This is a genomic window from Acetobacter sp. (genome assembly GCF_047721705.1).
Lineage (GTDB): Bacteria > Pseudomonadota > Alphaproteobacteria > Acetobacterales > Acetobacteraceae > Acetobacter.
Window position 1 is genome coordinate 1 of record NZ_JBDNXK010000016.1, and the last position, 49849, is coordinate 49849.

General features: G+C 57.8%; 44 protein-coding genes and 1 tRNA gene. 24 read left to right on the plus strand and 21 right to left on the minus strand.

Annotated elements, in window-relative coordinates; translation table 11 throughout:
* Nucleotides 1-81 precede the first annotated feature (81 nt).
* A complete protein-coding gene (locus ABF824_RS04425; protein WP_415486678.1) occupies nucleotides 82-822 on the plus strand; it encodes a TlyA family RNA methyltransferase in 741 nt (246 codons plus the stop codon).
* A 28-nt stretch (nucleotides 823-850) separates the two neighbouring features.
* Here ABF824_RS04425 and gluQRS read toward each other — a convergent pair whose 3' ends face one another.
* Nucleotides 851-1726: a tRNA glutamyl-Q(34) synthetase GluQRS gene (gene gluQRS, locus ABF824_RS04430; RefSeq protein ID WP_415486679.1), complete on the minus strand. Its 876-nt coding sequence runs from the start codon at nucleotides 1724-1726 to the stop codon at nucleotides 851-853.
* A 211-nt stretch (nucleotides 1727-1937) separates the two neighbouring features.
* Here gluQRS and ABF824_RS04435 point away from each other — a divergent pair, with 211 nt between their 5' ends.
* Entirely contained in the window at nucleotides 1938-2483 is a 546-nt protein-coding gene (locus tag ABF824_RS04435) for an HNH endonuclease (RefSeq protein WP_415486712.1), read from the plus strand.
* Nucleotides 2484-2494: 11 nt separating this feature from the next.
* On the opposite strand, the gene ABF824_RS04440 is transcribed toward ABF824_RS04435, so the two are convergent.
* From ABF824_RS04440 to ABF824_RS04450, 3 genes are all read right to left on the minus strand, one after another.
* Nucleotides 2495-2770 carry a hypothetical protein gene (locus ABF824_RS04440; RefSeq protein WP_415486713.1) on the minus strand — a complete coding sequence of 92 codons (276 nt, stop codon included), beginning with the start codon at nucleotides 2768-2770 and terminating at the stop codon, nucleotides 2495-2497.
* Nucleotides 2771-2967: 197 nt separating this feature from the next.
* The gene (locus ABF824_RS04445; RefSeq protein ID WP_415486680.1) at nucleotides 2968-3177 is read right to left on the minus strand and encodes a heavy-metal-associated domain-containing protein; all 210 of its coding nucleotides are present in this window, start codon (nucleotides 3175-3177) and stop codon (nucleotides 2968-2970) included.
* A 119-nt stretch (nucleotides 3178-3296) separates the two neighbouring features.
* Nucleotides 3297-5663, minus strand: coding sequence for a heavy metal translocating P-type ATPase (locus tag ABF824_RS04450; RefSeq protein WP_415486681.1), 2367 nt, complete (start codon nucleotides 5661-5663; stop codon nucleotides 3297-3299).
* A 141-nt stretch (nucleotides 5664-5804) separates the two neighbouring features.
* On the opposite strand from ABF824_RS04450, the gene ABF824_RS04455 reads away from it, so the two are divergent.
* On the plus strand, nucleotides 5805-6368 hold the full coding sequence (locus tag ABF824_RS04455; protein ID WP_415486682.1) for a TadE/TadG family type IV pilus assembly protein: 564 nt from the start codon (nucleotides 5805-5807) through the stop codon (nucleotides 6366-6368).
* Entirely contained in the window at nucleotides 6365-6955 is a 591-nt protein-coding gene (locus ABF824_RS04460; protein ID WP_415486683.1) for a pilus assembly protein, read from the plus strand. The genes ABF824_RS04455 and ABF824_RS04460 overlap by 4 nt, the downstream gene beginning before the upstream one ends.
* 5 nt (nucleotides 6956-6960) lie before the next feature.
* Here ABF824_RS04460 and ABF824_RS04465 read toward each other — a convergent pair whose 3' ends face one another.
* Nucleotides 6961-8913 (minus strand): OPT family oligopeptide transporter, encoded by a 1953-nt coding sequence (locus ABF824_RS04465; protein WP_415486684.1) that lies wholly within the window; start codon nucleotides 8911-8913, stop codon nucleotides 6961-6963.
* 221 nt (nucleotides 8914-9134) lie between these two features.
* Between ABF824_RS04465 and ABF824_RS04470 the strand changes: the two genes are divergently transcribed.
* Nucleotides 9135-11564 carry a mechanosensitive ion channel domain-containing protein gene (locus ABF824_RS04470; protein ID WP_415486685.1) on the plus strand — a complete coding sequence of 810 codons (2430 nt, stop codon included), beginning with the start codon at nucleotides 9135-9137 and terminating at the stop codon, nucleotides 11562-11564.
* A 48-nt stretch (nucleotides 11565-11612) separates the two neighbouring features.
* A complete protein-coding gene (locus ABF824_RS04475; protein ID WP_415486686.1) occupies nucleotides 11613-12437 on the plus strand; it encodes an SDR family NAD(P)-dependent oxidoreductase in 825 nt (274 codons plus the stop codon).
* Between the two features lie 66 nt (nucleotides 12438-12503).
* Here ABF824_RS04475 and ABF824_RS04480 read toward each other — a convergent pair.
* The 7 genes from ABF824_RS04480 to hisG all read right to left on the minus strand — a co-directional run bounded on the left by ABF824_RS04480 (nucleotide 12504) and on the right by hisG (nucleotide 16967).
* Nucleotides 12504-12579: transfer RNA gene (locus tag ABF824_RS04480), tRNA-Phe, on the minus strand.
* A 61-nt stretch (nucleotides 12580-12640) separates the two neighbouring features.
* Nucleotides 12641-12826: a DNA gyrase inhibitor YacG gene (locus ABF824_RS04485; protein WP_415486687.1), complete on the minus strand. Its 186-nt coding sequence runs from the start codon at nucleotides 12824-12826 to the stop codon at nucleotides 12641-12643.
* The gene (locus ABF824_RS04490; protein ID WP_415486714.1) at nucleotides 12819-13919 is read right to left on the minus strand and encodes a ribonuclease E/G; all 1101 of its coding nucleotides are present in this window, start codon (nucleotides 13917-13919) and stop codon (nucleotides 12819-12821) included. Before ABF824_RS04490 ends, ABF824_RS04485 begins: the two co-directional genes overlap by 8 nt.
* The gene (locus tag ABF824_RS04495; protein WP_415486715.1) at nucleotides 13916-14512 is read right to left on the minus strand and encodes a Maf family protein; all 597 of its coding nucleotides are present in this window, start codon (nucleotides 14510-14512) and stop codon (nucleotides 13916-13918) included. The genes ABF824_RS04490 and ABF824_RS04495 overlap by 4 nt, the downstream gene beginning before the upstream one ends.
* Nucleotides 14513-14566: 54 nt before the next feature.
* Complete coding sequence (gene infA / locus ABF824_RS04500) at nucleotides 14567-14785, minus strand: translation initiation factor IF-1 (protein ID WP_010667149.1); 219 nt, start codon at nucleotides 14783-14785, stop codon at nucleotides 14567-14569.
* Between the two features lie 115 nt (nucleotides 14786-14900).
* Nucleotides 14901-16193, minus strand: coding sequence for a histidinol dehydrogenase (hisD, locus tag ABF824_RS04505; RefSeq protein WP_415486688.1), 1293 nt, complete (start codon nucleotides 16191-16193; stop codon nucleotides 14901-14903).
* A 36-nt stretch (nucleotides 16194-16229) separates the two neighbouring features.
* Nucleotides 16230-16967, minus strand: a complete 738-nt coding sequence (gene hisG / locus ABF824_RS04510) for an ATP phosphoribosyltransferase (RefSeq protein WP_415486689.1) — start codon at nucleotides 16965-16967, stop codon at nucleotides 16230-16232.
* Nucleotides 16968-17131: 164 nt separating this feature from the next.
* Between hisG and ABF824_RS04515 the strand changes: the two genes are divergently transcribed.
* On the plus strand, nucleotides 17132-18160 hold the full coding sequence (locus tag ABF824_RS04515) for a glycosyltransferase family 2 protein (RefSeq protein WP_415486690.1): 1029 nt from the start codon (nucleotides 17132-17134) through the stop codon (nucleotides 18158-18160).
* On the opposite strand, the gene ABF824_RS04520 is transcribed toward ABF824_RS04515, so the two are convergent.
* Nucleotides 18157-19008, minus strand: a complete 852-nt coding sequence (locus tag ABF824_RS04520) for a sulfotransferase family protein (RefSeq protein ID WP_415486691.1) — start codon at nucleotides 19006-19008, stop codon at nucleotides 18157-18159. The genes ABF824_RS04515 and ABF824_RS04520 overlap by 4 nt on opposite strands.
* Before the next feature lie 141 nt (nucleotides 19009-19149).
* On the opposite strand from ABF824_RS04520, the gene ABF824_RS04525 reads away from it, so the two are divergent.
* From ABF824_RS04525 to ABF824_RS04540, 4 genes are all read left to right on the plus strand, one after another.
* On the plus strand, nucleotides 19150-19875 hold the full coding sequence (locus tag ABF824_RS04525; protein ID WP_415486692.1) for a YggS family pyridoxal phosphate-dependent enzyme: 726 nt from the start codon (nucleotides 19150-19152) through the stop codon (nucleotides 19873-19875).
* Nucleotides 19876-19969: 94 nt separating this feature from the next.
* On the plus strand, nucleotides 19970-21955 hold the full coding sequence (locus ABF824_RS04530; RefSeq protein ID WP_415486693.1) for a potassium transporter Kup: 1986 nt from the start codon (nucleotides 19970-19972) through the stop codon (nucleotides 21953-21955).
* Between the two features lie 33 nt (nucleotides 21956-21988).
* The gene (gene hemW / locus ABF824_RS04535; protein ID WP_415486716.1) at nucleotides 21989-23161 is read left to right on the plus strand and encodes a radical SAM family heme chaperone HemW; all 1173 of its coding nucleotides are present in this window, start codon (nucleotides 21989-21991) and stop codon (nucleotides 23159-23161) included.
* 170 nt (nucleotides 23162-23331) lie between these two features.
* Nucleotides 23332-23841 (plus strand): hypothetical protein, encoded by a 510-nt coding sequence (locus ABF824_RS04540; protein WP_415486694.1) that lies wholly within the window; start codon nucleotides 23332-23334, stop codon nucleotides 23839-23841.
* An 18-nt stretch (nucleotides 23842-23859) separates the two neighbouring features.
* On the opposite strand, the gene ABF824_RS04545 is transcribed toward ABF824_RS04540, so the two are convergent.
* Nucleotides 23860-24420: a peroxiredoxin gene (locus ABF824_RS04545; protein WP_415486695.1), complete on the minus strand. Its 561-nt coding sequence runs from the start codon at nucleotides 24418-24420 to the stop codon at nucleotides 23860-23862.
* A gap of 34 nt (nucleotides 24421-24454) precedes the next feature.
* Nucleotides 24455-25810, minus strand: a complete 1356-nt coding sequence (locus ABF824_RS04550) for a transglycosylase SLT domain-containing protein (RefSeq protein ID WP_415486717.1) — start codon at nucleotides 25808-25810, stop codon at nucleotides 24455-24457.
* Between the two features lie 335 nt (nucleotides 25811-26145).
* Here ABF824_RS04550 and ABF824_RS04555 point away from each other — a divergent pair, with 335 nt between their 5' ends.
* From ABF824_RS04555 to ABF824_RS04600, 10 genes are all read left to right on the plus strand, one after another.
* On the plus strand, nucleotides 26146-27105 hold the full coding sequence (locus ABF824_RS04555; protein WP_415486696.1) for an ABC transporter permease: 960 nt from the start codon (nucleotides 26146-26148) through the stop codon (nucleotides 27103-27105).
* Nucleotides 27106-27110: 5 nt separating this feature from the next.
* Nucleotides 27111-27950 (plus strand): ABC transporter ATP-binding protein, encoded by an 840-nt coding sequence (locus ABF824_RS04560; RefSeq protein WP_415486697.1) that lies wholly within the window; start codon nucleotides 27111-27113, stop codon nucleotides 27948-27950.
* Nucleotides 27943-28881, plus strand: a complete 939-nt coding sequence (locus ABF824_RS04565) for a rhodanese-related sulfurtransferase (RefSeq protein WP_415486698.1) — start codon at nucleotides 27943-27945, stop codon at nucleotides 28879-28881. The genes ABF824_RS04560 and ABF824_RS04565 overlap by 8 nt, the downstream gene beginning before the upstream one ends.
* Before the next feature lie 157 nt (nucleotides 28882-29038).
* Complete coding sequence (locus tag ABF824_RS04570) at nucleotides 29039-30082, plus strand: aldo/keto reductase (protein WP_415486699.1); 1044 nt, start codon at nucleotides 29039-29041, stop codon at nucleotides 30080-30082.
* A 247-nt stretch (nucleotides 30083-30329) separates the two neighbouring features.
* A complete protein-coding gene (locus ABF824_RS04575; protein ID WP_415486700.1) occupies nucleotides 30330-31526 on the plus strand; it encodes an acyltransferase family protein in 1197 nt (398 codons plus the stop codon).
* A 99-nt stretch (nucleotides 31527-31625) separates the two neighbouring features.
* Nucleotides 31626-31958 carry a hypothetical protein gene (locus tag ABF824_RS04580; protein ID WP_415486701.1) on the plus strand — a complete coding sequence of 111 codons (333 nt, stop codon included), beginning with the start codon at nucleotides 31626-31628 and terminating at the stop codon, nucleotides 31956-31958.
* An 84-nt stretch (nucleotides 31959-32042) separates the two neighbouring features.
* A complete protein-coding gene (locus ABF824_RS04585) occupies nucleotides 32043-34142 on the plus strand; it encodes a S9 family peptidase (RefSeq protein ID WP_415486702.1) in 2100 nt (699 codons plus the stop codon).
* 169 nt (nucleotides 34143-34311) lie between these two features.
* Nucleotides 34312-35415, plus strand: a complete 1104-nt coding sequence (locus tag ABF824_RS04590) for an AI-2E family transporter (protein WP_415486718.1) — start codon at nucleotides 34312-34314, stop codon at nucleotides 35413-35415.
* A gap of 130 nt (nucleotides 35416-35545) precedes the next feature.
* Complete coding sequence (locus ABF824_RS04595; protein ID WP_415486703.1) at nucleotides 35546-37021, plus strand: MATE family efflux transporter; 1476 nt, start codon at nucleotides 35546-35548, stop codon at nucleotides 37019-37021.
* 114 nt (nucleotides 37022-37135) lie between these two features.
* The gene (locus ABF824_RS04600) at nucleotides 37136-37339 is read left to right on the plus strand and encodes a hypothetical protein (RefSeq protein WP_415486704.1); all 204 of its coding nucleotides are present in this window, start codon (nucleotides 37136-37138) and stop codon (nucleotides 37337-37339) included.
* Between the two features lie 64 nt (nucleotides 37340-37403).
* Here the strand turns inward: ABF824_RS04600 and ABF824_RS04605 are convergent, their stop codons facing one another.
* A complete protein-coding gene (locus ABF824_RS04605; protein WP_415486705.1) occupies nucleotides 37404-38183 on the minus strand; it encodes a flagellar hook assembly protein FlgD in 780 nt (259 codons plus the stop codon).
* A gap of 11 nt (nucleotides 38184-38194) precedes the next feature.
* Complete coding sequence (locus ABF824_RS04610; RefSeq protein WP_415486706.1) at nucleotides 38195-40552, minus strand: hypothetical protein; 2358 nt, start codon at nucleotides 40550-40552, stop codon at nucleotides 38195-38197.
* 520 nt (nucleotides 40553-41072) lie between these two features.
* On the opposite strand from ABF824_RS04610, the gene ABF824_RS04615 reads away from it, so the two are divergent.
* The 3 genes from ABF824_RS04615 (at nucleotide 41073) to ABF824_RS04625 (ending at nucleotide 45228) form a co-directional block, all read left to right on the plus strand.
* On the plus strand, nucleotides 41073-42422 hold the full coding sequence (locus tag ABF824_RS04615) for a flagellar hook protein FlgE (protein WP_415486707.1): 1350 nt from the start codon (nucleotides 41073-41075) through the stop codon (nucleotides 42420-42422).
* 160 nt (nucleotides 42423-42582) lie between these two features.
* The gene (gene flgK, locus ABF824_RS04620) at nucleotides 42583-44136 is read left to right on the plus strand and encodes a flagellar hook-associated protein FlgK (RefSeq protein WP_415486708.1); all 1554 of its coding nucleotides are present in this window, start codon (nucleotides 42583-42585) and stop codon (nucleotides 44134-44136) included.
* A 3-nt stretch (nucleotides 44137-44139) separates the two neighbouring features.
* The gene (locus ABF824_RS04625) at nucleotides 44140-45228 is read left to right on the plus strand and encodes a flagellar biosynthesis protein FlgL (protein ID WP_415486709.1); all 1089 of its coding nucleotides are present in this window, start codon (nucleotides 44140-44142) and stop codon (nucleotides 45226-45228) included.
* A 52-nt stretch (nucleotides 45229-45280) separates the two neighbouring features.
* On the opposite strand, the gene ABF824_RS04630 is transcribed toward ABF824_RS04625, so the two are convergent.
* The 4 genes from ABF824_RS04630 to dapF all read right to left on the minus strand — a co-directional run bounded on the left by ABF824_RS04630 (nucleotide 45281) and on the right by dapF (nucleotide 49770).
* Nucleotides 45281-46543 (minus strand): outer membrane beta-barrel protein, encoded by a 1263-nt coding sequence (locus ABF824_RS04630; RefSeq protein WP_415486710.1) that lies wholly within the window; start codon nucleotides 46541-46543, stop codon nucleotides 45281-45283.
* Nucleotides 46544-46688: 145 nt separating this feature from the next.
* The gene (gene ftsY, locus ABF824_RS04635; protein WP_415486711.1) at nucleotides 46689-47651 is read right to left on the minus strand and encodes a signal recognition particle-docking protein FtsY; all 963 of its coding nucleotides are present in this window, start codon (nucleotides 47649-47651) and stop codon (nucleotides 46689-46691) included.
* A 2-nt stretch (nucleotides 47652-47653) separates the two neighbouring features.
* On the minus strand, nucleotides 47654-48925 hold the full coding sequence (mtaB, locus tag ABF824_RS04640; RefSeq protein ID WP_415486719.1) for a tRNA (N(6)-L-threonylcarbamoyladenosine(37)-C(2))-methylthiotransferase MtaB: 1272 nt from the start codon (nucleotides 48923-48925) through the stop codon (nucleotides 47654-47656).
* Nucleotides 48926-48942: 17 nt separating this feature from the next.
* Nucleotides 48943-49770, minus strand: a complete 828-nt coding sequence (gene dapF / locus ABF824_RS04645) for a diaminopimelate epimerase (RefSeq protein WP_415486720.1) — start codon at nucleotides 49768-49770, stop codon at nucleotides 48943-48945.
* Between the last annotated feature and the right edge of the window lie 79 nt (nucleotides 49771-49849).

The following is a 49849-nucleotide window of genomic DNA, read 5'->3' on the forward strand; positions in this document are numbered from 1 at the left end:
CAACTCAACGCGCCATACATCGTCAAAACAGCTCTCAACGCGTTGGGGGTGAGCGTCACCAGCGAGCAGATCGCCTGAATTATGGCAAAACGCCGCGCTGACCAGCTTCTCGTCGATCGGGGGCTGGTCGAAAGTCGGACAAAGGCTCAGGCTCTCATTATGGCCGGGCTGGTGCATACGAGTGACCGGCGCGTGAGTAAGGCGGGGGACATGCTCCCCGAGGATGCGCCGCTTACGCTCAAGGGGCAGGATCATCCGTGGGTGTCGCGTGGCGGTCTGAAGCTTGCTCATGCGCTGCCGTTTTTCAATTTTTCTCCTGAAGGCAGAATCTGTCTGGATGTCGGGGCCTCCACCGGCGGCTTTACCGACGTTCTGCTGACCAACGGCGCGAGCAAGGTCTATGCCGTTGATGTCGGGCATGGCCAGCTTGCTTGGAAACTGCGGTCTGATCCGCGTGTGGTGGTCATGGAGAAACAGAATGCGCGGGCGCTCGATGCCACGCTCATTCCTGACCCTATTGAAGCCGTTGTCTGTGACGCGAGTTTCATTGGTCTTCGGACTGTTTTGCCAGCAGCCTTGTCCCTGACCACACCCGATGCATGGGCGGTGGCGCTGATCAAGCCGCAGTTTGAGGCGGGACGCGAACATGTCGGCGCGAAGGGCGTCGTGCGTGACCCGGCTGTGCATCAGCAGGTCTGCGACATGATTGTCGCATGGTGGAGCGCTCTACCCGGCTGGGAAGTGTTGGGCGTCGAAGTCAGCCCGATCACCGGTCCCGAAGGCAATCATGAGTTCCTGCTGGGGGCGCGCCGGACCGGCTGATTGCGTCTTCTGGTCGAACGGTTTGTTCTCAGCCGGAAAGGCCAGCAGCCTTCCGCACATCCATTGGTGACATGCCGGATTCGCGCATGGAGCGAATGGATAGCGCACCAGTGCGCTTGGACAGCTTCTCCCCGTTTGCGTCCGTAAGGAGCGGGTGAAAGGCATAGGCAGGTGCGGGCCACTCCATCGTGGCTTGGAGCAGGCGGTGAATGGCGGTCGCCGCTCGTAATTCCTCGCCGCGGGTGACGAGTGTGACTCCTTGTGCTGCGTCGTCATGTGTGACGCAGAGATGGTAGGATGCAGGCGTATCCTTACGCGCCAGAATGACGTCACCGAACGCTGCCGGACAGCACGGGACCGGGCCTTTTCCCAGTTCATCATAGGTGAGTTCAGCAGAGCCAAGGCTGGAGAGCGCCTTTGTGGTATCCAGTCGTAACGCATAGGGAATTCCGGCTTCGATACGGCTGAGTCGCTCTTTTGGCGTGAGAGTGCGGCATGTTCCGGGGTAAAGCAGGCTACCATCCGGCGCGTGATGCTGCGCCGATGCGGATGACGCGATTTCCCGCGCTACATCGGCGCGTGTGCAGAAACAGGGATAAAGTAGGCCGCGTGCGCTCAGGGTATCGAGCGTTTCCTGATACAATTTCATGCGTCGCGACTGATACAGCACAGGCGTTTCCCAGCGCAGACCCACCCATTCCAAATCGGTCACGGCCTGCTCAATAAACGCCTCACGGCAGCGGGTCCTGTCGATATCTTCAATGCGCAAAAGAAATCGGCCACCGTTTCCTGCATGGGATTGAGCGAAAAAAGCCGCTGCCACATGGCCGAGATGCAGGGGGCCGGTCGGACTGGGCGCGAAGCGTGTAACCCACCGTCCTGACTGGGAAAATGTTTCCGTCATGGATGTTGTGCGGAAAAGCGGTAGGGGCGTGTCATGAAAATCTCATAACAGAAAAACGCGAGATTTCTTGCAGTCTCGAAAAAGCGGGGCCTATAGTTGTCAAGAAACTTCTCGACGACGTATGACCGCATGGCATGCAGTTAAGAGTTCCAGCCAATGTAGGTCATGAGCCGTCTCCGGGAAAAGGAAGCGCGCCTTGTCCGCTGGCAGTATGCACTATCCATCACTCGTTCTGAACGCAGATTTTCGTCCACTCTCTTACTTCCCCCTGTCGCTCTGGTCCTGGCAGGACACCATCAAGGCGGTCTGTCTCGATCGCGTTTCGGTGCTGAGCGAATATGAAGAGGAAGTCCGCTCCCCAAGCTGTCGCATGAAACTGCCGAGCGTGATCGCGCTCAAGGAGTATGTTCCCACCGCGCGACGTCCGGCTTTCACCCGTTTCAATCTGTTCCTGCGTGATAATTTTTCCTGTCAGTACTGCAACGATCAGTTGCCGACACATGAACTGACATTTGACCATGTCATCCCGCGCAGCAGAGGCGGGAGAACGACTTGGGAAAATATCGTCACGGCCTGCAGCAGTTGCAATCTGCTGAAAGGCTCACGCCTGCCGCACGAAATCCGCATGTTTCCGCGCCGCAAGCCGATCCAGCCCTCCTCGTGGGAGTTGCAGGACAATGGAAGAGCCTTCCCGCCGAACTATCTGCATCAGAGCTGGCGGGATTATCTTTACTGGGATGTCGAGCTGGAAAGCTGAGCGTATCCGGCTTAACGCGTGTAGCTGTAGCCGTATGTCTCAGCCATTGACTGTAGGTCTGGCGCACCCTTCAGGTTCAGCGGGAGCGGCTTCGCCTTATCGGCGCCAATGAAGAAGTTGTGGTTGGTCATGCGCTGACAGGTGTTGGCGGCCAGTGGGAAGGAGAGATGCACTTCCGTTCCCATCTGTTTGCGCAGGCAGGATACATCCGTATCGTTCCATGTCCGCCCCATCTCCGCCGAGCAGCCTGTGAGAACGAGGATGGTTCCCGGCACAAGCCACCGCATGACATTTTTACGCACTTTGAAGCCGGTTGAAGCCGTCACGGCGATTCCTCGTTTGTCTCTGTGACCCAGGGCGGGCGGATAGGATGTTGTCCCGTCAGGACTTATCGGACGTATCCTGCCACGTTTGGAGAGGCCGATGAAGCGGGGTGCGGACATTGCCCCCGCGAGACAGTCGCATGACCTGATATGCGGCAGGTTCAGCCGATGAGCTCAAAACCGGCAGCTTCGATGGGAGCACGGAAATTGCTGGGACTGGTTTCTTTCGGGTCATATTCGACCGCCACCGAGCCTTTTTCCAACGAAGGATCAGCGGCTTTCACGCCGGGAAGACCTTCGAGCGCGCGTTTGACGGCGTCGACACAGCCTTTGCACGTCATGCCCTGAACCATCAGCGTGGTGGTTTCCATAGTGTATAATCCTTATTCTGTACGACAGACGGCACTTCGGAAATGAGCGTTACCTCATCACCGCGTCGTGTATTCCATCATCCGGATTGGTGAGAACTTGTCCAGCCCCGGACCGGGGCTCACTCTTCCCGCCTGAGCGGCTGCCATCGGTTGAGCAGCAGTGCATTCGTGACCACAGATACCGAACTCATGGCCATCGCTGCGCCGGACAGAATGGGCGGCAGGATGCCGAAGGCGGCAAGCGGCACTCCCAATCCGTTATAAATGCAGGCGAAGAAAAGATTCTGCCGGATCTTGCGGGAGGTTGCCTTCGAAAGCCTGACCATATCCACCAGCGCGAGGAGTTCGGAGCGCATCAGCACCACATCCGCCGTCTCCAGCGCCACGTCCGTGCCACCGCCCATCGCAATACCGACATCCGCTGTCGCCAGTGCTGGCGCGTCGTTGATGCCGTCACCCACCATGCCGACGAGCGCATTATGCCCTGCGACCGCCTGCGCCTTCTTCACCTCACTAGCCTTGTCACCCGGAAGCACACCCGCAATCACTTCGTCGATTCCAACGACATGAGCGACCTGTGCCGCCGCTGCCTGCGTGTCGCCCGTTACCATGATGGGGCGGATGCCATAGCCCTTGAGTAGGCCAATGCAGCGGGCCGCTTCAGGCCGTATGGTATCGGCCACTGCCAGCCAGCCCAGCAGCACGCCTTTCTCCTCCACGCCGATAAGCGTCTGGCCCGCGCTGGCAGCCTCTGCCGCCGCGCCAGCCGCAGCCTGCCCCAGAAAGCGTGCTGAACCGAGCTTGACGGTGATACCGTCGCATATCCCTTCCAGTCCGTGTCCGGCGATGGCTGTGTTGTCGGAAATGACGGCGGGGGTGACCATCCGTGCTTTGGCTTCGTCTCGGACAGCTTTCGCCAGTGGATGGGATGAGTCGCTTTCCAGTCCCGCGGCCAGGGCGAGCAGCTTTTCTTCTGTCGCGCCTTTTTCTGGAAATACCCCGGTAACGCGGGGATGCCCTTCCGTCAGAGTGCCGGTCTTGTCCATCAGCAGGATCGTCATGCGTCCGGCATGTTCCAGCGCTTCGGCCGAGCGGAACAGCAGCCCCGATGCAGCGCCGCGTCCGGTTCCCACCATGATGGCGGTGGGTGTCGCGAGACCAAGGGCGCAGGGACAGGCCACCACCAGAACGGCGACCATGTTGATGAGGCTGCGCTCGAAAGACCCGGTAATCATCCAGCCACCGAGCAGCGTCAGCAGAGCAATGACGAGAATGACGGGCACGAAGATACCGGAAATCCGGTCAACAAGCTGTTCGATCGGAGCTTTCGAACTCTCCGCCTCATCCACCATACGGGTGATGCGGGCCAGCGCCGTATCCGCTCCTACAGCCGTCGCCCGCACGCGCAGGACGCTTTCGCCGTTGACCGTTCCACCACGCACCGTGTCGCCGGGGCTACGGCGTACCGGCATGGCTTCGCCAGTGAGCATGGCCTCGTCGAGACTCGATGTGCCTGTCAGAATCTCGCCATCGGTCGGCACGGCTTCACCGGGCCTGATGACGAAGATATCCCCCACAACAAGGGACGCCGCAGGCCGATCCTGCACACCAGACGCAGTTTCGACATGCGCCGTGGGGGGCCGCAGGCGGATCAGTCGCTCTACGCCGAGAGCGGCGCGATCCTTGGCGCTGGTTTCCATCAGCCGTCCCGCCGTGACCAGTGTCAGCACGGTGGCGCCCGACTCGAACCAGACCGGTTCATCCAGTCCAAGCACCGTCACGACCGCGCTGGCCAACCACGCGACGGTGGTGCCCAGCGCCACCAGCACATCCATGTTTGCGCCGCCGCCCCGAAGAGCTGCCCACGCGCCCCGGTAGAATTTTGCTCCCAATATGGCCTGCACGAGCGTCGCCAGAACAAGTTGCACCCATCGGGGCAACATGAAACTCATGGGGAGCCCGGGGATCATTTCCAGCAGGAGAGGGGCCGTGAGAACGGCTCCGATAATGAACTCGCTCCACAGTCGGCGTTTTTCCTGCTCCCGCCGTTTGCGTCGCGCGTCCTGATCCGTGCTGGCAACAGTGGCTGTGTAACCGGCTCCGGAGACTGCGCCGATCAGATCGCTGACCGAAGTCACGCCGGGAATGAAGTCGATTTCGGCTTTATTGGCTGCAAGACTGACATTGGCCGAAACGCCGGGGATACGGTTCAGCACTTTGCCGATTCTGTTTGAGCAGGATGCACATGTTATACCCTCAATGGCGAGGGTCGCATGCTCGCGCGGCACGCTGAAACCGGCCTGATTCACCGAGGCTTCGACATCCGGCAGAGGGGCGTGTTCGTCAGAGAGTTCGAGAGCTGCTTTACGGGTGGCGAAGCTGACATGCGCCTGTACGCCGGGGAGGCGGTTAAGCACTTTCTCCAGCCGGGTGGCGCAGGCGGCGCAACTCATGCCTTCAATGGGAAGAGACAGTGTCGTTGCCATCGGTTCAGGCTCCATTCGGCATGAGGAGGTGCGCCGGTCCGGTCAATGGCGTGAGTTTTCTCATGAATAGAAGAGGCGTGGGCGTACACCCGACCTTAACGGAAGGTTGCGATATGGGAGGCAGTCTGGACCGAGGCAAGAGTGCTGAACCATCTTTCCCTGCGCAAGAAAAACGTTGCTGACGGCATGACCGCTGGCAGATGTCTGGCGTCGGATGAGCAGGGTGTCGTTGCGCTCGAAATGTCCCTGATCGCACTGCCGCTGATCGCCCTCCTGCTTGCTTCCATCATAATGAGCATCGTTTATTTTACGCAGAATGTGCTGGATGCGGTGAGTGATACCCTCTCCCGCCAGATTCTGACGGGTCAGGCTCCGCCTTCCGGAAGTGCCGCGCAGTTCAAGGCCACTGCCTGTTCGCTGCTGCCTTCCTACATGTCCTGTTCGAATCTGCTGGTGAATGTGCAGTCCGTCTCCAGCTATTCCGATGTCAGCACTGCGGTGCCGACCGTCACCACGGATGCCTCGGGTAATGTGTCTGCGACCACTTCGTATGACCCGGGCACAAGTGGCAGCGTGGTGGTTCTCCAGTTGCTTTATTCGCTGCCAGTTCCACGGTCGATCGGCGGATTTACGGCAGCCTCTCTGGAAAACGGGTCCCGTCTGATTATCTCGACATCCGTGATCAAGGTTGAGCCTTCATCATGATAAAACGGGAGCAGGGCTGGTCATGGAAGCGGTTGCGCGACTGTCAGCAGGGCGTGGTGCTGGTCGAGTTCGCGCTGATGCTGCCCTTTCTGTTGATGCTGCTCATCGGCGGAACGGCTATCGAGGAAGCGGTGATCGTGTCACGCAAGGTGACGGGGGCGGTGCACACGCTCGCCAACGTGACAACGCAGTATACTTCCGTTGCAGATGAGGATCTCTCTCTTATCCTGTCGGCGTCCACACTGGTGATCGAGCCTTATCCAACCGCCAACGCCCAGCTGATTGTCTCGGAGCTGTCCGTTACATCTGGTGGAACAGGCACTGTCGTCTGGAGCAGGGCCTTGAATGCAACGCCGCGTGCAGTCGGTTCGACAGTCAATGTCTCGTCGAGTGCGGTCTCGGGCTCGTCATCTGATTCCAGCTCTTCCTCGACCACTACGACGACTTATCTGATCTATGGCGAAGTCATCTATAATTATACGCCGCGCATCGCCAGCTCGTACATTTCGCCCATTCAGTTTTACAACAGCCTGTTCATGGTGCCGCGACGTTCAACGTCCATCCCTCTGACAACGTCATCCAACTGATCGGGTCAGTCTGACGTTTTCGCCGAACTGGTGCTGAGTCGTCTGAAAATCCAGCAGCATGTGCCCCCGAAAGCGACCAGTCCCAGCACTGAATCCCACGGGGCAAGCCATGCTCCGCCAAGTGAGATGGCATTATCGTTGCCTGTAAGACCGGAAAGGGCGGCAAGGGCAACACCTGTGAGGCTTTCTCCCACAATCAGGCCAGAGGCGATCATCGTGCCTTCATCCGAGTGATCGCTGTTGTATCCGCGTGCTTTTTTCAGCAACCAGCCAAGCCCCGCTCCAATGGCGAGTGTTGTCGAGACTGAGGGGGGCAAATAGATGCCGATTCCGGCGGCAAGAGGGGGTAAGGCAAGGTTCTTGCGTTTAAGCCACTGATTGAGAGCGATCAGAACGGCCCCGACACCTCCGCCGATCGAAAGCATCGTCCAGTCCAGTGTCTGGGTGAAGATGCCGGAGGAGATCATAGCGATGATCGCCGGTTGCGGTGCGGCGAGCGCGTGGGTCGGGTCCATGTCCGGGCGTGGTAATGCGCCGGTAAAACCATAGGCCTGATAAAGAAGATTGAGAACGGGCGGTACCACAAGAGCGCCCACGCAGCATCCAAGCAGCAACACGGCTTCCTGCCGCCAGGGGGATGCGCCGACCAGTTGTCCGGTTTTCAGATCCTGAAGATTGTCATTGGAGATCGCGGCGGAAGCGACGATGGCCGAAAGAATGGCAATGGAGAAAGCAATGGCCAGATGATGGTTGTCTGCGGAAAACACGGCCGGAAGCAGCCCCAGATTTTCCATCAGCAACAGCAGCGAACAGACAAGCACTGTGGCGATAAGCACGATGCCGGAAATGGGGGAGGAGGATGAGCCTACCAGCCCCGCCATGTAACCGCAGGTCGCGGCGGTCAGGAAACCGAAGATCGCGACGAAGAGCGCTCCGAACAGGGCGGGTATGAGCACGGCAGCGGTGAATGGAAAAAGAAAGCGGGCGAGAAGGGCGGCGAGACAGATCAGCAGCGCAGCGCCGGTGATGAGAATGGTGCGTGGAGACAGGTCGCGGTCAGTCGAGCCAAGGCTGGCTGAACGCTGAAAGGCATTTTTCACACCCCGCAGGACCGGGCCTGCCAGTTCACCGAGTGTCCAGAAAGACGCCAGCGCAATCGCTCCCGCCCCAATAAAACGCACATTGTGAACCCAGACGGATGTTGCGAACGCCGAAGGTGCAAGATGTTCGGGATTGGGAAGCGTGGCTGTCAGGATCGGCACGGCGACCAGCCATGACAGGGCATAGCCAAGCAGCATGGCGAGGCCACCTGAGATCCCCACGAGATAGCCCGCCCCCAGAAGGGCGAACGAAAAGCCCATCGACAGCTTCACCACGCTCGCGCCAAGGGTGAGGGTTGCCGAGGCTCCATCCGTCAAAAGGCGAAGGCCGCCCGATGCAAAGGAAAAGATCGCCGATACGGTCGCACCGCTCATGAGAGCCCAGAAGCCTCGCCGGGCCGTCTCGTTCTGTCCGGCCTCATGGCCCACACGCAGGATTTCGGCTGCGGCGACACCTTCGGGGTAAGGCAGATCGCTTTCGGTGACCAAAGCTCTCCGTAGTGGAATGGTGAACAGCACCCCCGCCATGCCACCTGCGGCTGTCAGTCCGGCTGTTTCGAGAAACGGAAAATGGTCCCAGTGTCCGATGAGCAGAAGCGCAGGAAAAACCGCGAACACGGTCGAGATGGTGCCTGCCGCCGACGCCTGACTCTGCACCATGTTGTTTTCAAGAATCGAACCGCCGCCCAGAGCACGCAGGGCCGCCATGGAAATCACGGCGGCGGGGATCGATGAGGCGAATGTCAGTCCGATCTTCAGACCGAGATAAGTGTTTGAAGCAGTAAAGACGACGGTGATCAGGGCACCAAGAATGAGCCCCCGAATGGTCAGTTCCCTTGCGGGTTCAGGGAGCGACATCAGGCGTCTTGTCCTGTAGGGCAGTGTGCTGGCATCTCTTTGATCGGGCTTTCCTAAGAATACTTTCATCATGGCGCAAAGCATCGCGTGTGGAAATGCTCCTGCCTCTCCTGAAAAACGAAACCGGCTTTCGGGTGTTAAGACAGAACAAACGTTTTTTACGGCAAGGCGATGAAGCAACAGGTCTTGTGGTCGGATCGGAAAGGTTGAACGGACGGTTTATGGTCGGGAAGAGCAAAGCTGAGTGTGTAAGCGGGCCGACACGGTCTGCGTTTCTGGAAACATTGATCGCCTTCTGCCTCGGGGTGTTGCTGCTTCTGACCGGGCCCGCTGCGCGGGCAGAGTCCGCTGGTGGATACGACACCATCATCGCGGCACCGTCGCAGATTGTATCCGATGCATCGCTGGACGCACTCGATGCTTCCATCCGCAAGGTTTATCAGGCTCGTCCTGATGCCAGCAAAAAGGTTGCCGGTGGGGATGTCGCGGTCGTCAATCAGCTTGCCCGGGAAGCTGCTGATGATGAAGCGACGGCGAAGGACATGGTTGCCCGCCTAACGCCCTATGAAACCATCTATAAGAATCTGCTGGACATCATGGGAGCGGCCCCGCCGAAAGACGCACCTCCCGAACCGCAGGCGCTGACCCGGCAGCGGGAACGGCTGTTGCAGGCGCAGCACGACCTTCATTCGCGACTTGTCCGCGCCCGGCTCTATTCGGTGGAGGCCCAGCAACTCACCTCGGTGCTGAATCAGAAAACGAACGCGGTGCAGCAGGCGGCTTTGCTTGAGCGTTTTCCGGCTCCGATCGCGCCCACTTTCTGGTCTTTGGTTGCAAGCGAAAGTCGGCAGACAAAGCAGAGCGTTCAGACTCTCTCTGGAGAGATTACGCAATTGTTCCAGCAGGGGATGACGGGTGAGAGCATTACGCTGTTGCTCGGTGGCCTGATTGGCGCGGTCCTTATTGCCGCTGCACCTTTCCTTCTGCTGAGCCCGATCAAGCGGGGTGTTTCCAGAGTGCTGCCTGCGGGTCGGCTGCGCCGCGTGACGGCTGCGGTGGTTTTTTCCGCGGGGAGTGCTCTGTGTGCTGGCGTGTCCGTCTCGCTGCTGTGGTTCGGATTGACCGGAAATGTTGATACACTGGGCGTCGGGCTGGATCATTTCGCGGAAAAGATCGGGGCGCAGATCCCGCTGGTGGGGTTTATTCTCGGTGCGAGCCTGTTTCTGTTTGCAGCACGGGATAAGGAGTGGCGGATCGCACCCGTCAGCGATGAAGCAGCCAGGGCGCTGCAATCGTCGGCCATCTGGTTCGCTCTGCTGCTGATCCTGCGTGGCGCCCTGCGCTATGTCGATCTTGATGCCAATCTCGGCCCCAATACAATCCAGCTGGCGGATTGCGTCTTTATTCTCGCGGCCTCCCCGTTGCTCTTCTCCATCCCGGTTCAGTTGATGCGTCATCCACTGACGGACACGGGGCAGAGCGGGGTGCATCAGGGGCTCGTCGGGCAGGCAGGACGTTTTCTGGCTGTGATCGTTTCGCTGTTCTGCGTGGGCGCGATGGTCATCGGGTATATTCCGCTCGGTTACACCACCCTGTCATGGATCTGTTCCATGGCCGTCACCATGCTGATGCTGGCCCTCATTTTTCTGGTTGTGGATGATCTGACGCGCGGTGAATTTCTCACGACCGGGCGGATGGGGCGGTATTTCGTGATGCTGGGGGTCTCGACCCGCATCGTGAATCAGGCGCTGACAGTGGTGAGCGGCCTGCTGAGTGTCTTTCTCATATTCGTTGCCTTCGCGGTCGCACAGTCCGGCGGGGATTTCGACTTCGGTGTCATTGTCGGCAATCTCAACAATGTGGTGTTCGGGCAGAAGATCGGTGGCGTGACGCTATCCTTTGGCGTCATCCTCCAGTGCATCGCCATCCCCATCTTTGCCCATTACATCATCAAGGGCATGCAGCGCTGGCTCAGGAAGCGCCTGTTCCCGACAACGACACTGGACCTTGGCGCGCAGACCTCGATCATCGCCATTCTGACCTATGCGGCGTGGATCGCCGTGATCCTGATTGTTCTGTCCGTGATTGGTGTGACGGTCAGCAGCATGACGTGGGTGGTCAGCGCATTATCGGTGGGTATCGGTTTTGGTCTCCAGTCCATCGTGCAGAACTTTGTGTCGGGCCTGATCCTTCTGGCCGAACGGCCGGTAACGATTGGTGACATGGTGGAGATTGCGGGCAAAACCGGCGATATCCGTCGTATCAGCGTCCGCGCTACCGACATTGCCCTTTCGGACGGCTCCACGCTGATCGTGCCGAACTCGCAGTTCATTACCTCCGCTGTGCGTAACGCGACGTTCGGACGTCCCTCCGGCGCGCTGTCCTTCACGGTTGGGCTGCCGCTCGGCACGGATCTGGCGAAGGCCATGTCTGTTCTGTCGCCGGTTCTGAAAGAGGTGCCCGAACTGCTGTCCGATCCTGCGCCTTCGGTGTCTGTGGCGGATATTCAGTCTGACAAGGTCATTCTCAAGGTTTCGGGTAAAACCTCATCACCACGCACTGTGGATGCCGTCACCAATACAACACGTCTCGCCGTGTGGAGTGCACTTAACAGAAATGGAATAGTCGCCAGCATGGAAAGCAACGGATAAGGTGTCGCCCGAGGCTGCCCCGATGGATGGTCTTTCAGGGGTGTGAGTATGAGCAGAACTGGTCAGATGTCAGAGAATCCGCAGAGAAATCCGCAACGCCGCCGTGCTGTGGTGACGGGTGGGACCGGTGGAATCGGAAGTCTGATCGTCAGCAAGCTGTTGCAGGCGGATTATGAGGTGCTTGTCCTGTCGCGTCATGCGCCTGCCGTGACGGATGCGCGGCTGAGGCATGTGGTGTGTGATCTTTCCGATGGGACAGAAACCAGCGCCGTCGGAAAAGCGATTGCGGGGGAAGGCGCCCCTATTGATGCCCTCATCCACTGCGCGGGCACCATTACACCGGGCATGACGGAGAACCTTGAAGAGAGTGGTATCCAGCGTCAGATCGCAGTCAACTTTACGGCGCCTGTGCTTCTGACATCCGCCCTGTTGAGCACGATCCGGCAGGGTGGAAGCATCGTGTTCGTGAATTCTCTCGCGGCTGTTTATCCGCTGGCGGAAAGTTCCGTGTATGCCGCGAGCAAGGCTGCTCTGAGAAGTTTTGCGCTGGCGTTGACGATTGAAGCGCGGGACCGCGACATTGCCGTGTCGTCTGTTTTTCCTGGCGCTGTCGATACACCCATGCTGCACGCAGAAATGTGCGGAGGGGGCTCGGTACTGAATTTCGTCAATGCGCCGGCGACACCGGAAAAAGTCGCGGACCTCGTAATGCATGCGCTCACCCGCAAGGGAGGGGAATACTTCTACCCGGCGCTTGATGGTGTATTCGGGCGGTTCTGCATGGTCTGGCCGAGGCTGCTGCGCATCGTGTTGCCGCTGTTGACACGTCTTGGTCGTATTGGGGCAGCGAAATATCGCAAACGCACTGGGTGAGCAGGCGTGGCCCGGTAAGCCCAATTTTAGGACTTACAAGCTTACGTGCACATTTTTAGACAATAATGGTGCCCAAGACCGGGATCGAACCAGTGACACTGCGATTTTCAGTCGCATGCTCTACCAACTGAGCTACTTGGGCACCGATCCGGCGGCGTTGCCGTCCGGTGTGGAAGAGCGTTTACCGCGCCTTGCTCTTAAGATCAAGCATGGGAATTGCCTTCTTCATCAGAATTGTTCCCGTCTTCGGCTGGGGTATCGTCCGGGACGTGATAGGCCCCGGAAAACCAGCGTCCGAGATCAATGTCGGCGCAGCGGCGTGAACAGAAAGGGCGGAAGGCGGCCACAGCTGGTTTTCCGCAGATGGGGCAGGCAGGCGTCTCAGCCATTGACGACATTCCATGACAGAGGAGACAGATCGGACCGATCCCTAAGCACTAACGGATGGCCACACCACAGAGCGACATCCTCCAGAGCTACAGGGTCTGCGGCAAGAGCGCTGGTGAGACTCAGCCCCGCTTCCAGAACAGGCCGGGCAGCGGGCTGACCGGCACAGATGGAAACGACATCGCGCAGGGCCATCATGGCCCGGCCATGTGGGCTTGCGAGGATTTCGTGCAACGGCGGCCGTACCCGAGCGCGGACAATCTCCACCAGCCCGAGTGCGGTGACACTCAGGCATCGGGCTCTCAGTGGATCAGCCTGCAGGGCTTTTTCCATCTCACCGCGCAGCGCCTGCCTCTTGGGGGTGGATAGGCCCGCCGGATCAACGAGAATCGCGCCTGACAGGTTCCGCAGGCAGATATGTCGCACAAGCGCCGGAAAAGCATCCCGATTCAGGGCGAACTGTGCAGTCTGCTTCATGACCCGCCCGGCGGACGCGGACGCGGTGTCCATATCGATGGCCACCAGCGCCGGTGTCGGCGTGATAGTCGCCGTCATGCCACGGGGTAGGGTTATCGTGGGAGAGGTCAGTGTCTCCACCGCGTCCTGCACGGACTCGTCCCATGCGTTGGGAACAAGACGCATCCGGTCTCGCAACGCGGATGATATGCGTGCGGTAAAGGCGGGCGAATCGACGAGAATCTCGCCTTCCCAGCGGCTCGCCATTTCATCCAGCGCCGACGGACCCGTTTTGATCAGATGCACGTCCTGTTGCAGAGGTATGGCGTCCGGCTCCCGCTTCAGACGGGGGCCTTTGCCGCTCATGCCACAGCGGACGACACGGACAGCCAGAAGTTCCCCTTCATGCAGGGGAGGATCATCTTCGCGGATAGGAAGAAAACCGGCCTCAGTAAGGCCGAGCGCGACAAAAGCGCCTCCCAGCGCTGGTGCCAGCGCGGTGACGCGGCCGAAAAAGACGTCGCCAAAATGATCGGAATGGCCGGGTGTCCAGAGACCGAAATCGCGTAGTTCCCCTTGCTCGAAAACAGCAATCCGGGCTTCACCGGGAGAGCAGGCAACCCGTAGCGTGCCTTTCACGGCAGCCAATTACCTTTCTGCCCGCGGAGCAATTGCGCTGTTTCGAAAAGAGGTAGGCCGATAACCGCCGAAGGGCTACCGGAGACGAACCGGATGCACGCAGCAGCCTGTCCCTGTAGAGCATATCCGCCCGCTTTGCCCTCCCAGTCTCCGCCATCCAGAAGATGCTGGATCTGGGCTTCCGTCATTCGCGCGAAGGCCACGGCCGTTTCCACCAGACGGAACCCCGGTCGACCTTCTACCCAGTCTGCACTCGGTTGAATGGCAACGGCTGTCAGAACGGTATGACGCCTTCCGGACAGCAGACGCAGGCAAGCCTCGGCAGTCTTGCGATCTTCCGCTTTTGGGAGAATGCGTCGGCCCACGGAGACAACGGTATCGGCAGCCAGAATCAGAGCCGGGCCTGTTGTGCGCTCGGCCACGACACACGCTTTCTGACGGGCGATCCGCTCGACATAGCCGCGCGGCAATTCGCCTTTCAGAGGCGTCTCATCAATGTCCGGTGTGTCGATTCTGTCCGGCTTCAGCCCGATCTGTCCCAGCAGGGCCAGTCGACGAGGCGAGGCGGAGGCGAGGATCAGATCGGGGCGCATGGCCCCTTTGTCCGATCCACTGGCCGGGCTGTCAGAAAATCCCGGCACAGTTTCTTACTTGAAGCGGAATGTGATGCGACCCTTGGACAGGTCATACGGCGTCATCTCCACGCTCACACGGTCGCCAGCCAGCACGCGGATGCGGTTTTTGCGCATCTTTCCGCTCGTGTGGGCAAGGATCATGTGCTCGTTGTCGAGCTTGACGCGGAACATGGCGTTAGGCAGCAGTTCCGTAACGGTTCCACTGAACTCGATCATGTCCTCTTTAGACATCGTGGCTTCCACTCATCATATGGTATCGTCTTTCTCTTAATGAACCCGCAGGTCAAGGGCGGTCTTATGGCCGCGCCTGAGCCTCCGGGTCAAGTTCTGGCTGATTATTGCCGAGTCACGAATTCCCGAGCCGCGCCGAGATGCTGAGCGCGTGGGCTTCGAGACCTTCCGCATTGGCGAGAGTTACACCTGCCGGACCGATCTTTTCCAGCGCTTCCCTGTCGGCGGCGATATAGGTCGTCCGCTTGAGGAAATCGTAGACCGACAGGCCGGATGCAAACCGCGCCGTGCGGGATGTCGGCAGAACATGGTTCGGACCACCGACATAATCACCGACAGCTTCGGGGCAGAAGCGCCCGAGGAACGCAGCGCCCGCGTGCCGTACCTTTGCAAACACTGATTTGGGATCGTCGAGCATCAGTTCAAGATGCTCGGGGGCAATCTGGTCTACCAGCTTCGCCGCTTCGTCCCAGTTGGCGACCGTGATGACCGCGCCGAAATCGCGCCAGCTTGCGGAAGCGATGGCCGAGCGCGTCAGGGTCTTGAGTTCGGTTTCAACGGCAGCAGCCACGGCATCGCCGAATGCGGCGTCATCGGTAATGAGGATCGCCTGCGCCAGTTCGTCATGCTCGGCCTGCGCCATGAGATCAAGCGCGACGAGGCGGGGATTATTCTTGTTGTCCGCCACCACGACAACTTCGGAAGGTCCGGCGATGCTGTCGATACCGACGCGCCCGAAAACCTGCCGTTTGGCTTCCGCGACATAGGCATTGCCGGGGCCGACGATGCGGTCCACCGGACGGATGGTGGCCGTGCCGAACGCCATCGCGCCAACGGCCTGAGCGCCGCCGATGCGATAGATTTCGGTGACCCCCGCGCGCTTGGCAGCCGCGAGAACGAGGGGATTCAATACCCCACCCGGTGTCGGCACGCACATGGCCAGACGTTCCACGCCCGCGACGTGGGCCGGAATGGCGTTCATCAGCACGGAGGAAGGGTAGGCCGCTTTGCCTCCGGGAACATACAGCCCCACGGCGTCGAGCGCGTTCCAGCGCTGGCCAAGCGTCACGCCATCGGCGTCGGTGAACTCCATGTCCGTCGGTAACTGCGCACGATGGAACGCTTCGATACGGGAAGCCGCCACATTAAGGGCCGCGATCTGGTCCTGCGGCACCTTCGCGGTTTCCGCTTCCACTTCCGCAGCCGAAATGGCGAGTTGATCGACCGTCAGGTCAAGCTTGTCGAAGCGTGTGGTGAATTCACAGACGGCTTCATCGCCACGGGTGCGGACGGCTTCCAGAATATCGGCGACCGGCTTGTCCACGCGGGCGCTTTCCGTTTCACGGTCGGCAATCAGGGCGGTAAAGCTGGCTTCAAAATCGACGGAGCGTGTGTCGAGACGTTTCATGATGCTCTCTGTGTCTTGTCGGCGCTGGCCGTAAAATCAGGCTTTGGCGAGGGTGTCGCGGAAACGGGTGATCAGGTCGTTGATTTCCTGCGGGCGCGTTTTGAGCACCGTGCGGTTCACCACCAGACGACTCGTGATATGCGCGATGGTCTCCACTTCGCGCAGGCCGTTGGCGCGAAGCGTTGAGCCGGTATCAACCAGATCGACGATCACGCGTGAAAGGCCGAGCATGGGGGCCAGTTCCATCGCCCCGTGCAGATGAACGATGTCGGCATTGATGCCGCGCTCAGCGAAATGGCGGCGTGTGATGGACGGATATTTCGTGGCGACACGGACGCCGGAATAACGGCTCCAGTCTTCGTTCGGATCGTCGGTCGCGGGGCTGGCGACCGAGACGCGACAGCCGCCGATGCCGAGATCAAGTGGTGCATATAGCTCCGGATAATCGAATTCCATGATCACATCCGCGCCGCAAATGCCGAGATGGGCGCCGCCCTGTGCCACGAATGTCGCGACGTCGAAGGAGCGGACGCGCACTACATCGAGGTTCGGATCATTGGTCGAGAAGCGTAGCCGACGGCTGCTTTCGTCGAGGCAGTCGGGGGAGGGAATGATCCCTGCTTTTTCCAGCAGCGGCCCGGCACTCTTGAGGATGCGGCCTTTGGGGAGCGCAAGCACCAGCTTGCCGTCGCCCGGATGATGGCTGGCATGCGTCGTCGCGCCGGGTGTGGCGGTAGCGTTCGCAGCGAGATCCGTAATCCGGTCGAGGTTCATCTGATACTCCGCGCCGCCTGAGATGCGGCGTCAATGAATGGTCGCTGCGGCACTTACCATAAGAATAACGTCGTCGCCAAAACAGAGTCGGCATGGCGGGTAGAGTTTTAACGGGTTCCGTGTAGGGTGCCGCTTCTGAATGCCGGAAGGTTGGGGCGGCGCGAATGGCGCGTGTGAAATGTGTGATGATGCAGCGGGACGAAACCCTGCTGCTGGAGCCCTGGTTTCTGCATTACGGCCATCTGTTCGGTTTTGAAAATCTGGTCGTGCTGGATAACGGGTCCACCGATGTCGCCGTTCTCGCAACGCTGGAATGTTACGAGCAGAAGGGCGTGCGCGTTATTCGCGGCCTCGATCATCCCGCCGATCCGGAAAAAGGCAGGCCATCCGATTTCGCATTGAAGGGCGAATATGCCCGGCAGGTCATTGCTGCTTGGGATCGGAAAGCAGAGTACGATTTCGCTTTTCCTGTCGATTGCGACGAGTTTCTCGCTGTCTACACGGACGGCGGTTACAGCGCCGCCAAGGAAGACATCCACGCCGCACTGGACGAGCTGATCGGCGAACAGCGCGTCATGCAGATTCGCTACAGTCCCGGAAATGTTCCCGGTGTGCCGGGCTGCTTCATGCCGATGAATCTCCCCAAGCGGTTCGTCGCGCGGAATACGGTGGGGCTGGTCGATCTTGGCTATCACGCCATTACATCACGAGCCGCCGAGGGCGTGCGCGAAACGCGGCTATCCTATCTGCACATGCACCATAAGCCGTTCGATATGGTGGTGCGTCATGCTGAGAGAAAATTATGTGAGCGCGTCGATATGGAGGACAGGGATGCCCTGCGGCGTTTCGATGGGCCGGGAAAGCATCTCGTCGATTATTTCTTCATGACGGAGGACGATTACCTGACGCGATTTGCAGCGGACGGTGTGTATTATCGCTTTCCCGGCGTTCTCGACCATTTTTACACTTTGGGCGTGCGAAGCGAATTTTTCGGAACAATCGAGCCTGTTAAACCGCAGCCTGCCCGCGATCTGGTGGAATTGGTGCGCATCGTTGATCGTCGCATCAATGCTGTCCTGCGCTTCGCCGTGCAGAGCTATCTGACCCGTTATCCTGATGTCGCCGCGTCGGACATGCCACCGTTCTACCATTACTTCGCTTTTGGTCGCGGCGAAGGCAGGAAGCCCGATTAAGGGGCGGCAATCTCCTGTGCCCGCATGGCAAACACGATCCGTGCGTGATCCATCTGCGCCAGAGCGACAGGGTCGTTCGGGTCTTTCGTAAAAAGTGTGAAAGCGTGGTGCACAGATTCGGCCTGTGCGGAGAACCAGCTGTCAGGGTCGCGTTTTTCGACCATTTGATGTTTCAAGGCGCGTTCCAGAAAATCATCCACTTTTGCAGCCGTCGCATCTTCCAGAGAAAAGGGAATGCCAAGCGCCTGACCGACATGGGCCATGACGCCGCGCCAGTCAGCAAGCAGCGCTTCATACTGCACAAACGCTCGGCGGGCACCGCGTGTTGCCAGTTCCGGGTCAATGTGGTTGCGGAGATAATAAAGCAGCCCCTGTTCCCGTGAAGAGCCGTCCCGCGCCGCAAGAGAAGCGGCTACTTCCTCGGGTGCGCGGTCGATGAAACAGTAAAGCGGGATCGTGTTCGTTGCCTGAAACACGGCCTGCCACAAGGGGAGCAGGCGGCACATGCGCGGCTCCTTGAGGACGCACAGCCCTGTGGTCGCCTGATAGTCATTGAGAAACATCGCGGCGAGACGGTCTGCATACAGTCTGGCAGCCTCGGACTGAAACCACTCAGGAGGAATGGGGCGCCAGTCTGACCAGTTGCTGCCGAGCGAAGCCAGGATTTCGTCATGCAGTTCCGCAATATCCTGCGGTTCGAAGTAGCCTTTGGGATTGGCCCAGTTCGCCTGCATCAGATTCTGCGGCAGATCTGCACCCAGAAGAGAGAGGGTTCCACTCAGCGCCGACGTGCCGCTCCGTGCGCCGATGACCACGATGACCTGTTTTTCGGGAAGGGTGTTCTGCATCTGTGCATCTTTTCAGTGAGGCATACTGCTGATGGGGAGAGGTACTAACGGCCTTTGACGTTCCCTGCTATGAAGCGGTGAGAGTATCCGTTCTACAGCGCAAGCTTGACGATACGCCACAAACTCGCAAGGTTCCGCCACATGAATCAGTCACAGTCTGACGTGGCAAACGCCGATCCCGGGATACAGCGGATCGCCGTTGCACTGGACGAGGTCCGGAAGAAAATCGCAAAGGCAGAGCGGCAGAGTGGCCGTGATGCTGCCGCCGTGACGCTTGTTGCCGTCTCGAAATTTCATCCACTTTCCGCCGTGGAAGCTGCGCTTGCGGCTGGACAGCGTGTGTTCGGCGAGAACCGTGTGCAGGAAGCGGCCTCCAAGTTCCCGGTGCTTAGACAGCGTTATCCCGACCTCCGGCTGCATCTCATCGGTGGCTTGCAGACAAACAAGGCGCGGGATGCGGTCAGGATCGCGGACATGATCGAAAGTCTCGACCGACCATCCCTGTCGGATGCGCTGGTGCGGGCCGCCGATCAGGAAGGACGCCTGCCGGAGCTGCTGATCGAAGTGAATACTGGCGATGAGCCGCAGAAATTCGGGGTGGCACGCGAAGAAGCTGATGCTTTTATCCGCGACAGCATCACCCGTTTCGGTCCGAAGCTGCGTGGCCTGATGTGTATTCCCCCAGCCGATCAGGATCCACGGCCGCATTTCCGCTTTCTCAAGGCGCTTGCCGACCAGCATGGTTTGCCGGTGCGTTCGATGGGCATGTCAGCGGATTTCCCGGAGGCGATTGCCGAGGGCGCAACGCTGGTGCGCGTTGGCTCCGCCATTTTTGGTGCGCGGCCCGCGGGACTTGCAGCCCATTAGTCGGGGCAGCTAAGGGTCTGAATAACAATTTCCCGATTTCTGGTGGCGCGGGCGGAGAGTTGGCAGTTCCGCGCAAGGGAGCGTAACGCGACACATGACTGAAAACGACACATCTCCGGGCGTACCCGAGGCGTCTTCTGCGCCTGCGGCGAATGGACATGCCGCAGCAAAGCCATCGCGGGTCACGGAATTCGGCGCGGATCAGCCGCAGCACGAGGCGCCGCCCGTAGGGTTCGCAGCTCTGCTCGGTGTGCTGGGTGTCGTTTATGGAGATATCGGAACCAGCCCGCTTTACGCTCTGCGATCCACCGTCGAGATGGTTTCGGGTCATCACGCCGTTCAGAACGCTGATGTGCTCGGGATCGAGAGTCTGATTTTCTGGACGCTCATCATCGTTGTGACCATCAAGTATGTCATGCTTGTCATGCGTGCGGATCATAACGGCGAAGGCGGTATCCTCGCCCTCACGTCTCTTGCCCAGCGCGTGACCACCGACATGAAGATGAGGCTCATTCTCGGCCTTGTCGGCATCGCGGGGGCCTGTCTGTTTTTCGGTGATGGTATCATCACGCCCGCGATCTCCGTTCTTTCCGCCATCGAGGGGCTTGAGGTCAGCGTGCCGGGTGCGCGAGACTTCGTCATTCCGATGGCGATCGCCATCATCATCGGTCTGTTCAGCATGCAGTGGCTGGGCACAGGCAAGGTCGGGACCATTTTCGGTCCCGTCATGCTACTGTGGTTCGGATCGCTCGGTATTATGGGGTTGCTGGAAGTCCTCCATCATCCCGGCGTTCTGTTCGCCATTTCTCCCCTGTATGCCATTGAGTTCATCATCCAGCATGGAAAGGTGTCCTTTCTGGCGCTGGGTTCCGTCGTGCTCTGTGTGACGGGTGCTGAGGCGCTGTATGCCGATATGGGCCATTTCGGCCGACAGCCCATCCGCTACGCGTGGCTGTTCTTCGTTCTGCCGATGCTGGTGCTGAATTATCTCGGGCAGGGCGCGCTGGTGATGAACGATCCACGGGCGCTGGCCAACCCGTTCTTCTTCCTCGCGCCGCATTCCATGCAGATCCCGCTGGTGATTCTCTCCACCTTCGCGACGGTCATCGCCAGTCAGGCCGGTATCTCAGGTGGATTTCAGGTCTGTCGCCAGTTGATCCAGCTTGGCTATCTGCCCCGGATGCGCATCGTGCATACCAACGCGGAAGAAGAGGGGCAGATCTATCTGCCGGACTTCAACCGCTTCCTCGCGGTGGGCGCCATCCTTCTCGTCATTGCGTTCCGCAGTTCCGATGCGCTCGCGGCGGCTTACGGCATCGCCGTGACCGGAACGTTCATCTGCACCACCGGTCTGTGCTTCATCGTTTTCCGCAAGATGTTCCACTGGTCGGTGCAGGCAGTTTGCGCGACCTTCATCCCGCTGATGATCATCGATGTGACGTTCTTCTCCGCCAACGCACTGAAAATTCCCGATGGCGGCTGGGTGCCGCTCATGCTGGGCTGCGTGCTGACGCTGATGATGACGACATGGAAGCGGGGCCGCAGCCTCATCGTGGCCCGTCAGGGACAGGACAGCCTGCCGATGGGGTCTTTCATCGCCCGTCTGCCGCAGTCTCGCACTACCCGTGTGCCGGGCATGGCGGTTTTCATGACCGCCACGCCGGATTTCGTGCCGCCGTGCCTGCTGCACAATCTGAAGCATAACAAGGTGCTGCATGACCACGTCCTGTTCGTGACCATTCAGAACCTTGACCAGCCGGAAGCCGATCGCGGCCATCGTGTGATGGTGGAAGAACTGGCCCACGACATCTATCGCGTGGTGCTGCGCTACGGCTTCATGGAAACGCCGAATGTGCCGCGTGCGCTTGAGGATTTGAAGGCCAACGGTGTGGATTTCGATCCGACACAGGCTTCCTACTTCATCTCGCGCGAACTGATCACCCGGTCTTCCGTGCCGAAGATGTCTCACTGGCGCATGGCGCTGTTCATGTTCATGGCCCGCAATGCGACACCCGCGACCGAGTTCTTCCGTATTCCGATGGATCGCGTGATCGAACTGGGCGTGAAGGTCGCGATCTGAGGCGACGTGGACACCTCCTCTTTTCCAGCCGATATGAAAGCCTCTCCTATTACGGGAGAGGCTTTGGCGCTTTATATCCACTGGCCTTTCTGTCTGGCGAAGTGCCCTTACTGCGACTTCAACAGCCATGTCCGGGAACGTATCCCGTCTGAACGCTTCATTGCGGCGTTGAAGAGGGAGCTTGCCCACGAGGCGGCGCGTCTCGGTCGTCGTCGCCTAACATCCATCTTTTTTGGGGGTGGCACGCCCTCTCTGATGCCGCCCGACGGTGTGGCCGCCCTGATCGAAGAGGCGCACCGGCTGTTCGATGTCGCACCGGATATCGAGATTACGCTGGAGGCTAACCCCACCAGTGTGGAGATCGGTCGGTTGCAGGGTTTCAGGGACGCGGGCGTGAATCGCGTCTCGCTGGGCATTCAGTCCCTGAGAGACGAAGCGCTGACGTTTCTCGGACGCGAACACTCGGCCACACAGGCCGTTCAGGCTCTGGAAATGGCGCGGAATATTTTCCCGCGTGTCACCTTCGATCTGATTTACGCACGACCGGGGCAGTCCCGGGAAGACTGGCGTGCGGAACTTCAGCAGGCGCTGACTCTCGTGGCTGACCATGTCTCGCTCTATCAGCTCACTGTGGAGCCGGGAACGAAGTTCGAGGGCCTTTTCCGACAGGGCAAGCTGGACTTGCCCGACGACGATCTGGCGGCTGCGCTGTATGAGGATACGATCGACATTGCCGGTCGTTACGGGCTGTCGGCTTACGAAGTGTCGAACTATGCCAGACCCCGTGCAGAGAGCCGTCACAACCTGACATACTGGCGCTATGGCGATTATCTGGGCATCGGTCCCGGCGCGCATGGCCGTCTCACTCTGGAGGGTCGCATGCTGGCCACGCGCCGCCATCGCGCGCCGGAAGTCTGGGCGGACAAGGTGGAGGCTGGTGGCTCCGGCGAAACAAGCGCGGAAGAACTGGCGCCGGTCGATCGCATGCGCGAGATGCTGCTGATGGGGCTGCGTTTGACGGAGGGAGTGGACGCCACACATTTTCGTCAGCGGACAGGCCATGCGCTTGAGGATGCGCTGGATGCCGAAACGCTGCGGCTCTGCGTGGAAGAAGGTTATGTGGAGATGTTGCCTCAGGGTGGGCTGAAAGCCACGCCGACGGGCCGGATGCGGCTGGAAGCGATGCTACCCATGCTTCTCGCCTGAACATGAAGCCTGTCATTCCACTGGTCGTCGACTATGTGAAAAGGCAGTATCGAAAGGCTGGACGAACAAGAGCGCATGCTCGAAAAGAAGAAATGTCTACGAATTCAGAACACGCAGACAGAAAAAACAGTCTTCCGCAAAGGAGCGCCGCCCTGTCGAACGAGAAGGATATGCCGGAAAATTCCGGGGATGGGCGTCTGACTGCGGAAAATAACGTGCCCGCTCAGAAGGACGAGGATCTGGATGGGAGCTTCATGCCCCCCATTGAGGCCCGTGTGGAAGCATGGCTCGTTCACGCTGCCGGACGAGAGAAGTGGGTAACGGCGGATGATCCGACCCGGTTCCGGGGACTGGGTTACAGCATCACGCCGCTCGTGGAAGAAAGCGAAGTGCCCCGCGTGGCGGAAGCCGCGGTCGCGCAGGTCAGAAAAGACATGCTCACCCGTCATGCGGACGATCTGCGGCTTCTGGCCACCATCGTCGAACGCCTCAAAACTATTGTGACGCAGGGTTATGAGTATGACAACGCCAAGATCAGGGGCGACCTTGTGCGTTGGGGGCTGATCGAGCCTGCCAGTCCTGCGCAGGGTGCGCCGATCGAGACGCCAGTGGGGCGGCGTCTGCGGAATGTGCTGGCGCTTGAGTGGTTCGCCACCAAGATAAAGTGGAAAACCGATTAAAGAAAAACGGTTGCCCCGTTATTTGGAGTGCGCCTTTTTCCACTCATCCAGCGCTGCGAGCGCCTTTTCTACATGCATATCGGGCTGCCGGTTCTCGTAGCTGAGAATGACATGGCCATTCGGCGCGATCACGTAAGAGACGCGCGCCGCGTGGTTGTCTCCCGGCGACCGGACATCGTACAGCGAGGCGACGGCGCCATTCGTATCGGCTGCGACAGCAAAGCGGCTACGGCATTCACTGGTCGAGAATTTCTTCAGCGTATCGAGCTGGTCCATGGAAACGCCGATGACGGTCGCGCCCAATGCGTGGAACTGGTCCATCGCTTCCGCGAAATCATGGGCTTCGATGGTGCAACCGGGGGTGAAGGCAGCGGGATAGAAATACAGGACCACCGGCCCTTTTTTCAGCGCTTCAGCCAGCGAAAATGTGAAGCTGTTGCCACCCTGTGTCGCGGGGAGGGTGAAGGTCGGCGCATGACTGTCCGTCGGCAGCGCCGCATGGGCTGCGCCGGCAAGGAGAGTGGACGCCAGAAAAGCACCGAGGATGGAGCGGCGGGCGAGGGAACGAAACGTCAGCATGCTTCGGATTCTTTCAGACGCTGCCGCGCGGGCGTCACGTCCCTTCAGGTGAAACGATGGCGCAGTTGGATGCGCCGTTATCCAGCCGACGACAGGCTGCCACGGCTTCAGAGCGGGAAAGGCCGGTCAGCCGGGCGCGATAGAGCTGCCCCCGCGCGACACGAACGCTGGTGATCTGCGTATGGGCCGACGAGAGATCGCTGCTTGCCCGGGAGCGGGCGCGACTTGTGGCGGCCTGTGCCAGCGACTGGGAACTGAAGGCTCCGACCTGAATGGACCAGTTATGCAGCCCGGCCAGCGTTGAGACAGACTGCGCCCGCGACGGCATGTTGCGGGAACTGTAAGCCGCTGCTGCGGGAGAGATCAGCGAAAGACTGCTGCCGCGCGTCCGCTGGGTCTGGGTGGGAATGGCGCTGTCGTTGATGACAACACGCTGCTGCGGAGCGGGCGCGGCACTGACGGGGGCAACAGCGCTGGCGGAAGTGTCATCTGTCGTTGCAGCTTCCGGCGTGTTCTTGAGCCGCGCCGCCCATACGGCATTGACCGACTGCGGCGATTCCGTGGGGCGTGTGACGGGGGCGTACTGCTGGGTATAGGACGGCGGCGTATTGACGGGTGTCGTATCGTCTTCAGCCGTGCTGGCCGCTTCCGCGACCTCGACAGGGCGGGACGATCCGCCAGCCGCTCTCTGCGCCCAGGCATTTCTTACACTGGCAGAAGTTTCCGTTGGCATGGCCGCGGCTGCATATTCAGCGTTCTGTCCGCTGGTATGGCTGGCGACCTGAAGATCCGCCTGCGAGCGGTTGGCCGGCGAAATACCCGCGATCTCACGCCCGATGGCGGCGACATAGTTACGGGTTTCGCGCGGCAGGGTGCGGTTGCGCGTGATGAAATCCTCAAGGCGTCCCGGTCCGGCGTTATAGGCAGCAAGGAAGCCGGGAGAGCCGTAGATGTCATACATCTGGCGGATGTAGGCCGTTCCCGCGAGCACGTTGTCATGGGGATCGTAAGGATCGCCGCCCAGATTGTACTGGTTGCGCATGGCGTCATAAGTGGGCGGCATGAGCTGCATCAGACCCATGGCACCCGGCGCGGAGGTGACCAGTTCACCATTATGGTAAAGGCGGCCGCCAGATTCACGCTGGATAACGCTGCGAATCCACGCTTCCGGAACGTCAAAGCGTCGCGAGGCTTCGGTGATGTATGGCCCCCATGGGTCATCGGATGATCCCGGCGGCGCGTAGTAGGATTTCGCGTGGGCGCGGTAGCGGGCTTCTTCCTGCGCGATGGGAATCTGCATGTCCGACTGCGGCCCTTGTCCGGCGCAGGCAGAAAGAAGAGCCAGCAGTCCCACGACAGCGGGAGCGCGCCACTTACGGCCAACGCTCAGGGTGGTGCGCCAGAATTCTGGAGAGAGGGAGAGGGGGAAACGCTCTTTTGCATAAGTAGAGGTATCATGCACGCGTGTGTCCATCCCCTTCCGCAAGGCAAATCTCCCTGTTGGCGCCTTCATCCCGCGAGCGAGGAATATCCTCTAACCTCACGAGATGCACGTAATTTTCCAGAATAACCGTGAATAAAGTCATCAGGCTTCATGCAACGGTTTCCTGTTGCTCTGAATTATGACGGTATCGTGGCGATCACGGAGTCGCGGCAAGATCGGATTCATTACATAAGGCTGGTGGGAGTTGCCGCTGACCGGCCTGATGGGTTAGGCGATCAGTCATGAATGCCTCCCTCGGCCGTCCAGCTTCTGTCATGCCTGTTACCGGCGATCACGCCCTGCCAGAGTCTGGCGACGAGAGTGTGGAGGCGGCACTGGTGGCCGGCGCGGCAAATGGAGATGTGCCGGGGCCCCATTTGCCCGAACCACCCGATATCCCGGAGCAGTCGCGCTCGCGCCTTTTCTGGGCGCTGAAGGATATCGGAGAAGGGTTGCGTCTCTGGCGTCTCGCCGTCTCGCTCGGCTGGCTGGATATCCGGTTGCAGTTCCGTGGGTCGCGGGTCGGCCCGCTGTGGCTGACCTTGGGCACGGCGGTGATGATCGGCTCGATGGGCGTCCTTTACAGCCGTCTCTTTCATATCGTGCTGAAGGACTATCTGCCCTATCTCTCCATCTCCATGATCCTGTGGCAGATCGGCATTGCCGGTGTCACGCAGGAGGCGTGTAACTGCTTCATCAGCGCCGCCAGTTCCATCCGCGCCACACGCCTACCATTTTCGTTGCAGGCGTTGCGGGTGCTTGTCCGCAACAGCGTGGTGTTCGGTTACAACATCATCGTGCCGGTAGCGGTCTACGCCGTGTTCGGCCTGTTGCCGGGACCGGTGGCTCTCCTCGCCATACCAGGGCTGGCAATCTGGGCGATGAACGCTTTCGCTTTCTGTCTGCTCTTCGGTTCCGTGGCGGCGCGTTACCGCGATATTCCGCCCATTGTCGCAAGCGTCGTGCAGGTGGCGTTCTATATTACGCCCATCATCTGGAGCGGCAGGCAGCTTGGCGCAAAAGGATGGTGGCTGATTCTGAACCCGTTCTATGCATTGCTGGAAATCGTACGCCAGCCTCTGACGGGTGACATGCCGTCGCTTCTCATCTGGGGCGTGGCGATCGGTTTGAGCGTGCTGCTGTGGCTGTCCGGCCTGTTCGTCTTTTCGCGCTCACGGGCGCAACTCGCGTTCTGGATATGAGTGTGATGACCGATCCGTCGCAGACTTCCCGCCGTGAGAGCAAATCGTCCGCCTTTATCCGGCTCGAGAATCTGACACTGGATTTTCCGATCTTCCATGGGGGGGCGCGTTCCCTCAAGAAAAGCCTGTTCGGAAAAGTCAAACGTCCTCTCATGCAGCGAAAGGCCGGACAGACAGGCGGCGAAGTGCGCATGAGCGAAGACACGCCCGGCGTGGTCGAGGTGCGGGCGCTCAACGACGTTTCTCTCACCATACGATCCGGCGAACGTGTTGGGCTGATCGGTCATAATGGTGCGGGAAAGTCCACGCTTCTGCGTGTTCTCGGCGGCATCTATCTGGCCCGACCGGGCATGGTGACGGTGCATGGGTCGGTCGAGACGCTGATTGACACGAATTCCGGCATGAACCCCGCCCTGACAGGGCGCGAGAACATCTATCTTCAGGCGCAGCACAAAGCCTTGCGCTCTTCTCAGTTGAAGGCGCTGGAACAGGATGTGGAATCCTTCGCCGAACTGGGCGACTTCATGGATCTGCCGGTAAAGCTCTATTCGTCCGGTATGGCCATCCGGCTCGGTTTCGGGTTGGCGACGGCCATTGCGCCGCAGATATTGCTGATGGATGAGTGGTTCATGGCGGGCGATGCGAAGTTTCAGGACAAGGCGCTTGATCGTCTGGCGAATGTGGTGAATGGCGCGGAGATACTGGTCATCACGTCCCATTCCCTGTCCATCCTTGCGGAATGGTGCACACGCATTATCTGGCTCGAAGCCGGACGCGTGCGGATGGATGGTCCGACGCATGATGTGCTTACGGCTTACACGGAGGCGATGAACGTCCATGTCTGAGCAGGAACTTCCCATAAGAGTGGTGGCGCTCTATCGCTTTACGCCATTCGAGGATTGCGAAGCCATCCGTGGTCCGCTTGCCAAACTCTGCTGCTCGCAGGGTATTCGCGGCATCCTTCTGCTGGCGCATGAGGGCATCAATGGCACGATCGCGGGAAGCGACGAGGCGATTGAAAAAGTGCTGGCCCATATTCGCACGCTGCCGGGGTGCGCCGATATTGAGGTCAAGGAATCGCGTGCGCCGGAACTGCCATTCCTGCGCATGAAGGTGCGCATCAAGAAAGAAATCGTGACGATGGGCGTGCCGGGAACCGATCCCCGTTCGATTGTCGGCACCTATGTCGATCCGGCTGACTGGAATGCGCTGATCAGCGATCCGGACACCATTCTCATCGATACCCGCAATGATTACGAAGTTGCGGTCGGCACGTTCCGGGGCGCGATCGACCCGAAAATCGGCACGTTCCGCGAGTTTCCAGACTGGTTCCGCGCCAAACGGCAGGAGATCGAGGCGGAAGGCCGCACGCCGAAAGTCGCGATGTTCTGCACGGGCGGCATCCGCTGTGAGAAATCGACAGCTTTCGCCAAGGCTGAGGGGCTGGATGCGGTCTATCATCTCAAGGGTGGCATTCTGAAATATCTTGAGACCATTCCTGAGGAAAAGAGCCTGTGGGATGGAGAGTGCTTCGTGTTCGACCAGCGTGTGACCGTGAAGCATGGACTAGAACCGGGCCAGTATTCGGTCTGTCATGCCTGTCGCCGCCCGGTCAGTGATGAGGACAAGATGTCGCCTCTTTATGAGGAAGGCGTCAGCTGTCCCGCCTGCCATGATGAGCGTACGGAAGAGCAGCGCCGTCGTTACGCTGATCGGGAACGCCAGACGCAGATCGCGGCAAAACGTGGCCAGCATCATCTGGGGCCGGCCCAGTAAGCAGGCCTGCCGAAGATTGATGTCGGTCAGCGCTCATGCAATCTTCGATGAGCGTTCGACGCTTTATCTTCTTTCAGCGCCTCAACACGCGTGTTTCGCAACAGGGCGAAACGGCTGAGGCGCTGCCATTGTCTTTTCTGAACATCAGGATGAAACCATGAAACAGCGAGAACTCGGCCGCTCGGGCATCATGGTCAGCGAAATCTGCCTCGGCACGATGACGTTCGGCCAGCAGAACACTGAAGGCGAAAGTCATGCACAACTTGATCTGGCCATTGATCGCGGCATCAATTTCATTGATACGGCCGAACTGTATTCGATCCCGCCGCGCGCCGAGACCTACGGATCGACCGAGAAGATCGTGGGAAGCTGGCTGGCGAAGTCCGGGCAACGTGACAGGATCGTTTTGGCGACCAAGGTTGCCGGCCGCAGCACCATGCCTTGGTTCCGGCCGGGAGGCGAGGACACGCGTCTGACACCGCGTCAGATCCGTTACGCTCTGGAAGGATCGTTGCGGCGTCTGGGCACAGACTATGTCGATCTCTACCAGCTTCACTGGCCAGACCGCCGCGTGAACCTGTTCGGAGATAACGGCACCACCTATGTGCAGCAGGACGCAGACGAAGTGCCGCTGGAGGAAACGCTGGGCGTGCTGGGTGATCTGGTCGTGGAAGGAAAGATCCGGCACGTTGGCCTGTCCAACGAGACGCCTTGGGGTGTGGCAAAATGTCTGGAAGCGTCCCGACAGGGCGCCCCGCGTGTGGCGTCGATTCAGAATGCTTACAATCTGATCAACCGCACGTTCGAACTGGGACTGGCCGAGTTTGCCATTCGGGAAAAGGTCGGTCTGCTGGCCTATTCGCCGTTGGCACAGGGTTACCTTACGGGGAAATACCTCAATGGCGCCCGACCGGCAGGTGCGCGCACGACCTTGTTCAATCGCGGTCAGCGTTACGAAAAGTCGGGTGTGGACGAGGCGATTGCCGCTTATCTTGCGCTGGCGAAAGAGGTGGGCATTGATCCGGTGCAGATGGCCGTTGCCTTTGTGACATCCCGCTGTTTTGTCACGTCGAATATCATCGGCGCAACAAGCATCGAGCAGTTGCAGACCATTCTGGGCTCAACGGAAGTGGAGATTACGCCGGAGCTGGAAACGCGGATCAATGCGATCCATCAGGTTCATTCCAATCCTGCTCCCTGAGGAAATAGGACGTCTGGATTTATGGATTTCCATAAATCCAGATTGAGTCTATTTTCTTCTGAATTTCTGACCATTGTTTGGAATGATGGATTTTATTTTACAGGCATCTCAATTTTTCTCTATTCCCTGTGATTCTACATAATAGAAACTATAGTTATTGCAAAAGACAGGGTGGTTTGGACATGATAAGTGCACAAGAATAAGAATTCCGAAAACGGATTGAGAAGCACACGTGCACGGAAAATCGATGAGTGGAAAACCTGATCAAGGTTCTTCCCTGAAATCCAAAGGGCTTTTCATTCCTGCCTTGACCGGGATCCGGGGAGTGGCGGCACTATGGGTGGTGGTGCACCATTGTTCGGGTTGGATATCACAAAGTCTAGGAATGCGAAATTTTGAGACGGCGTCTCTGGTTTTGAATGGATTCCGGGCTGTCGATTTATTCTTCATTCTCTCCGGCCTCATTCTCATGCTGACGCATGGAGAGGAGTTCGGAGCAAGACATTCCGGTAATATAAAAAGATTTTATATTCTGCGTATGGTTCGGGTGTATCCCCTGAATACGCTTATCCTGTTGGCGATGGTGCCGTTCGTGCTCAGTCAGCCGGATTTTGTCCATTGGATGAGATTGTACAGTACGCCCGCGCAGGCCTATAAAATACATAACCTGTCATGGCCCGGGTTTTTCCAAAGCCTCTTCCTTGTCCAGACATGGACAGTCCTCAAGTTGGGGGAATGGAATGGGCCGTCTTGGTCTCTGAGTGCCGAGGTATTGGGATATCTGGCTTTCCCCTTTCTGGCTTACCGTCTTCTGCACGTCCGAAATCTTGTGATGCTGTATACCATCGCGATGGGCGCTCTTGGAGCAGAAGTCCTCGTGCTGGCTGTTACTCATCATCTGCACGACAATCCGACCGGCACGATGGGTGCGCTTCGCATGGCAGGCGGTTTTACTGGGGGCATGGCGTTGGGGCGCGCTTTAACGCTGACCAGAGAGCTTGGCGTGAAGTTGCCTGTCAGTCCCACTGTAGCGGGAGGGATGATTCTGTGCGCCACTCTTTTTGTGCCTGCACTGGCTCCCCTGATGGGCTTTGGTTTTGCATGGCTGCTTTTCGGACTGGCATATGAGCAGAGTTGGCTCAGCCGCGTTCTGAGCGCGCCACTGGTCATGTGGTGGGGTAGAATTTCTTTCCCATTTTATCTTGTGCACCTCATCCTGCTGAAAATTCTGGTTTGGAGCTTCCTGCCGGACATTCACCAGAATGGAGTCTGGGTCTGCTTTCTCTACTGGTCTTCCTATGTCGCTGTGACGTCATCTCTCGCCTGGGTGTTGCATCAATGGGTGGAGAGGCCCTCTCATCGGCTTGCGAAGCGTCTGGCGGGTCCCCCTGGGAAGGGGAGCGTCATGGCTTCAGATGAAATGCGTTCCCTGTCAGCGGCCTGATCAAGCTGTAGCTTTCAAAAGCAGCGTTCAACCGGCTATAATCACCGTTATGATAGTCAGGGCGGATATCGGTCAGATGTCGGCTCAATGGAGGAATACATGGAAAATCCGTTGGAAAACTCACCGGAGCGCGACGCCAAGATCCGGGCCAAGGCCAAGGAAATGTGGATCACCGACGGGAAGCCCACCTGTGGTCCTGAAGGCTATATGGAAGCCGCCACAGATCTGATCGGTATGGAAATCAACCCGGACGCGGGTGAAATTCCGGTTGATTCTCCAGTGCCGCTTGATGCGAATGGCCAGCCGATCGAAGACGCGAAGATTCAGGAAAATCTCGGCAACCTCGGTGGCAGCATGGACGAGCAGGATGACCGTCAGGAAGTGCCTTTCGGGACGCGCGAGGAAGAAGAGCAGGCGCTTAAAAATTCCTAACGTGCCGGATACCCGCCTGCGGGGTGTCTGTTAAGAGAAGCTGTGCAAGAATGGCCTTCTGGTATGAACTGGAAGGCCTTTTGTATGTCCAAGACTCCTGCACCACCCATTGCCCGCAAGGAACCGCGCCGGATCGAACAGCTCGGTCGCGTCCGTGTGGACGATTACGCGTGGATGAAGGACGATAATTGGCAGGCGGTTCTCCGTGATCCTGCCTTGTTGCGGTCGGATATCGCCGACCATCTTCGCGCTGAAAACGCCTATTCCGACGCCATTCTGGCTTCAACGACCGCCTTGCAGGGTGAGATCGTGGCGGAGATGAAAGGGCGGCTCAAGGAAGACGATTCCTTTCCCGCCCTGCCGCATGGCGAATGGCGTTACAGCGTGCGTTATGAAGCAGGAGCACAGCAGCCGCGTTATGTGCGGCACAAGGAAGGGCATCCGGACAGCGAGGAGGTGCTTCTGGATGCTGACGCGCGTGCGAAGGATCGCTCCTATTATGCGGCCCGTCAGGCGACCCACAGCCCCGACCATCAGCTTTTCGCCTGGGCGGAAGATACCCAGGGATCGGAGATTTACACTGTTCTTATCCGTGATCTGACGACAGGTGACATGTTGCCGGTAGAGATTGGCAACTGTTCGGGGGATTTCACGTTCTCGCCGGATTCCCGTTATATTTTCTGGACCTATCGTGACGAGAACGGGCGTCCCGTAAAAATCTTCCGTCGTGCTCTGTCTGCCGGTTCTGAGGATGTTCTGGTCTATGAAGAGGCCGATTCCGGCTTTTTCGTGGGCGTCACAGCCTCGCGCTCGGGCAAATGGATCATCATTGGCACCAATGACCATGATACGTCGGAAAACTGGCTGATCCCGGGGGACGCTCCGGAAAGCAAGCCGGTCTGTCTCGCACGACGGGAAAAAGGTCTGATGTATGACCTCTCCCATTGGGGAGATCGCTTCATCATTCGCACCAATGCTGACGGCGCGACTGACTTCAAGCTGATGACGGTTTCGGACAGTGTTTTTGGCGACCGTGCGCAGTGGGGCGAGCATGTGCCGCATCGGGCAGGGCATTACATTACGGGCGCGATCTGCTTTGCCGACCATCTCGTGTGGACCGAGCGCGTCAACGCCAACATCGTCATCGAAATCGAGGACCGGACAGGCAATCGGCACCAGCTCGCCACTGACGAAGACGCTTATACGCTGTCGCTTGATGGGGCTTTCGAGTTCGATACGCCGGAACTTCGTTATTCCTATCAGTCACCGACCACCCCGCGACAGTGGTATTCCTACGACATGACGACGCGGAAACGGCATCTGCTCAAGGCACAGGATGTGCCGTCCGGTCATGATCCGTCGCATTACCGGACAAAGCGGTTGATGGCGAAAGCGCCGGATGGGGAGTTGGTGCCGATCACGCTGCTCTGGCATCGGGATACGCCCGAAGGTCAGCCTGCGCCGTTACTGCTGTATGGTTACGGCTCGTATGGCTTCTCCATCGATCCGACGTTCTCGACCCGTAATCTGAGTCTTGTTGATCGTGGCTGGGTCTATGCCATCGCGCATGTGCGTGGCGGCTCTGAAAAAGGCTGGAACTGGTTCCTCGGTGGGCGTGGCGAGCACAAGACTAACACCTTCTCGGACTTCATCGCCTGCGCCGATCATCTGGTGGCCGAAGGCTGGACCGACAAGGGACGCATTGTTGCGGACGGCCGTTCGGCGGGGGGCATGCTCATGGGGGCGATCACCAATATGCGTCCGGACCTGTTCGCCGGGATCGTGGCGGTAGTGCCGTTTGTGGATGTGCTGAATACCATGTCCGACGATACGCTGCCTCTGACGCCGCCCGAATGGCCGGAATGGGGCAATCCGCTGGCGGACGAGAAAGCCTATGACCGCATCGCGGGTTATTCGCCCTATGATCAGATCGGTCCAAAGCCTTATCCCACCGTGTTCGCGATCGGGGGCCTGACAGATCCCCGCGTGACCTACTGGGAGCCTGCCAAATGGATTGCGAAGCTGCGGGACTATTCCACTTCGGATAATCCGCTGTTGCTCCGCATCAACATGGAAGCCGGACATGGGGGCGCCTCAGGCCGGTTCAAGGCGCTCGAAGAAGCCGCATTGATACACGCCTTCGCCATCTGGGCGGAGGCAAGGGCGCATGAAGGCACCGCGTGACAGGATCGGTCACGCGTGGCATGGGCATTGACTGGCACGGTCATCTCATTGAGGTCGTGCAGCCCACGCCTGTCAAAGGACTTCGTTTGAGGATGACAGCCTGATGTCGCACCCTGATAACACGCCGTATGGTGATGACGACCATCTCCACGCAGGGTCGGCTCCGCTCATGCCTGAGCCGGTAAAAGACGGTTCGGAAGGAGAGCAGAAAGTGGTCGCGCGACGGGCTCAGTGGCGCGCGCGTGAATTTCTTGCCTTTGTCGTCGTGGTGATCGCCGCATACACCGTGCACGGATTTCTGCCGGCTCTTGCATGGGGCGTGGTGTTCGCCGTGGCGACATGGCCGCTCTATCGCAAGGCGCAGCTTCGCTGGCCGCGTCTGGCGGATGGGGTGCTACTGCCAGCGGTCTGCACGGCCAGTATGGCGCTCCTGTTTCTCATTCCACTGCTGTTCGTGGGGATCGAAGCCGCCAACGAAGCGCAGAATGTGCTGGAACTGATGAAGCACGCGCGTAATACGGGTGTGCCGGTGCCGACATGGGTGAACCGGCTGCCTTTTGCCAGCAATACGGTTCGTCGGTGGTGGGGTGCCCATCTCTCTGACCCGGAAGCGGCGGCATCGTTCTTCAATTCGTTCGATGCCCGCGGATTGGCTATGACCCGGACAGTCGGGTCGCAGGTGGTTCATCGCGGGACACTCTTCTTCTTTTCCATCCTGACATTGTTCTTCCTTTACAAGGATGGCGACACCATCGTGCGTGAGTGCACCGTCGCGTCGCGGCGTGCGTTCGGGCGGCGGGGAGAAATGATCGGCCACCAGATCATCGCGTCGATTCACGGAACGGTCGCGGGACTGGTGCTTGTCGGTGTGGGCGAAGGCATCATCATGGGGATCGTCTATTTCTTCACCGGCGTTCCGCATCCGGCCCTTCTGGGCGGCGCTACGGCCATAGCCGCCATGATTCCCTTCTGTGGCATGATCCCGGTTGGACTCGCGGCTTCTCTCCTGTTGGTGGGAGGCGGTACTATGGTGTCTATTTTTGTCTTTGCGCTTGGTGCCGTGGTCATTTTCGTGGCGGATCATTTTGTGCGGCCGGGCCTCATCGGCGGCAGCACGAAACTGCCTTTTCTCTGGGTTCTGCTCGGCATTCTCGGCGGTGCGGAGACATGGGGGCTGCTTGGTCTGTTTGTCGGACCGGCTGCGATGGCCACCCTGCATCTTCTCTGGCGAAACTGGTCGCGTGAACGCAGTGCTCCGGTGAGTGGTAGTTGATTCCATAGCCGATCACAGTGCCGGGAAAATCGTCACTTCCCTGATCCGCATCTCGCCCTTTTTTCTGACATGTCATAATGAAAGAGGAGGAGGAAATCTGTCGGTCTCTGATCACCGGCAGATGGGATGAATGAATAAGCGACCTGCGCCGGGACGAAGAGGAGCGTGTTTCGTCACTGGCAGCATCATGCGGCATGTTCTTGTCATGGCAGGAACCGGGGCAATCGGTCTGATGGCCGTGTTTGCCGTGGACATGCTCAACATGATCTACGTCGCGCATCTTGGACAGCCAGCCCTCACAGCTGCGCTTGGTTTCGCGGGAGCTGTGGGGGGCATCCAGATTGCCGTTTCGATCGGGCTCACCATCGGCCGCGGGGCGTGTGTCGGGCGGGAAATTGGGGGCGGTCAGTTCTACCGAGCGCGGAGAATAGCCTCTTCCTTTCTGTTTACGAACTTCGTGCTGACCAGTCTGGTCGGTGTGCTGACGGCGTTTTTCGCAAAGCCCATTCTGGTGCTGCTGGGGGCTTCCGGCGAAGCGTTGCAGCAGGCTGCGCTGTATCTCTACATCACCTCGCCATTTCTGCCTTTCGTATCGATGGGCATGTCGGCATCCGCTCTGATGCGCACGGTTGGCGATGCCCGACGGTCCATGAATGTCACGTTGAGTGGCGCGGTTCTGACGGCCATTCTTGATCCGGTTCTCATTCTCGGAATGCATGAAGGGCTGATCGGCGCCGCCATCAGTGCCATTCTTTCGCGTTTGGCCATGTTTCTGCTCGGCTTTCGTGGCGCTCATCTGCACGCCATGCTGGTATGGCCGAAACTTGCTGCCGTGCCCTCAGACAGTCGCCGTGTGGGTGTTATTGCCCTTCCGGCCATTCTCACCAATCTGGCGACCCCGCTGGGAGGGGCTTACGTCACGGAGCACATGGCGCGGTTCGGTCTGGAAGCGGTGAGCGGTCAGACTGCCGTGGAACGTATCGTTGTGGTGGCCTTCTCGTTTGTCTTCGCTTTGACGGGGGCTGTCGGGCCGATCATGTCCCAGAATCTCGGTGCCGGTCAGTTCGGACGCGTGCGCGAGGTGATGGAAGCCTCGCTCAAGATCGTTGCCGGATGTGTGATCGGGACATGGGTGATTCTGGCGATTACGCAAAATCTCCTTGTAGATGGATTCCGCCTCCATGGAGACGGTGCGGCGTTGGTGCATCTGTTCTGTTCGTGGACCGTTTCCGGCTATCTTTTCGTGGGTATGCTCTTTGTAGCCAATGCGGCCTTCAACAATTTGGGCCACCCACTGTATTCGACGATTTTCAACTGGGGACGCGCGACGCTGGGGACCATCCCGTTTGTGGCGTTTGGTGCAAAATTTGGCGCTTTGGGCGTGCAGGTCGGGCAGGCGCTGGGCAGCGTCATATTCGGCCTTCTGGCCATTTTCACGGCTTTCCGGGTGATTGCCGAACTTGCTGTTTCGCAGGACCGCAGCGCGGCTCCAGCGGCAGGGGAAGAACGCATGGCAGACATTTCAACGATGAGCCCGGGTGCTGCGATGGCAGAACTGGCGGAAATCGGGGAAGTGGAAGATGCCGCCCGAAACGACTCTGCGTGAGGGAGAAGCGGACTTCTGGTTTTGGTCCCGTGTTCACCCTACATATTCAAGGATCGTGTCGGTTTCTGTTGTGACAATGCGACACGACAATCCTGAAGAAGGGGAGAGGAACTCATGTCGAGACTGACTGCTGCTGAACGGGATGCTCTGCCTGACACTGCTTTTGCATTGCCGGGTCGGCGTTATCCCATCCCCGATAAAACGCATGCGCGCGATGCTCTGGCGCGGGCCAGCGAATTTCATCATCGTGGGGAACTGACCGATGCCGAATACGAAACGATCGTTCGGCGCGCAAAAGAAGTTTTGGGTGAAGAATAAAGAACTGTGTTGATTGGATGATGCCCCTCCCGTGCGTTGATGATCACGGGAGGGAAAGAGCGGGTTAGCTGCCCGTAGTAGAACTTGAGGACGTGCTTGCCGTGGTGGATGAAGCGTCCGTGAAGGATTTGACATCCGACATATCCACGAGAGAATCACCCATTTTGACGTACATCGTGCCACTGTTGTTCGTGACGCCTGTGACGGTTCCCGTAACGGTGAAGGGGACAGCCGATGTGTTGCCGGAGCCGTCTTCTGTCTCGACAGCGATGTTGTAGGAGCCGTCGGTAAGCTGCGAACCGCTGTCTGACGTTCCGTTCCATGTCCATGTGTTCGTGCCAGCCGTCGATGTCAGTTCATCTGTTTTGACGACGTTGCCACTGCTGTCCGTAACGGCAATGGCGATTGGCTCCGCCGAAGTCGTGGTGAAAGAAATCGAACTGGTGCCGTTCTGAAGCGGGAGCTGTGTGGTGCTCGCCTGTGCCGTTTTGCCGACAAGCGCCATATCCGTTGATTGCTGCCCATTCTCGGTCAGGGAAATGAGCGTTTGCAGATTTGTGTTGGTTGCGACCTGCTGCTCCACACCAGCGAACTGAGCCAGTTCAGAGGTGAAGGTATCGCTGCTCATCGGGCTGCTCGGATCCTGATTCTTGAGCTGCGTGGTGAGCAGCGTCAGGAATGTCGTGAAATTGCCGGACAGGGATGCCAGCGCGCTCGTGCTGCTGCTGCTCGTATCTGTCGACGACGCGGATGTAATCGAAGCAGCGTTCGTCGTTGCGGCCGAACGGGCAGAGGATACAGCCGTTGAAAGAAGAGAAGTAGTGGAATCAGTTGTTGTCGTCATGTCCTGTTCTTTCAGGCTGTGAGATTGACGGAACCGACTCGACCGGTAGCGGGCGTAGTGTAGGTGACGTCACTGATACTGTCGGTTGCGGGGACAAGAGGAGATATCGCGCTCGCGCTTGGCCGGGCGTTCCAGTTGCCCTGTCCTCCGGTTCCACTGTTGTTTCCGGACAATGTATTGCCGAAATTATTGGCAAAATCTGAAGATTCATTACCGGAGGCAAAATTGTTGTGCTGGGGGGTATGCTGGGGCATGTCCTGCTGAGACGCCCCAAACCCGGAAGACTGATCAGTCAGACTGAAGGAAATCTGTGATCCGGTCGTGGAAATGCCAGCATTTTCAAGCGAGTTTATGAGATCCTGTTTGTGCGCCTGAAGATCGTTCAGAGTGGTCTGTTCATGTGTGCCGATATGGATGGTCAACGCTGAAGTGTCATCGGAACGATCAATCGTGACATGTACGGGCGATTGATCATCTTGTAAGGACACGGTCAGGTTTAGGGCGCTTGAACTTGTGTCCGGCACGTTGGTGGCAATGGCCGAGGCAAGCTTGGCTGTGGCAGTGGCCGGTGCGGCATCTGTCGTGGAAGACGGATCCGTTACGCTGGAAAGCGTGTCACCAAATTTCGATTCCTCCGTAAGCGCTGTAAGATTCGTCAAACTGGAAGGAGTTGAACTTTTCGTTTCTTCCTTAGTGGAATTTTTGGTCACATCCTGTTCTGAGGACGTTTTTCCGCTGGTGCTGGATGATGTTTCCGTGGCGTCCACTTCTGGGAGGGCTGTCTGGCTCGCAACCTGCAAAGAAGATGACGGTTTCAATGCGGAAGATGCAGTCGTAGCAGTGGTCTGTTTCTCTTTCGCAGCCGTAAGGTGGTCGATCGACTGTGAAGTGAGGTTGGGGGAAGTGCTGGAGGGCAGCGCTGGAGATGATGGGTGCCCCTCTACAGACGTATTATCCGGAGCAGATAGAGAGGAAGAAGACGGTGAGGCTGCGCTGACCGGACGCAGTGCCGTCGAAGACCCTTCGTCTGAAAAGATCTGAGCAAGTTGCAGATTGATAGCACCCGAAGAAGTGGTCTCGCGGGCTGTGCGGGAGAGTGGGGCTGTGCGCTGTGCCTGAACGGATATCTGTTGCGTTATGGGAGAAGAAGAAAGAGAGGCTGCCTGTTGAACAGCGTCGCTTAGATTAGTGGAACTGGGCAAAGCAGCAGTCGTGTTGGTGGTAGATGCGGAAATGTCTTCGCTCGTTGCAGGCGACAACTGTCCTTCTGCTATTGATGGAGAAAAACTGAGGAGAGCTTCTGTTGTTGGAGTAGAAATTGTCAGTTTGTTTTGACTGTTGACCGTCGATGTGGGGCTCGGAGAGGTTTTTGATGTTGCATCAGCCGAAGAGGTTGCAGGCAAGGAAGATGTTGTCTGTGTTCCTGAGATAGAGGTGCTTATTGCATTAGCGTTGATGGGCGAAAGATCCGCCGGAAATAGGCTGTCATTAACAAGGGAATCAGAATCAGAAACAATCTGCGGCTCCGAAAGAGAACTGGTCGAGGTGTTTGCCGTAGACTGTAGCGTGCTGGGTGTGGTGCTCGTGAGCGGTTCTACGCTTATGGCGCTGCTGCTCAGGGAATCGTAATTGCTACTCGAAGAAACTCCAGACGTTCCAGGTGTGGATGAGGCCAAAAGTGCCAACCCCATAGCTACTGCATCGAGTGAGGGTGACACTGTGGCTGAAGCGGCTTCGTTGGAGGCTGCTGCGTCTGTTTGAGTGTCCTTGTCAGTAGGGGATTTTTCGGATGCTTTTACGCTACTCTTGCTGGGTGTGGCTTGTGGGAGCGTTGCGACGATTTTACTACTGGTATCCGCTGTCGCCAAGTCGACTGTCGTATCGTTGATACTGGTGTTGACCGCAGCCGTTGCTGTTTGATGGGTGGCATCGACTGATGCATCAGTTAAATCTGTACTTTTCGGAATATTGACCGTTATATTGGTCGATAATTCTGAAGTCGCGGATGAATTTTTCCCGTTTGCACTCTCTATCTGCGATGCAGGTGAAGTTGACTGTGAAAGTGCATTGTCCCGCGTTTTATTTTTTGCAGGGTCTTTTGAGATGACGACTGAATTATTTTGGGTGCCGGCGTTTGAAGACGCATCTAGGTTTATTGAATGCGTGTGAGTGACAGATTTCTTCGTAAATTTCTGCGCCACCAGAGAGGAGAATGTATCCGTCGTTTCTGATGTTGCAGTAGTTTTTGTAAGCGTGCTGGGGGCTGAAAGTTTTTTTGCTGCAGACGTTTTCCCACTTGTGGTGGCAGCCTTACTGCCGTTTGACTTTCCTGTCGGTGTAGTAGGCTGCAGCGTCAGCGAGCTTGTCATGACAAATCCCAGGCAAGTTATGCACCCGTTAAGGCATGCAACTTTCGGGCCATCGTGCCGAAGATATGTTGAGAAAGTGGAAATTTCTCTCTTTGAAAAAGAAGATTGCGACAGAGAGTTGAAAGAAAATTGCAAGTTTATATCCGATAAGATATTGAAAATACGTGAAATATATGGATGTGTCTGTTTGGGGCGCGGTCTTGTTTGCTCACTCTTTCTGGAGAGACAAGATAAAGGCGTCGTTTTAGGTCTGATCCAGAAAAGATGCTTCTCTGCTGGGCATATTCTGCCTAATAGGCAAAATATGCCGGGTTAAATATGCCGCTCATATAGTTTTCAGTTTGAGTGGAGCTGAAACGGAAGAATTTTCAGAAAAAGAAAAATCTCCTGATTCCAGTCTGTTTATCGAAATTTAGAAAAAAATCGTTATTCCGCTCTCCGTTGGCACGCTTTCTGCATGGTTAGTGGTGTTGAGGTCATCGGCATACGTCATGTCGGGGCCACATTTTAGGAGTGATCCATGTCGATTATGAACTCTCTCATGACTGCCGACGCTGGTATGAATGCCCAGTCGACGGCTTTCACCAATCTGAGTAATAATATCGCGAACAGCCAGACCGTTGGCTACAAGGCATCTGAAACCAGCTTTCAAGACTATGTTTCAAACAATCTGGCATCCTATACGCAGGGTCAGTCCGTTTCGGATGGTGTAAGTGCTTACACGACATCCCAGACGCAGAAACAGGGCACGATCTCAACAAGCACGAACTCGCTTGCTGTGGCGATTTCTGGAAATGGCTTCTTCGATGTTTCTGAAGCGTCCGGACAGGCGACAGCTGGTAAAGAGTCGTTTTCAGATCAGCAGTATTTCACCCGGAATGGCGATTTTTCTGAAGATAAGAACGGTTATCTTGTCAATACATCCGGTTATTACCTTGATGGGTATATGGCTGACCCAAAAACGGGAACGCTTAGCAGTGATCTGACGCAGATCAATGTGTCGAATATTGCTTTCCGACCGACTGAGACCACGACACTGACGATGACGGGTGGCCTAAGCGCTGGCGATGCTACAACTACCCCTCCCACTGCTGCTTATTCTACGACACAGACTATTTATGACTCGACTTCCCAAGAGCATTCCTTGGACATTTCTTGGGGGCCTCTGACTTCGACAACGGCGTCTGATGGGTCGGCTATTGAGACTTCTACTGTTACAATCTCGAACCCATCGACCACAGATGGTATGGCTGTCGATGGCAGCACCAGCTCATACACGGTTGCCTTTGATTCCAGTGGTAATATCAAATCGGTAACGGATTCTTCTGGTAATCCAGTCGGGACTGGGTACAGTGGTTCCACTGCAACACTGCCTATTACACTCGATTATACGAATGGTGCAGCGGGACAGACGATTGATCTGAATATTGGCACGATCGGCAGTTCTGCAGGAACGACAACGTCGGTTGCGAACTCTGCCTCTCCCACGATCACCAGCGACAGCGCAACGTCAGCGACTTATGAAGGTATCTCCATGACAAGCGATGGCTCTGTTATGGCTACGTTCAGCAACGGCGATACGCAGTTGGTCGGCAAGATTGCTCTTTCTTCCTTCGCAAATGCCAACGGTCTGATGGCGGTTGATGGGCAGGCTTATGTCGCGACGTCCGCTTCCGGTTCGGCTACGACAGGTGTTGTGGGCACTAATGGAACGGGAACTCTCAAGACATCCTCAACGGAATCATCCACGACGGATCTGACCTCCGATCTGTCCAGTCTGATTGTTGCGCAGGAAGCCTATACGGCGAACACCAAAGTCGTCACGACGGCATCTACATTGCTGGAGACCACCATCTCCATGATCCGCTAATAGGTTTTTAACCTGTTTTTCACCTGCGCGGGATAAACTGAAAAATATTGGAAGTCCCGTCTGGTTCAATGCTTTGACCCCGGGCCGGTAAAATCGCCGGCCGTGGTCACCCTGATCCGATTGTTTATGCCGACAGGGTTTTTGCTGGAGTTCTTAGGTCATGGATCTGGGTAGTGCCCTGTCAATTGCGACCAGTGGTCTTGAGGGCACGCAGTATGCCCTCGGTGTCGTGTCACAAAATGTTTCGAACGCAAGTACTACAGGTTACGTGGCGGAGAACGCAAATCTCAATGCGACAGATACTGTTGGGACGGGCTCTGGAATCTCCATCGGTCTGACAACAAGAAATGTCAATGATGCCTTGCAGAACAGCCTTTATACGCAGAATGCGCAGGTAGCTTCGCTGACGGTGCAGGACAATTCATTGTCCGCAATCACGTCCCTTCAGGGTTCCATGAGTGCTGATTCCGGCTCAACTGGCACGCTGTCGGACGAAGTTGGCAATTTGTCGAATGCCATTACCTCCCTTATTTCCACGCCGACAGATTCAACGGCACGCAGTACTGTCGTGGCGGATGCATCTACACTAGCAACGTCCATCAACACCATGTCGTCTGCCTATCAGACGCAGCGGCAGGCAGCCCAGGATTCAATTGTTGACGAAGTTTCCTCGATCAATACGGATCTGACAACAATTGGTGTGCTATCGAAGCAGATCATGTCTTTGAAAGTACAGGGTCTGAGCACGGCAGATTTAGAAAATCAGCGCGCCTCAGCGATGTCGGATCTGTCTTCGTATATTTCGGTTTCTTATACCGAGACGGCCAAAGGCGATATGCTGGTCAAGACTGCTGACGGCACGCAATTGCCTACATATCCGACAAATAGTGAGAATACGGTTCTCTCGACATATCCATCCGATGGTTCCAGTGCGTTGCAGGCAACATCGACATGGCCCTTGTCCACTGAGGATGCCACTCTTTCGGCAACGTCCTCCATTACTGCCTCTTCCTCTTCCAGTTATGTTCCAGCGATTACGTTTGTCAGCAGTGATAAGGCGCTTGATAGCAGCAAAGACCTGACGTCTGATCTGACGGGCGGCAGTCTGGGAGCCAACATTACCCTGCGTGATACGGTGTATCCCAAGATGCAGGCCCAGTTGGATTCATTTGCTTATACGCTGGCTTCCAGATTCGACTCGGCCGGATTGACTCTGTTCACTGATAGTTCTGGCGCAGTGCCAGCCTCAAGCACGACGTCGAAAGATCCTGATGGAATTGTCGGATTTTCGAGTAATATTCAGGTAAGTGCGTCTGTCAGTGCGGATCCATCGGTATTATCCACATCCGGCTCGACCACCTTGGCGCAGACTCTTCTTTCTACTGCGTTGAATGGTACGGATCCTGTTGCCCCAACTTCTGGTTTGGGTGTGAATGGAAACATTTCCACGGGTTACGCTGGAAACCAGACATTGGCTAATTTGGCGACAGCGTTGACATCCAGTCAGGCGACAGTTGCATCTACCGCCACCACTTCTCTTGCAACAGCGACAACGGTGCAGACATCGCTGACGACGAAAGTATCGAATGTGTCCGGTGTCGATGTCGATAATGAGATGTCGAAACTTGTTGCCTTGCAAAATGCCTATACAGCAAATGCAAAAGTTATAACGGCTGTGAAAGCGATGTTCACGGCGCTTCTGGATGCGGTGTAAGTCATGACTTCTTCAGTTGGTCTTTATGGTGCTAGCGGCACTACTTATGTCCTGCAACAGGAGATAAAGCGTCTTGATCAGGAGCAGACGACGCTTTCCTATCAGGCCTCGTCTGGGATGAAGGCTGATTCCTACGCTGCTCTGGATACGGGGCAGCGCACACAGGCTTTGAGTCTCGTGCCGCAGGTTACAGCCCTTGCGACCTGGCAAACGTCTGTTCAGGGAGCGCAGACGAATCTAGACATTACGCAAACAGCCTTGACGCAGATTTCGTCAATAGCATCGACATTAAGCACGAACATCCTGTCTCTAAAAGGCAACCTTGGACAGGATGAGCTTCAGACAATTGCTGAAAGCGCCCAGTCTGCTTTGGGAGAACTGGGAACATATCTCAATACCACAGGTAGCTCCGGCTATGTTTTTGCCGGTCAGGACAGTGGCACCATACCGGTCACGGATGCGGCAGGTCTTGCTGACAGTTCTTTGGCGACTGCGACGGCAGATGCCGTGAGTGCTCTCGATACAGATGGTGCTGCGTCTGTCTTTGCCAAGGCGACACAGGATGCGTCGGACAATAGCCTGTCGGTATTCTCCTCGACCTTGTCCACCGACCCCGTTTCCGCAAGCAGCCTGACCAATAAAGCCGTTATTGGACAAGGGCAGGTTATCAGTGTGGGGATGACCGCCACGCAAGGCACCACAACTGGAGATGGGACCACTACCACAGGCTCGCCAATTCGCGACCTGATGCGTAACCTGATGATCGTAGCCTCTTTGGGCAGTGCAGATACTTCCAGTTCAAATTTTACAGATCTTGTTTCCCAGCTTCAGTCTTCCACCACGACGATTTCCAGTGAACTGTCGGCTCAGGTGGGCTCTCTGGGGCTGACGCAAACATCCCTCACGGCGCAGGCTTCTTCGCTTTCGACGATGAGCGTCATGTTAGCATCGCAGCTTTCGGATGTGACAGAACTTAGCAGTTCAGATCTGGCAGCTGTTGCAACGCAAACCACGACAGTACAGAACCAGATTGAATCATCCTATGCTCTGGTCGCTGCTTTCAAAAGCATGACACTGGCAAATTATCTCTAGTAACCAAAAAGAAACGGGCAGAACAATAATGTTTGCCCGTTTCTTTTTCTGACTAAAACCCGATCATGGCGTCACCGCCAAAGGTGAACATGCCAGTGTTGCGTCCATCATTGAACGGGGATGTGCCGTTAAGAGAACGGTCAAATCGCACTTCCGGACGAATGGCGAAAAAACCAAGGTCTTTTGAAAGTGGTGTGCGGTAAGTCACGCCAAGGCTCATATCACCATAGGTGGTTGGAGGGGCGCTTTCTGTAGGGGCGTTCCGACCAGCGATACCGTTCATGTATCCTTGGTCAGACAGAAAGTTCACAACCATCAGACCAGTGTTATCGCGATAGATTTCACCGCGATAATTGAAGGTCAGGTTCTTGGCAAAGTCCCAAGAAAGATAAGAGACAAAGCTGTAAGTGTCGGCACGTAGACCGTCATCATGGAGATAGTTGAACTCGCCAGTTACCTTGACTGTAGGTGTCACCTGATAAACTGCCATGAGATCGTTCCAGAAACGCATGTCGTGATTGGCTGCGCCCCCAAGCGCAAACCGTGCATCTTCGGGACCGAAACGGCTGAGTTCTGTAATTGTCAGTTTTCCACCAGCAAGATTGTTGAGTGCAACTCCCGCGTAACCTGCCGGAGCATCGTTATTGTCATTGTGGCCGAATGTCGTCTGGTTACCTGTATCAATGCCGGTCAATACATCGATCATGGGCGTGACGTGAATGGTCGCCATCATGCCGACATGTTCAAAAGGCACGGAATATTGGCCAGTATAGCTGAAAGTATAGAAAGGACGCGCTGTAGGATCGAAGGCTTCTGGTCCCATGGGAGCTTGCAGGATGCCTGCGTGCATATCGATGCCAAGTTTTGTAAACCACGGCAGATGGGCGTCTACGTGCGCCTGTGCCGGAATGATCTGATAGCGTGCATTGAGCGCGCGATCTGAAATACCCAGCAGGTGATAATAGCGTGAGTCAGAACCATAGCTTGCCTCCAGAGTGAAGCCGAAGCTGTAATCGTCCTTTGTGGTGTCGATGGCTCGTGAAAGCGTCAGGGCGAACTGATTGAGTTGCGCCTGATTGGCATGATCGCCGATAAAGTCACCAAAATTGATGCCATTATCCGGGCGGGCAGGATTGGCCATAATGCCTCCATCAATCCGGCCGGCCAGCGTAATGCCGCGCCACCATTGTTCGAATTCGGAGGCATCGGTTTTCTGGGAAAATAGATTGACCGCAGCCTGTGCGGTATCTGTCCAGCTGGCGGTCAGGAAACCAGCAAGCAGAAATATGGAATATTTGCGCCTGCTTGCGATCATGTCTCTTTCCTTTCGCCCCGGATGTTGGCGAGCCGCCAACTCACAGGCTCATAAAGACATGATTTGATATGAAGCTGTATTGATTTGTTGTCTGAGGTCGTGTGCAGACCGAAAGATTGCGTTTCGGAATGGAAGAGGAAGACGCTTACGAAGAAGCGTCTTCCTCTTCAGATGTGACCTCTTCAGTCGTGGTGGAAATATCGGCCTTGCCCACCAGTCCACGGGCAAACTCCACAGCGGAAAACGGCCGCAGATCCTCGGCCTTTTCACCCACACCCACAGCATGGATCGGAAGCTTGAACTGGTCCGCCAGCGCGACCACGATGCCACCGCGCGCGGACCCATCCAACTTGGTCACGATCAGACCCGTCACGTTTACCAGTTCGCGGAAGACACGCACCTGCTCGACAGCGTTCTGCCCCGTCGTGGCGTCCAGCACGAGAATGACGGAGTGGGGCGCGGTCTCGTCGAATTTCTTCATCACACGGATGATTTTCGCGAGCTCCTCCATGAGCGCGCCCTTGTTGTGCAGACGCCCGGCGGTGTCGATCAGCAGCAGATCGGCGCCTTCCGCCTTGCCGCGCTTGAGCGCTTCAAAGGCCAGACCAGCCGCATCGGCCCCCGGCTTTCCAGCGATCACCGGGACGTTCGTGCGCTCGCCCCAGACCTGCAACTGCTCCACGGCGGCGGCACGGAACGTATCGCCCGCCACCATGATGACCTTCTTGCCCTGCTCGCTGAAATAACGGCCCATCTTGCCGATGGTCGTCGTCTTGCCGCTGCCGTTCACGCCGACCATCAGGACGACATGCGGTTTGAGAGCGGGGTCGGGTTCGAAGGGAACGGCCACAGGCTCCAGAACGCGTGCGATCTCGTCGGCCAGCGTGTTGCGGATTTCGTCATCCGTCACTTCCGCCCCGAAGCGGGTGTTGCGGAAGGATTCAATCACCCGTTCCGCGACTTCCGGTCCGAGATCGGCGGCGATGAGGTGATCTTCCAGATCCTCAAGGGCTGCTTCATCGAGCTTGCGCTTAGTGAAGACGCTGCTGAGTTTCTGGGTGGAGCGCGAAAGCCCCTGCTTGAGACGGGAGAAAAATCCGAGTGCCATGACTATACGATCTCCGCCACAAGGCCTTTTTCGTCAACCGCTACCGGACGCAGAACCTCGATGCGTCCCATTTCGGACTGACCCTGCGCGAGCCGGACCGGAGCGAATTCCTCGCTGTGGCCGCTTTCCGGTGTTTCCATCAGCACGCGCAGTTCACGGCCTAGCAGGCTCCTGAAATAAGTCTGTGCCGACTGCTCACCGACAGCGCGAACCCGAGCGGCGCGGGCTTTGCGTTCGACGACCGGCACGGCTGGCATCTTCGCGGCAGGCGTGCCGGGACGGGCGCTGTAAGGGAAGACATGCAGATAGGGGAGGGCGGCCTGCTCAAGGAAAGTGAGTGTTTCCTCGAACAGCACTTCATCTTCAGTCGGGAAACCTGCGATCAGGTCCGCACCAATGCCGATCTCGGGGCGGATCGATCGTGCCCGCTCAATGACAGATGCTGCATCCGCGACCAGATGCCGTCGCTTCATCCGCTTGAGGATCATGTCCGACCCGGCCTGCAAGGAGAGATGCAGATAAGGCATGAAGCGTGGTTCGTTTTCCAGCAGACGCCAGATATCCTCGTCGATCTCTACTGGGTCGACAGAGGACAGCCGTAGCCGCTCCAGTTCTGGTACCAATGCGAGTAGACGGCGGCACAACTGGCCAAGTTGCGGCGTGCCGGGCAGATCGTCGCCCCATGAGGTGATGTCCACGCCGGTCAGCACGACCTCGCGATAACCGGACGCCACGAGCGCACGCACCTGTTCCACCACCACGCCCACCGGCACGGAACGGGAAGGGCCGCGTCCGTAGGGGATGATACAGAATGTGCAGCGATGGTCGCAGCCCTGCTGCACCTGCACAAAAGCACGGGTACGTCCGGCGAACTCCGTCACCAGATGCGCCGCAGTCTCCTTGGCAGCCATGATGTCGGACACGGCATTGCCGGATCCGAGAGCAGGGAGGCTCCAGCTTTCGGCTTTCAGCTTGTCCTCGTTGCCCAGCACGCGTGTCACGCCGGGAATGGAGGCCCAGCGGTCCGGATTGATCTGCGCGGCGCACCCGGTCACGACGATGCGGGCATCCGGACGCTCGCGGTGCGCCCGGCGGATGGCCTGTCGCGCCTGTCGCTCGGCTTCGTTGGTGACGGCGCAGGTGTTGACGATGATGACATCGTCCAGCGCCGCCGCGTGGCCGCGCATGACCTCGCTCTCATAGGTGTTGAGGCGGCAGCCGAAAGTGAGAATGTCCACGCCTTGGGTTGCGCCCTGCGTGGGGTCCACCGGCATCTCCGGAGGGGTGTCGGTCATTTTGGATAGGCCTCGAGATCGACGGTCCCCTCAAAGGCAAGCTGCGCGGGGCCGGTCATCAGCACATGGTCGTTGGCTTCCCATGCGATAACCATCTCCCCGCCGTCAACCTCAACCTGCATGCGACGTTCGCCGAGACCGCGCCGCGCCGCATTGACCACGGCCGCGCAGGCGCCGGAACCGCAGGCCAGCGTGAAGCCCGCGCCCCGTTCCCAGACGCGCAGCCGCATCCGGTCGGGCGCCTCAATGAGGGCGAAGCCGATATTGGCGCGCTCAGGAAAAAGTGGGTCGACTTCCAGTACGGGGCCGCGTGCTGCCTCAGCCAGGTCCTCGACGAAGAAGGTCGCGTGCGGGTTGCCCATCGAGAGGGCGGCAGGTTCACCTGTCAGAGGAAGGCGCAGCGTATCGGTTTCATGAGCGAGCGGGACGGATTGCCACTCCATGCGGGGGCGTCCCATATCGACCGTGACGACAGCGCTATCTGTTTCTGTGCGGGACAGCACCTCGGCATGGAGCAGACCGCCCTTTGTCTCGAAGCAAAGTTTGTTTTCGCCGGTTTCTTCCGCCAGCAACTGCGCCACACAGCGGGAGGCATTGCCGCACGCTCCTGCTTCGCTGCCATCGGGGTTGAAAAAACGCACGAAGGCTGTCGCATTTTCATGTTGCGAGGGCGCAAGTGTAACGAACTGATCGCAGCCAATTCCCTTGTGTCGATCAGCCAGCGCCGCGATGCGGACGGGTGTCAGTCCAAGAGCCTGCGGACGTTCATCAACGATAATGAAATCGTTCCCCAGCCCATGCATTTTCCGAAAAAACATTTTCATGCGTGACATATATGCGAAGACGAAGCGAAACGCACGGTTTTCTGCCGGAAAATGTAAACCATACGGTAGGATGATCGGA

Excerpts from the sequence above, each read along its gene's own strand:
- ABF824_RS04425 (WP_415486678.1), top strand. The coding sequence starts at position 82 with ATGGCAAAACGCCGCGCTGACCAGCTTCTCGTCGATCGGGGGCTGGTC.
- gluQRS (WP_415486679.1), bottom strand. The coding sequence starts at position 1,726 with ATGACGGAAACATTTTCCCAGTCAGGACGGTGGGTTACACGCTTCGCG.
- ABF824_RS04435 (WP_415486712.1), top strand. The coding sequence starts at position 1,938 with ATGCACTATCCATCACTCGTTCTGAACGCAGATTTTCGTCCACTCTCT.
- ABF824_RS04440 (WP_415486713.1), bottom strand. The coding sequence starts at position 2,770 with ATGCGGTGGCTTGTGCCGGGAACCATCCTCGTTCTCACAGGCTGCTCG.
- ABF824_RS04445 (WP_415486680.1), bottom strand. The coding sequence starts at position 3,177 with ATGGAAACCACCACGCTGATGGTTCAGGGCATGACGTGCAAAGGCTGT.
- ABF824_RS04450 (WP_415486681.1), bottom strand. The coding sequence starts at position 5,663 with ATGGCAACGACACTGTCTCTTCCCATTGAAGGCATGAGTTGCGCCGCC.
- ABF824_RS04460 (WP_415486683.1), top strand. The coding sequence starts at position 6,365 with ATGATAAAACGGGAGCAGGGCTGGTCATGGAAGCGGTTGCGCGACTGT.
- ABF824_RS04465 (WP_415486684.1), bottom strand. The coding sequence starts at position 8,913 with ATGTCGCTCCCTGAACCCGCAAGGGAACTGACCATTCGGGGGCTCATT.
- ABF824_RS04470 (WP_415486685.1), top strand. The coding sequence starts at position 9,135 with ATGGTCGGGAAGAGCAAAGCTGAGTGTGTAAGCGGGCCGACACGGTCT.
- ABF824_RS04475 (WP_415486686.1), top strand. The coding sequence starts at position 11,613 with ATGAGCAGAACTGGTCAGATGTCAGAGAATCCGCAGAGAAATCCGCAA.
- ABF824_RS04485 (WP_415486687.1), bottom strand. The coding sequence starts at position 12,826 with ATGGCTGAGACGCCTGCCTGCCCCATCTGCGGAAAACCAGCTGTGGCC.
- ABF824_RS04495 (WP_415486715.1), bottom strand. The coding sequence starts at position 14,512 with ATGCGCCCCGATCTGATCCTCGCCTCCGCCTCGCCTCGTCGACTGGCC.
- infA (WP_010667149.1), bottom strand. The coding sequence starts at position 14,785 with ATGTCTAAAGAGGACATGATCGAGTTCAGTGGAACCGTTACGGAACTG.
- hisD (WP_415486688.1), bottom strand. The coding sequence starts at position 16,193 with ATGAAACGTCTCGACACACGCTCCGTCGATTTTGAAGCCAGCTTTACC.
- hisG (WP_415486689.1), bottom strand. The coding sequence starts at position 16,967 with ATGAACCTCGACCGGATTACGGATCTCGCTGCGAACGCTACCGCCACA.
- ABF824_RS04515 (WP_415486690.1), top strand. The coding sequence starts at position 17,132 with ATGGCGCGTGTGAAATGTGTGATGATGCAGCGGGACGAAACCCTGCTG.
- ABF824_RS04520 (WP_415486691.1), bottom strand. The coding sequence starts at position 19,008 with ATGCAGAACACCCTTCCCGAAAAACAGGTCATCGTGGTCATCGGCGCA.
- ABF824_RS04525 (WP_415486692.1), top strand. The coding sequence starts at position 19,150 with ATGAATCAGTCACAGTCTGACGTGGCAAACGCCGATCCCGGGATACAG.
- ABF824_RS04530 (WP_415486693.1), top strand. The coding sequence starts at position 19,970 with ATGACTGAAAACGACACATCTCCGGGCGTACCCGAGGCGTCTTCTGCG.
- hemW (WP_415486716.1), top strand. The coding sequence starts at position 21,989 with ATGAAAGCCTCTCCTATTACGGGAGAGGCTTTGGCGCTTTATATCCAC.
- ABF824_RS04540 (WP_415486694.1), top strand. The coding sequence starts at position 23,332 with ATGCCGGAAAATTCCGGGGATGGGCGTCTGACTGCGGAAAATAACGTG.
- ABF824_RS04545 (WP_415486695.1), bottom strand. The coding sequence starts at position 24,420 with ATGCTGACGTTTCGTTCCCTCGCCCGCCGCTCCATCCTCGGTGCTTTT.
- ABF824_RS04555 (WP_415486696.1), top strand. The coding sequence starts at position 26,146 with ATGAATGCCTCCCTCGGCCGTCCAGCTTCTGTCATGCCTGTTACCGGC.
- ABF824_RS04560 (WP_415486697.1), top strand. The coding sequence starts at position 27,111 with ATGACCGATCCGTCGCAGACTTCCCGCCGTGAGAGCAAATCGTCCGCC.
- ABF824_RS04565 (WP_415486698.1), top strand. The coding sequence starts at position 27,943 with ATGTCTGAGCAGGAACTTCCCATAAGAGTGGTGGCGCTCTATCGCTTT.
- ABF824_RS04570 (WP_415486699.1), top strand. The coding sequence starts at position 29,039 with ATGAAACAGCGAGAACTCGGCCGCTCGGGCATCATGGTCAGCGAAATC.
- ABF824_RS04575 (WP_415486700.1), top strand. The coding sequence starts at position 30,330 with ATGAGTGGAAAACCTGATCAAGGTTCTTCCCTGAAATCCAAAGGGCTT.
- ABF824_RS04580 (WP_415486701.1), top strand. The coding sequence starts at position 31,626 with ATGGAAAATCCGTTGGAAAACTCACCGGAGCGCGACGCCAAGATCCGG.
- ABF824_RS04585 (WP_415486702.1), top strand. The coding sequence starts at position 32,043 with ATGTCCAAGACTCCTGCACCACCCATTGCCCGCAAGGAACCGCGCCGG.
- ABF824_RS04590 (WP_415486718.1), top strand. The coding sequence starts at position 34,312 with ATGCCTGAGCCGGTAAAAGACGGTTCGGAAGGAGAGCAGAAAGTGGTC.
- ABF824_RS04595 (WP_415486703.1), top strand. The coding sequence starts at position 35,546 with ATGAATAAGCGACCTGCGCCGGGACGAAGAGGAGCGTGTTTCGTCACT.
- ABF824_RS04600 (WP_415486704.1), top strand. The coding sequence starts at position 37,136 with ATGTCGAGACTGACTGCTGCTGAACGGGATGCTCTGCCTGACACTGCT.
- ABF824_RS04605 (WP_415486705.1), bottom strand. The coding sequence starts at position 38,183 with ATGACGACAACAACTGATTCCACTACTTCTCTTCTTTCAACGGCTGTA.
- ABF824_RS04610 (WP_415486706.1), bottom strand. The coding sequence starts at position 40,552 with ATGACAAGCTCGCTGACGCTGCAGCCTACTACACCGACAGGAAAGTCA.
- ABF824_RS04615 (WP_415486707.1), top strand. The coding sequence starts at position 41,073 with ATGTCGATTATGAACTCTCTCATGACTGCCGACGCTGGTATGAATGCC.
- flgK (WP_415486708.1), top strand. The coding sequence starts at position 42,583 with ATGGATCTGGGTAGTGCCCTGTCAATTGCGACCAGTGGTCTTGAGGGC.
- ABF824_RS04625 (WP_415486709.1), top strand. The coding sequence starts at position 44,140 with ATGACTTCTTCAGTTGGTCTTTATGGTGCTAGCGGCACTACTTATGTC.
- ABF824_RS04630 (WP_415486710.1), bottom strand. The coding sequence starts at position 46,543 with ATGATCGCAAGCAGGCGCAAATATTCCATATTTCTGCTTGCTGGTTTC.
- ftsY (WP_415486711.1), bottom strand. The coding sequence starts at position 47,651 with ATGGCACTCGGATTTTTCTCCCGTCTCAAGCAGGGGCTTTCGCGCTCC.
- mtaB (WP_415486719.1), bottom strand. The coding sequence starts at position 48,925 with ATGCCGGTGGACCCCACGCAGGGCGCAACCCAAGGCGTGGACATTCTC.
- dapF (WP_415486720.1), bottom strand. The coding sequence starts at position 49,770 with ATGAAAATGTTTTTTCGGAAAATGCATGGGCTGGGGAACGATTTCATT.